Annotated in this window: 55 protein-coding genes (2 of these 55 cut by a window edge); 36 read left to right on the forward strand and 19 right to left on the reverse strand. The window is 64.6% G+C overall.

What is annotated here, in order from left to right; translation table 11 throughout:
- From VN706_20965 to VN706_20995, 7 genes are all read left to right on the forward strand, one after another.
- Positions 1-465, forward strand: partial view of a pitrilysin family protein gene (locus tag VN706_20965; protein HXT18114.1) — the end only. The gene continues 987 nt to the left of window position 1, outside the view; the window shows 465 of its 1,452 coding nt (coding positions 988-1,452); its start codon lies beyond the left edge, outside the window; the stop codon is at positions 463-465.
- Positions 462-1,778 (forward strand): pitrilysin family protein, encoded by a 1,317-nt coding sequence (locus tag VN706_20970; GenBank protein HXT18115.1) that lies wholly within the window; start codon positions 462-464, stop codon positions 1,776-1,778. The genes VN706_20965 and VN706_20970 overlap by 4 nt, the downstream gene beginning before the upstream one ends.
- A 198-nt stretch (positions 1,779-1,976) precedes the next feature.
- Entirely contained in the window at positions 1,977-2,489 is a 513-nt protein-coding gene (locus tag VN706_20975; GenBank protein ID HXT18116.1) for a plastocyanin/azurin family copper-binding protein, read from the forward strand.
- Positions 2,490-2,584: 95 nt separating this feature from the next.
- Positions 2,585-4,318 carry a hypothetical protein gene (locus VN706_20980; GenBank protein HXT18117.1) on the forward strand — a complete coding sequence of 578 codons (1,734 nt, stop codon included), beginning with the start codon at positions 2,585-2,587 and terminating at the stop codon, positions 4,316-4,318.
- Positions 4,319-4,365: 47 nt separating this feature from the next.
- Positions 4,366-4,794 (forward strand): hypothetical protein, encoded by a 429-nt coding sequence (locus VN706_20985; GenBank protein HXT18118.1) that lies wholly within the window; start codon positions 4,366-4,368, stop codon positions 4,792-4,794.
- Positions 4,795-4,797: 3 nt separating this feature from the next.
- Positions 4,798-5,292 (forward strand): GAF domain-containing protein, encoded by a 495-nt coding sequence (locus VN706_20990; protein HXT18119.1) that lies wholly within the window; start codon positions 4,798-4,800, stop codon positions 5,290-5,292.
- Between the two features lie 37 nt (positions 5,293-5,329).
- Positions 5,330-5,953, forward strand: coding sequence for an HD domain-containing protein (locus VN706_20995; protein ID HXT18120.1), 624 nt, complete (start codon positions 5,330-5,332; stop codon positions 5,951-5,953).
- Here VN706_20995 and ispG read toward each other — a convergent pair.
- Positions 5,945-7,186, reverse strand: coding sequence for a flavodoxin-dependent (E)-4-hydroxy-3-methylbut-2-enyl-diphosphate synthase (gene ispG / locus VN706_21000; protein HXT18121.1), 1,242 nt, complete (start codon positions 7,184-7,186; stop codon positions 5,945-5,947). The genes VN706_20995 and ispG overlap by 9 nt on opposite strands.
- A 212-nt stretch (positions 7,187-7,398) precedes the next feature.
- Between ispG and VN706_21005 the strand changes: the two genes are divergently transcribed.
- The 3 genes from VN706_21005 (at position 7,399) to VN706_21015 (ending at position 8,800) form a co-directional block, all read left to right on the forward strand.
- The gene (locus VN706_21005; GenBank protein ID HXT18122.1) at positions 7,399-7,614 is read left to right on the forward strand and encodes a cold-shock protein; all 216 of its coding nucleotides are present in this window, start codon (positions 7,399-7,401) and stop codon (positions 7,612-7,614) included.
- Between the two features lie 141 nt (positions 7,615-7,755).
- The gene (locus VN706_21010) at positions 7,756-8,001 is read left to right on the forward strand and encodes a hypothetical protein (protein ID HXT18123.1); all 246 of its coding nucleotides are present in this window, start codon (positions 7,756-7,758) and stop codon (positions 7,999-8,001) included.
- 265 nt (positions 8,002-8,266) lie between these two features.
- Positions 8,267-8,800 carry an outer membrane beta-barrel protein gene (locus VN706_21015; GenBank protein HXT18124.1) on the forward strand — a complete coding sequence of 178 codons (534 nt, stop codon included), beginning with the start codon at positions 8,267-8,269 and terminating at the stop codon, positions 8,798-8,800.
- Positions 8,801-8,952: 152 nt separating this feature from the next.
- Here VN706_21015 and argH read toward each other — a convergent pair whose 3' ends face one another.
- The 3 genes from argH to argR form a co-directional block, all read right to left on the reverse strand.
- Positions 8,953-10,353: an argininosuccinate lyase gene (gene argH / locus VN706_21020; protein ID HXT18125.1), complete on the reverse strand. Its 1,401-nt coding sequence runs from the start codon at positions 10,351-10,353 to the stop codon at positions 8,953-8,955.
- A complete protein-coding gene (locus tag VN706_21025) occupies positions 10,350-11,627 on the reverse strand; it encodes an argininosuccinate synthase (GenBank protein ID HXT18126.1) in 1,278 nt (425 codons plus the stop codon). The genes argH and VN706_21025 overlap by 4 nt, the downstream gene beginning before the upstream one ends.
- 102 nt (positions 11,628-11,729) lie before the next feature.
- On the reverse strand, positions 11,730-12,191 hold the full coding sequence (gene argR, locus VN706_21030) for an arginine repressor (protein ID HXT18127.1): 462 nt from the start codon (positions 12,189-12,191) through the stop codon (positions 11,730-11,732).
- A gap of 83 nt (positions 12,192-12,274) precedes the next feature.
- Between argR and argC the strand changes: the two genes are divergently transcribed.
- The 11 genes from argC to VN706_21085 all read left to right on the forward strand — a co-directional run bounded on the left by argC (position 12,275) and on the right by VN706_21085 (position 22,911).
- Positions 12,275-13,234 carry an N-acetyl-gamma-glutamyl-phosphate reductase gene (argC, locus tag VN706_21035; protein HXT18128.1) on the forward strand — a complete coding sequence of 320 codons (960 nt, stop codon included), beginning with the start codon at positions 12,275-12,277 and terminating at the stop codon, positions 13,232-13,234.
- Entirely contained in the window at positions 13,231-13,989 is a 759-nt protein-coding gene (argB, locus tag VN706_21040; protein HXT18129.1) for an acetylglutamate kinase, read from the forward strand. The genes argC and argB overlap by 4 nt, the downstream gene beginning before the upstream one ends.
- A gap of 2 nt (positions 13,990-13,991) precedes the next feature.
- Positions 13,992-15,170 carry an acetylornithine/succinylornithine family transaminase gene (locus VN706_21045; protein ID HXT18130.1) on the forward strand — a complete coding sequence of 393 codons (1,179 nt, stop codon included), beginning with the start codon at positions 13,992-13,994 and terminating at the stop codon, positions 15,168-15,170.
- Positions 15,170-15,703, forward strand: coding sequence for a GNAT family N-acetyltransferase (locus VN706_21050; protein HXT18131.1), 534 nt, complete (start codon positions 15,170-15,172; stop codon positions 15,701-15,703). The genes VN706_21045 and VN706_21050 overlap by 1 nt, the downstream gene beginning before the upstream one ends.
- Positions 15,704-15,749: 46 nt before the next feature.
- Complete coding sequence (locus VN706_21055) at positions 15,750-16,130, forward strand: GntR family transcriptional regulator (GenBank protein HXT18132.1); 381 nt, start codon at positions 15,750-15,752, stop codon at positions 16,128-16,130.
- Position 16,131: 1 nt separating this feature from the next.
- Positions 16,132-17,037, forward strand: coding sequence for an ABC transporter ATP-binding protein (locus VN706_21060; protein HXT18133.1), 906 nt, complete (start codon positions 16,132-16,134; stop codon positions 17,035-17,037).
- Positions 17,034-17,711, forward strand: a complete 678-nt coding sequence (locus tag VN706_21065) for a hypothetical protein (GenBank protein HXT18134.1) — start codon at positions 17,034-17,036, stop codon at positions 17,709-17,711. The genes VN706_21060 and VN706_21065 overlap by 4 nt, the downstream gene beginning before the upstream one ends.
- Positions 17,704-18,843: a hypothetical protein gene (locus tag VN706_21070; protein HXT18135.1), complete on the forward strand. Its 1,140-nt coding sequence runs from the start codon at positions 17,704-17,706 to the stop codon at positions 18,841-18,843. The genes VN706_21065 and VN706_21070 overlap by 8 nt, the downstream gene beginning before the upstream one ends.
- Positions 18,834-20,066 carry a hypothetical protein gene (locus tag VN706_21075; GenBank protein ID HXT18136.1) on the forward strand — a complete coding sequence of 411 codons (1,233 nt, stop codon included), beginning with the start codon at positions 18,834-18,836 and terminating at the stop codon, positions 20,064-20,066. Before VN706_21070 ends, VN706_21075 begins: the two co-directional genes overlap by 10 nt.
- Before the next feature lie 32 nt (positions 20,067-20,098).
- A complete protein-coding gene (locus tag VN706_21080; protein HXT18137.1) occupies positions 20,099-20,719 on the forward strand; it encodes a hypothetical protein in 621 nt (206 codons plus the stop codon).
- A gap of 95 nt (positions 20,720-20,814) precedes the next feature.
- Entirely contained in the window at positions 20,815-22,911 is a 2,097-nt protein-coding gene (locus VN706_21085; GenBank protein ID HXT18138.1) for a M28 family metallopeptidase, read from the forward strand.
- 42 nt (positions 22,912-22,953) lie between these two features.
- On the opposite strand, the gene VN706_21090 is transcribed toward VN706_21085, so the two are convergent.
- Complete coding sequence (locus VN706_21090; protein HXT18139.1) at positions 22,954-24,324, reverse strand: hypothetical protein; 1,371 nt, start codon at positions 24,322-24,324, stop codon at positions 22,954-22,956.
- A gap of 167 nt (positions 24,325-24,491) precedes the next feature.
- Here VN706_21090 and VN706_21095 point away from each other — a divergent pair, with 167 nt between their 5' ends.
- Together VN706_21095 and VN706_21100 are read left to right on the forward strand one after the other, a co-directional pair.
- Positions 24,492-25,214 (forward strand): Crp/Fnr family transcriptional regulator, encoded by a 723-nt coding sequence (locus VN706_21095; protein HXT18140.1) that lies wholly within the window; start codon positions 24,492-24,494, stop codon positions 25,212-25,214.
- 133 nt (positions 25,215-25,347) lie between these two features.
- On the forward strand, positions 25,348-26,238 hold the full coding sequence (locus VN706_21100; GenBank protein ID HXT18141.1) for an alpha/beta fold hydrolase: 891 nt from the start codon (positions 25,348-25,350) through the stop codon (positions 26,236-26,238).
- Here the strand turns inward: VN706_21100 and VN706_21105 are convergent.
- Entirely contained in the window at positions 26,228-26,656 is a 429-nt protein-coding gene (locus tag VN706_21105) for a hypothetical protein (protein HXT18142.1), read from the reverse strand. The genes VN706_21100 and VN706_21105 overlap by 11 nt on opposite strands.
- Before the next feature lie 106 nt (positions 26,657-26,762).
- On the opposite strand from VN706_21105, the gene VN706_21110 reads away from it, so the two are divergent.
- From VN706_21110 to VN706_21130, 5 genes are all read left to right on the forward strand, one after another.
- Positions 26,763-27,755, forward strand: coding sequence for an HD domain-containing protein (locus VN706_21110; protein ID HXT18143.1), 993 nt, complete (start codon positions 26,763-26,765; stop codon positions 27,753-27,755).
- Positions 27,756-28,480: 725 nt separating this feature from the next.
- Positions 28,481-28,690, forward strand: coding sequence for a cold shock domain-containing protein (locus VN706_21115; protein ID HXT18144.1), 210 nt, complete (start codon positions 28,481-28,483; stop codon positions 28,688-28,690).
- 108 nt (positions 28,691-28,798) lie between these two features.
- Entirely contained in the window at positions 28,799-29,788 is a 990-nt protein-coding gene (gene ligD / locus VN706_21120; protein HXT18145.1) for a non-homologous end-joining DNA ligase, read from the forward strand.
- Positions 29,785-30,786: a non-homologous end-joining DNA ligase gene (gene ligD / locus VN706_21125; protein ID HXT18146.1), complete on the forward strand. Its 1,002-nt coding sequence runs from the start codon at positions 29,785-29,787 to the stop codon at positions 30,784-30,786. The genes ligD (VN706_21120) and ligD (VN706_21125) overlap by 4 nt, the downstream gene beginning before the upstream one ends.
- Positions 30,783-31,076, forward strand: a complete 294-nt coding sequence (locus VN706_21130) for a hypothetical protein (GenBank protein HXT18147.1) — start codon at positions 30,783-30,785, stop codon at positions 31,074-31,076. The genes ligD (VN706_21125) and VN706_21130 overlap by 4 nt, the downstream gene beginning before the upstream one ends.
- A 1-nt stretch (position 31,077) precedes the next feature.
- On the opposite strand, the gene VN706_21135 is transcribed toward VN706_21130, so the two are convergent.
- From VN706_21135 to VN706_21155, 5 genes are all read right to left on the reverse strand, one after another.
- Positions 31,078-31,782, reverse strand: a complete 705-nt coding sequence (locus tag VN706_21135; GenBank protein HXT18148.1) for a hypothetical protein — start codon at positions 31,780-31,782, stop codon at positions 31,078-31,080.
- 64 nt (positions 31,783-31,846) lie between these two features.
- The gene (locus tag VN706_21140; protein HXT18149.1) at positions 31,847-33,664 is read right to left on the reverse strand and encodes a glycoside hydrolase family 3 protein; all 1,818 of its coding nucleotides are present in this window, start codon (positions 33,662-33,664) and stop codon (positions 31,847-31,849) included.
- A gap of 68 nt (positions 33,665-33,732) precedes the next feature.
- Positions 33,733-34,008, reverse strand: coding sequence for an oxidative damage protection protein (locus tag VN706_21145; protein ID HXT18150.1), 276 nt, complete (start codon positions 34,006-34,008; stop codon positions 33,733-33,735).
- A 135-nt stretch (positions 34,009-34,143) separates the two neighbouring features.
- Positions 34,144-34,896: a fatty acid desaturase gene (locus VN706_21150; GenBank protein HXT18151.1), complete on the reverse strand. Its 753-nt coding sequence runs from the start codon at positions 34,894-34,896 to the stop codon at positions 34,144-34,146.
- A 98-nt stretch (positions 34,897-34,994) separates the two neighbouring features.
- Positions 34,995-37,043, reverse strand: a complete 2,049-nt coding sequence (locus VN706_21155) for a M1 family metallopeptidase (protein ID HXT18152.1) — start codon at positions 37,041-37,043, stop codon at positions 34,995-34,997.
- Between the two features lie 122 nt (positions 37,044-37,165).
- Here VN706_21155 and VN706_21160 point away from each other — a divergent pair, with 122 nt between their 5' ends.
- The 6 genes from VN706_21160 to VN706_21185 all read left to right on the forward strand — a co-directional run bounded on the left by VN706_21160 (position 37,166) and on the right by VN706_21185 (position 44,306).
- Entirely contained in the window at positions 37,166-38,314 is a 1,149-nt protein-coding gene (locus VN706_21160) for an aldo/keto reductase (protein ID HXT18153.1), read from the forward strand.
- 171 nt (positions 38,315-38,485) lie between these two features.
- Positions 38,486-39,151, forward strand: a complete 666-nt coding sequence (locus tag VN706_21165) for a hypothetical protein (GenBank protein ID HXT18154.1) — start codon at positions 38,486-38,488, stop codon at positions 39,149-39,151.
- A gap of 69 nt (positions 39,152-39,220) precedes the next feature.
- Positions 39,221-39,898 (forward strand): type II secretion system protein, encoded by a 678-nt coding sequence (locus tag VN706_21170; protein HXT18155.1) that lies wholly within the window; start codon positions 39,221-39,223, stop codon positions 39,896-39,898.
- A 302-nt stretch (positions 39,899-40,200) separates the two neighbouring features.
- On the forward strand, positions 40,201-43,020 hold the full coding sequence (locus VN706_21175; protein ID HXT18156.1) for a hypothetical protein: 2,820 nt from the start codon (positions 40,201-40,203) through the stop codon (positions 43,018-43,020).
- A gap of 105 nt (positions 43,021-43,125) precedes the next feature.
- Complete coding sequence (locus VN706_21180) at positions 43,126-43,755, forward strand: prepilin-type N-terminal cleavage/methylation domain-containing protein (GenBank protein ID HXT18157.1); 630 nt, start codon at positions 43,126-43,128, stop codon at positions 43,753-43,755.
- Positions 43,749-44,306 (forward strand): prepilin-type N-terminal cleavage/methylation domain-containing protein, encoded by a 558-nt coding sequence (locus VN706_21185; GenBank protein HXT18158.1) that lies wholly within the window; start codon positions 43,749-43,751, stop codon positions 44,304-44,306. Before VN706_21180 ends, VN706_21185 begins: the two co-directional genes overlap by 7 nt.
- Before the next feature lie 12 nt (positions 44,307-44,318).
- Here the strand turns inward: VN706_21185 and VN706_21190 are convergent, their stop codons facing one another.
- A complete protein-coding gene (locus VN706_21190) occupies positions 44,319-48,233 on the reverse strand; it encodes an AAA family ATPase (GenBank protein ID HXT18159.1) in 3,915 nt (1,304 codons plus the stop codon).
- A gap of 536 nt (positions 48,234-48,769) precedes the next feature.
- Here VN706_21190 and VN706_21195 point away from each other — a divergent pair.
- Positions 48,770-49,399: a prepilin-type N-terminal cleavage/methylation domain-containing protein gene (locus VN706_21195; GenBank protein HXT18160.1), complete on the forward strand. Its 630-nt coding sequence runs from the start codon at positions 48,770-48,772 to the stop codon at positions 49,397-49,399.
- A 79-nt stretch (positions 49,400-49,478) separates the two neighbouring features.
- Positions 49,479-50,033, forward strand: coding sequence for a prepilin-type N-terminal cleavage/methylation domain-containing protein (locus VN706_21200; protein ID HXT18161.1), 555 nt, complete (start codon positions 49,479-49,481; stop codon positions 50,031-50,033).
- Between the two features lie 110 nt (positions 50,034-50,143).
- Here VN706_21200 and VN706_21205 read toward each other — a convergent pair whose 3' ends face one another.
- The 7 genes in view from VN706_21205 to VN706_21235 are tightly spaced (at most 11 nt apart) and all read right to left on the reverse strand, a layout consistent with a single transcriptional unit that may run on beyond the window.
- Positions 50,144-50,662 (reverse strand): hypothetical protein, encoded by a 519-nt coding sequence (locus tag VN706_21205; GenBank protein HXT18162.1) that lies wholly within the window; start codon positions 50,660-50,662, stop codon positions 50,144-50,146.
- Entirely contained in the window at positions 50,659-51,939 is a 1,281-nt protein-coding gene (locus VN706_21210) for a tetratricopeptide repeat protein (GenBank protein ID HXT18163.1), read from the reverse strand. Before VN706_21210 ends, VN706_21205 begins: the two co-directional genes overlap by 4 nt.
- Positions 51,936-53,399, reverse strand: coding sequence for an AAA family ATPase (locus tag VN706_21215; protein HXT18164.1), 1,464 nt, complete (start codon positions 53,397-53,399; stop codon positions 51,936-51,938). Before VN706_21215 ends, VN706_21210 begins: the two co-directional genes overlap by 4 nt.
- Positions 53,400-53,403: 4 nt before the next feature.
- A complete protein-coding gene (locus tag VN706_21220) occupies positions 53,404-55,176 on the reverse strand; it encodes a hypothetical protein (GenBank protein HXT18165.1) in 1,773 nt (590 codons plus the stop codon).
- An 8-nt stretch (positions 55,177-55,184) separates the two neighbouring features.
- Positions 55,185-55,694, reverse strand: a complete 510-nt coding sequence (locus tag VN706_21225; GenBank protein HXT18166.1) for a hypothetical protein — start codon at positions 55,692-55,694, stop codon at positions 55,185-55,187.
- A complete protein-coding gene (locus VN706_21230) occupies positions 55,687-56,292 on the reverse strand; it encodes a hypothetical protein (protein HXT18167.1) in 606 nt (201 codons plus the stop codon). Before VN706_21230 ends, VN706_21225 begins: the two co-directional genes overlap by 8 nt.
- An 11-nt stretch (positions 56,293-56,303) precedes the next feature.
- On the reverse strand, positions 56,304-57,671 hold the 3' portion of the coding sequence (locus tag VN706_21235; GenBank protein HXT18168.1) for a hypothetical protein. The gene runs 123 nt beyond the window's last position; 1,368 of the gene's 1,491 nt are visible here — the last part of the coding sequence; its start codon lies beyond the right edge, outside the window; it ends in the stop codon at positions 56,304-56,306.

The following is a 57,671-nucleotide window of genomic DNA, read 5'->3' on the forward strand; positions in this document are numbered from 1 at the left end:
CAACGACTGGTCGACAGCGGATTGTTCGAGTCCATCGGCGTGAACTATTACACGTTGAACAACGTCGGTCCGATCACGATCGAAGGGGAGACGTCACCGCAAAAGCTGACGCAGGCCCTCGCCGCTCTGTACGAAGAGTTGCGGAAGCTCAATGACCCCGCGTACTACGGGGCCGCCGAGCTCGAGGCGACGAAGCAAAAACGCATCGTGGATACGGAGTTGAACATGGAGCGCTCTTCCGGCTTCGCGCAGCAGCTCGGCTTCTGGTGGGCGGTGACGGGCCTCGACTACTTCTACGGCTACGTCGATACGATGGCGAAGCAGACCGCGGGCGACCTGCAGTCGTACGCCGCCAAGTACATCATCGGAAAGCCGCACGTGACGGGCGTGCTCCTGTCGGCCGATGCGCGCAACGCGCTGCATCTCACACCGCGCATGCTGCTCGATCTCGGAGTGCGGCCATGACGATTCGTGCACTGCTCGTCGCTGTCATCGCGTTTACGCCGGCCGCCGCAAAGGCGCAACCAACTCAGCTCGCCACCGACACGGCGACGGTGACCTTCGACGTCAACGGTCTCAAGGTCATTCTTCGCCGCAACACCGCGAACGACGTCGTCGTCGCCAACATGTACTTGCTCGGCGGAACGCAGCAGCTGACGCCGGCGACACAGGGTATCGAAACGCTGTTGCTCAACGCATCCGAACGTGGAACGAAGCGCTTCCCCGGCGCCGCCGCGCGGCAAATTCCCGCCCGTCTCGGCAGCTACTTCACGATTTCCGGCTCGGAAGACTGGACGCTGTTCGGATTGAGGTCCGTGCGTTCGACCTTTGATTCGACGTTCGCGGTATTCGCCGATCGTATCGCCGCGCCGACGCTCGATTCATCGGAAGTCGAGCTGGTTCGCGCACGCATGACGACCGCCGAGCGGTTGGGAGCGAACGACCCCGACGACGTCGTGCAGCATCTGGCCGACAGTTTGACCTTCGTCGGACACCCGTATGGCTTCGATCCGAATGGGACGGAATCATCGCTCTATTCCATCACGCTTGGGCAGCTTCGAGGCTATCAGGCGACGCAAATGGTGACGTCGCGCATGCTCCTAGTCGTCGTCGGAAATGTCGAGCGTGCACGCGTCGAACAGCTCGTGCAACGCACCCTCGGCCAGCTGCCGCGCGGGAACTACACGTGGGCGCCGCCGCACCTCCCACCGCATTTGGGCAAGGCGGCCGTGGTGCGCAACGCTCCACTGCCCACGAACTATCTCCTGGGGTTCTACGTTGGACCCACAGCAAGAGACCCGGATTACGCCGCCTTGCGCGTCGCGACCGCCGTACTGTCCGGTCGCTTCTTCACTGAGATCCGCTCCCGGCGCAACCTCTCATACGAAGTCGACGCGCCGTTTCTGGAGCGCGCCATCTCGGCGGGTGGCGTGTACGTGACGACCGTCAGCCCGGACACGACGCTTCAGTTGATGCGCGCGGAAATCAATCGGCTGAAAACCGAACTGATCGATCCGCAGGGGCTCGATCGCCTCGTTCAGCAATTCATCACAGAATATTTTCTGAAGAACGAGACCAATGGCGATCAAGCCACATTCCTGGCGCGCGCCCAGATCTATCAAGGCGACTATCGCATGGCGCAACGGTTCGTCGCGGACCTCCGGCGCGTGACGCCTGAGGACGTGCAGCGTGTCGCGCGCGCCTATATGCACGACTTTCGATTCGTCTACTTGGGAAATGCAAGCGCGCTCAACCAGGAACTCTTGTCGCAGTTCTGACATCCAGACCCGTCACACGTGACGTCACACGTGACGTCACGGGCGAATTGCGGGAAGTTTGTCGGGCCGGGGCGCGTCGTTTGCACCCGGCCCCTGCGCGTTGCATTCGGCCGACTTTGTGAATAGTTTCACATTCTTCGCGCGATAGCGGCGAAAATCTCAACGATCCTGGCTAGGCACTACTGGAGGCTCCAAGAAATGCGGTTCTACGCAATGGCGCTCGTAGCGAGCGCGGCCGTCCTCGGCGCATGCGGCGGCGGCGACAAGAGTAAGGATACGACGGCAGCTGCCACGCCCGCCCCGGCGGCGTCGGCGACTCCGGCTCCCGGCGCTGCGGCTCCGGCCGGCACTGTAGCGAAGGTTCCTGCGACCGGCGCAACGGTCGATGTGAAAATGATCGGTGACGACAAGGGTTACCGGTTCGAGCCGAACGACATCAAGATCAAGTCCGGCGATGCCGTTCGTTTCACGATGGTGAGCGGCGGCCCGCACAACGTGTCGTTCGATCCCGCGACCATCACCGATGCGGCCTCGAAGGCTCAGCTCGACGCGAATATGGACTCGAAGATGTCCGAGCTCGCGAGCCCCATGCTCATGAATCCGAACGAGCAGTACACCATCTCGTTCGGCGGCGTGAAGCCTGGCGTTTACCCCTTCCACTGCACGCCGCACCTCGCGATGGGCATGAAAGGAACGATCACGGTTCAGTAGGCTCGAACGATCGATCGGAAAATGGGCGGAGCTATCCGGCTTCGCCCATTTTCTTTTGTTGACGCCGTGGCCCAACGCGTGCCAGAGTCAATTGCATGTCTTTCCTGACGGGTGAATTTCCCCGCTCGATTCCGCGCGCCGTCTGGCTTGGCGCGCGTGCTCGCAATGCGATGAACCGCCCGCTGTTCATCGGAGCGGTTGGATTCGGCGCCGCGGTTGCCGCGCTCGTGGCGCTCGTGCTCGCGCCCCAGGAAGTGCGGCACATTCGCCACGTCCCAGCGCCGCTCGATGTCGCGCGGCCTGACACGACACCACTCGTCGCGGCGCTCAGTCAGGCCTCACAGCGGTTGAACGCAGCGGAATCGTCGCTCGCCTTCGCGCGCGCGCACGTCGCCAAGGCGCCCGCGCCCGTGGTCGACACATTGAGTCCGAGATTGCTCCGGACACGTGACTCGCTCGCCGCAGCGGTCAACGACCTCGATGCCTTGCTCACTCGCGTCGAGTCGGCGCCGGTTACCGCATCCTATCGGGCGCTGGCCGAGTCACCGCAACTGACGACAACGCCACGGGTGAAGCTGCTGATCGACTCGCTGAGCGACGTCGACAAAGATCGTGAAACCTACGGCACCGCAGGCGCGACCGATCCCGTGTACCTGGCCCTGAACGCCCGTGCGACCGAGATCGGCCGCGCCATTCAGCTGGTCGCCCAGCAGCGGCGTGACGCGCTGCGTGACCAAATCACGAAGGTCAACGCACCAGCACAGCAGCAAGCCATCACAGAGACACCATCGGCTGACACAGCTGGATGGGTGGCCGAGCGCGACTCAGCTCGCTCGATCGCGAGCGAAGCGTCGAAAGCTCTCGTGGACGCACGCGGACGCCTGAAAGAATACAATGACGCGGTCGAGCACGAACGCGAACAGGCCCAGTTGAACGCTCCGATGGTCGCGCTGCTCGCCGCGGCGCTCGTGTTCGGAATCGCCTTGGGCTTCGGCGTGTCCTTCTTCCAGGAGATGCGACATCCGCGGGTCAGCAGCGACGAGCACGAAGTCGAGCGCCTGACGGGGAGCCGTGTGCTGGCGACCGTGGCGCCGAGGCCGAGGGATCCGAACCGGCATCGGCGTCAGGCTGACCGGACCGCGCCGCGCTATTTCGATCCGAGCGCCGACGGCTATCAGTTGACCTACTTGCACGTCGCGCGCGCCGGGGCGAGCCGCTTGATGCTTTCCGTTGCATCTTCGGACACCGGCATCGCCGCCGTCGTGGCGATGAACGTGGCGGCGATCGCGGCCGACGAAGCGCGCAGCACCATCCTGATCGACACCGACGCGCGCACCTCGCCGGCGGCGGCTGCACTTCGGACGCACGCCGAACCCGGTCTCGCCGACCTGTTGCAGCGCAATCTGAACTGGGCTGAGGTCACGACTCAGGCTGCGGCCGGCCGGGATCGCGTCATCGACGTACTGCCAAGCGGAATCGCCCCGGGGCCGCTCGATCCTGCACGCGTCACCGAATTGTTTCGCGGCGAAGCCGCTCGTCTCGCTCGGCATTACGAGGCGATCGTCGTGGTGAGCTCGATCGAACAGGCCAGCGCGGGCCTTCCCGCAGCGTTTCCGATTCCCGATGTCATCGTGTGCGCGCGCGTCGGCTACACTCGCATCGACGAGCTCAACGCGGCGGTCGACCGCATTCGCTCGGCCGGAAGCAATCCCCTCGGTATCGTGCTGTGGAACGCCGCGTCGCCCGCACTCCCGAAAGCCGACCGATTGGCGCGCAGTCCTCGGCCCATTCGTACGGCGGAGATGTCGGCGATGACCGCTGCCGAGTAGGCCACGAGCACTTCCTCGCATCGGATGGCGAGACTAGCATCCGACGCGTGTGGTCCGACTCTCTCCTTGCCGCCGAGCGCCAGCACCTGCTGCGCTTGCTGCTGTGGTCCGCGCTGTCGATCGTTGCAGCGACCAGCATTTTCGTAATTCTCGCCGCACGGCGCGCACGTTCGCCGCTGCTCGTGCATTTCGCGCTGCAGACTGCCGCGTGGGGCGCGGTGTTCGGCGCGATCGCCATCGTTCAGCTGGGGCACTTGCAGCTGCGTGATATTTCAGGAGCCGTACGCCTCGACCGTGTGTTGTGGATGAACATCGGGCTCGAGGTCGGGTACGTTCTCATGGGCGCCGCAATCGCGCTTCTCGGTCGCGCGTTGACGCGCAGCATGGCCGCCGTCGGCGCTGGAACCGCAATCGTGGTGCAAGGCTTGGCGCTGCTCGTGATCGATTTGCAGTTTGCGGCGCTGGTGTCGAGGTAGCTGATGGCCGAAGTGACGCTGGACCTAAGACGGATGCCCAAGGAGCGCGCATATGCGCAGCTTCATGCGCATATCATCAACGTCCTGGCCGGCATCGACGACGATATCGCGGGCATGGCGACGATGAGTTCCCTCATCCAGCATGCGTTTCGCCATTTGTGGACCGGTTTTTACCGTGTCGTGGCCCCCGATCTCCTTCGCGTCGGACCCTACCAGGGCACGGTGGGCTGCCTGGACATCACTTTCGGCCGCGGAGTGTGCGGTACAGCGGCTGCCGAGCGTCGCACGTTACTAGTACCAGACGTGTCGAGGTTCCCCGGTCACATAGCGTGCGACGACCGATCGCGTTCGGAGATCGTCGTACCCGTCTACGGCCGCGATCGACAGCTCATCGCGGTGCTCGACATCGACTCGGACCGACTCGCCGCCTTCGATCAGGAAGATGCGAACGGGCTCGAGCGGATCATGCGATGGTTTGCCGGCGAAGCACGCGGTTGACGCACAGCGGCCGCGACTGGAAGGTGGAGACCCTGCCATGACGATCACCGGATACTCGGACCGCATCAACCACGCGTTGGCGTTCGCCGCGAAACATCACGACCAGCAAGTGCGGAAAGGCACGCGGTTGCCGTACATCACGCATCCGGCCAACGTGGCCATCATCCTGACGCGGTATGGCCGCGACGATCAGACCGTGGTGGGCGGCATTCTGCACGACGTCATCGAAGACTGCGTGCGGCAGGCGTACACGCGTGAGATGCTGGAACAGCGCATCGGCGACAAGTTCGGCAACGAGGTTCTCGATATCGTCCTTGCGGTGACATTTCGCCGCGTGGACGACGACGGCATCGAGCTCTCGCACGATGAACGGCGCGACGATTATCTCGAGCGCCTTGCGCAGGCGAGCGAGTCCGCGCGCTGGGTATGCGCGGCGGACAAGCTCCACAACTCGAGCACCGTGCTCGCGGATCTTCGCCGTACGATAGATCCGAACAGTGTCTGGAGCCGGTTCACCGGCGGACGCGAAGGAACCATCCGCTGGTACCGCCGCGTCTTCGATCGCCTCACCGCGCTCGGCTTCAAAGCCGAGCTCATGGAAGAGTTGGAGCGGGCGGTCGTGGGTCTCGAGGAGTACGAGCCCGAGCCCGCGTCACACTGACGCCGCCTCCGCCTTCGCACTCGTGGAATAGTGGCTCGCCACGTAGTCTTCGAGAATCTTTAGAAAATCGTGAACGATAGTGTCGCCCTTGAGCGTCGTCATCAACTTGCCGTCGACGTACACCGGCGCTTTCGGTTCCTCGAAGGTGCCAGGCAGCGAGATGCCGATGTTCGCGTGCTTGGACTCGCCCGGGCCGTTCACGACGCAGCCCATGACGGCGACCTTCATTTCCTCGACACCGGGCCGCTCCTCCCGCCACGCCGGCATCTGCTCGCGAATGTACGTCTGAATATCCTCGGCCATATGCTGAAAGAATGTCGAGGTGGTGCGACCGCAGCCCGGGCACGCAGTCACCTGAGGTGAGAAGCTCCGAAGCCCGAGTGACTGGAGAATCTGCTGCGCGACGAGCACTTCCTCCGTGCGATCGCCGTTCGGCTTCGGGGTGAGCGACACGCGAATCGTGTCGCCGATGCCTTCCGCGAGGAGAATCGACAACCCGGCCGTACTTGCGACGATGCCTTTGGTGCCCATACCCGCTTCGGTGAGTCCCAAGTGCAGCGGATAGTCACACCGCGCGGCGAGGCGCCGATACACCGTGACGAGATCGGGAACACCGGAGACCTTCGCCGAAATGATGATTTGGTCATGCCGCAACCCAACTTCTTCCGCGAGCTCGGCCGAGCGTAGCGCGCTCGCCAGCATCGCCTCGATGTAGACGTCCTTCGCGGACAGCGGCTCGGCCGCTGTGGCGTTGTCGTTCATCATCTGCGTGAGCAGATCCTGATCGAGCGACCCCCAGTTCACGCCAATGCGCACCGGCTTGTCGTTGTCGACGGCGATCTGAACGATTGTGCGAAAGTTCTCATCGCGGCGCTTGCCGCCGACGTTGCCGGGGTTGATGCGATACTTGGCCAACGTGCGCGCCGCGTCTGGATACTTCGCGAGCAGCAGGTGGCCGTTGTAGTGAAAATCGCCGACGATCGGAACGATGACGCCGGCGTCGACCACACGTTGCGCGATCTCCGCGACCGCGGCAGCGGCCTCGTCATTGTTCACCGTGACGCGGACGATCTGCGATCCGGCGCGCGCGAGTGCGATGACCTGCTCCGCTGTCGCGCGCGCGTTCGCGGTGTCGGTGTTCGTCATCGATTGCACGACGACCGGCATTGCGGATCCCACGGGGACGCCGCCTACCCAGGTTGTAACGGTGTGTCGCCGATCGCCGAATGTCACCAGGCTGCTCCCGAGCTATTCGAGGTTCACTCAAAGATATCAAGCGGTTCGGCAGCCGCAGGGGCTGCGGTCGAGAACGCCTTGACGCTTTTTTCAAGCGCGACTACCTTCGCGGTCGCCTGAGACCGTACGCCCGGGGGTGCCGGACGCGGGATCAGCAACATCGCCCGCGCAACATGGTGTTGTAGCGGAAGCACTTTCAGGAGTGGGACATGCGTACGACCGGAAAGGTGAAGTGGTTCAACGACGCCAAGGGCTTTGGGTTCATCACGCCCGACGGCGGTGACAAGGACTGCTTCGTCCACTACAGCAGCATTCAGGGCAATGGCTTCAAGACGCTTGCCGAGGGAGAGCCTGTGGAGTTCGACCTCGTGCAGGGTCAGAAGGGCCCGGCGGCGGAGAACGTGAGCAAGGCTGTCGCGCGGTAGGCTGCCGAGCGCGGAGTTCGATGTGGAGCGGGGGGCCTCGATGAGGCCCCCCGCTTTCGTTTGCGCTCACGCGGATCAGGCCCTGCTCGGTGGCCGGCCTCGGCGCGCGGGGACGATGGATTCGACGGCATCGGCGAGGCGATGGTCGACGTCGGTTCGAAAGCGCGTTCGGTCGATGTGGAGCGTGAGGACTTGGGAGAGGTCGACGTGGTTGGCGTCTGTGCGGAGGAGGGCGTGGGCGACCGTGATCGCTCGGTCGGTCGAGATGGCGAGGTCGCGGGTGAGTTGTCGAATCAGTGCGATGTGGTGGACGCCGCTCGCCGAGATGCGGCGAGCGACTCCCTGCTTGTCGGCGTCAACGCCCGGAACGTCGAAGTGAGAGAGTAGGTTGTCGACCCATTTTCGGTCGGCGTCCGCCGCATGTGCAGCGATGTCAACGTGATAGTATCTCGCCATAATTATCCTATATCGCGAGGATAATTAACGGAAGGGGCGAGCACAATAAATATCCTGAGTCAATAGGATATTTATTGCACGCGCGAACTGGCGCAACCTCCGCGCTTCAACACCGCCCCGCTTGGCACAAATCTGGATGCCCCCAAAGCGCTCAACACCACCTTCACCGCAACACCGACCAAGCTTGAGGACCACCATGAAACTCGTCTCCGCCTGCACTTCGATCCTCCTCGCCCTCACGCCAATCGCGGCCACTCAGGCCCAAGCCTCCGACCTCCATTTCAACATCGGCGCTGGCGCCAGCATCCCGAACGGCGACTTCGGCAGCCATAACGACGTCGGCTACAACGTACTCCTCGGACTCGGCACCACTCCGCGCGGCTCACCGCTTGGCTTTCGTGTCGAGGGCATTTACAACGAATTCTCCGTGAGCAACGGCGGAAACGCCAAATCGCACGCCGGCGGCGTTACAGCCAACGCGATCTACGCGTTCAACGTTGCCGCGCCAGGAACGACCGGAAACTCGTTGTACGTCATCGGCGGACTCGGCTACTACACCACGCGCGAGCCGTTCCTCATCAACGACAGCGAAACGAATTTCGGCTGGAACGTCGGTGCCGGCTTCCGGTTTCCGCTGACCGGCTTCTCAGCCTACATCGAGGCGCGGTATCACACCGTCTCGAACACTGACGTGCGATTCACGCCGATCACGTTCGGGCTGATTTTCTAAGGACGCACGCGTGTGTCATCGGGCGAGCGTAAGCGAGTCGAGGGAGCGCCGTCCCGGCGGAGGAGCTATATGCGGCGCTCCGCTGAGAAGGGGGTCCCTCGACTCCGGCGCGACGCGCCTCCGCTCGGGAGGACAAAAGCGATATTTGAATTCTATAACGCCCGCTGCGCCGCCTCGAGCTGCGCGCGCACGGAGCTCGGTCCCGTTCCACCATCCACTTCACGTTGTTCCACCGACGCCAGCGCCGAGAGAGCGCCGAACACGTCCTGCTCGAACAGCGGATGCGCCTCGGTGAACGCCGCCAGCGGCAGCGTATGCAGCTCCGCTTTCTCCCGCTCGCAGCGGCGAATCAACCCACCGACCGCTCCATGCGCCTCGCGGAACGTGGCGCCCTTGCGCACGAGATAGTCCGCGAGATCCGTCGCCATCATGGTGCTCGACAACGCCGCCCGCATGCGCGCCGGCTTGAACTCACACTCGGCGAGCGCGCCTGAGACCGCGGGCAGCACCAACAGCAGCGTATCGACCGCGTCGAACAGGACGCGCTTGTCGTCCTGCAAATCCTTGTTGTAACTCGTCGGCAAGCCTTTCAACGTCGCGATCAACGTCGTCAGGTCGCCGAGCATCCGGGCGGCCGACCCGCGCGCAAGTTCGAGCGCGTCCGGATTTCGCTTCTGCGGCATCATGCTCGAGCCGCTCGTGAACGCATCGCCAAATTGCACGAAACCAAACTCGCTCGAGCCGTAGATGATCAAATCCTCGGCGAGGCGTGAGAGGTGCGTCCCGATCATCGTGGCCGTGAACAACAGTTCGGCGACGAAATCGCGATCGCTGACGGCGTCGATCGAGTTCGGCGTGATCGCCGCGAAGCCGAGGCTGCCCTGCAGCAACACACGCGAGACGGGATATGCGCACCCCGCCACCGCGCCCGAGCCAAGCGGCAACACGGCGGCCGAGCTGCGCGCGGAGCGCAGGCGTACGCGATCGCGCTCGAGCGGCCAGAAGTGCGACAGCAGCCAATGCGCACCCGAAACCGGTATCGCGCGCTGCATGTGCGTGTACGACGGCATCAAGGCCGTCTCGAGCCCGTGCGCCTGATCGATCATCGTTTGCTGCAGCTGACGCACCGCGTCGTCGAGCCGTTCGGTGGCGTCCATCGCCCACATGCGGGTTGCGGTGGCCACCTGATCGTTTCGGCTACGGCCGGTGTGCAGCTTCGACGCGACGTCGCCGATCTCGTCGTGCAGCAACCGGTCGATCATCGTGTGCACGTCTTCGTCGCTCTCGATCGGCTGCTCACCGTGCTCGAGGCGGCGCGCGACGGCGTCCAGGCCGCGCTCGAGATCATTGCACTCGCCAAGTGTGAGCACGCCGGCGTTGTACAGCGCCATCGCCCAGGCCTTCGAGAGCTGGACATCGAATGGCCACAGACGGAAGTCGACGCCGATCGAATTATTCAGCGCATCGAACGCCGGAGCGGGGCCGCCGCCGAAGCGGCCGCCCCACAACTTGTGCGACTTGGCGGCCGCCGAATTCAACGCCGTCGCCGTCACGCGATCTGCAGCGTCGGCTCGTCCGACACCGCCTCGGCCGGACACGGCACGGGGAGATCGTTGGTCAGTCCCATTTCCTGATCCTTGATCGCGCGCACGCGCGCCGGCAGCGCGAACAGGCGAATGAAGCCCGCGGCATCGCTCTGCTCGTACACGTCGTCTTCGCCGAAGGTGACGAAACGCTCATCATAGAGTGCGAATTCGCTCTGGCGGCCGACGACGGCGGTCGCGCCCTTGAACAGGCGGAGCGTCACGCTGCCCGTCACGCGCGCCTGCGTGACGTCGACGAACGCGTCGTACGCTTCGCGCTCGGTCGTCCACCAGCGCCCTTCGTACACGAGATCAGCGTAGCGCGGCGCGATGAGATCCTTCGCGGCCAGCGTACGGCGATCGAGCACGAGCTGCTCGAGCTCCGAGTGCGCCGTATAGAGCAACGATCCGCCCGGCGTCTCGTACACACCGCGCGATTTCATGCCGACCATGCGGTCCTCGACGAGATCGACGACGCCGCACCCGTGCTTTCCGCCGAGCGCATTGAGCGCGGCGATGAGATCGACGGGCGCCAGGCGCATGCCGTTCACAGAGACCGGTGTGCCTTTCTCGAACGCGATCGTCACGTTCTCCGGCATGTTCGGCGTTTCAGTGACGTTGTTGGTGAGCTGCAGCAGATCATCCGGCGGCGCGGCGTTCGGGTTTTCGAGAATGCCGCCTTCGTGCGAGAGGTGCCAGAGGTTCGCGTCGCGCGAATAGATCTTCTGCCGAGTCGCGGTGATGGGAATACCGCGCGATTCGGCGTAGGAAATGGCGTCTTCGCGGCTGCGAATGTCCCACACGCGCCAGGGTGCGATCACCTCGAGATCCGGCGCGAACGCGGCGTACGTCAGCTCGAAGCGTACTTGATCGTTGCCCTTGCCGGTGCAGCCATGCGCCAGAGCGTCGGCGCCGACCTGGCGCGCGACCTCGACCTGACGGCGCGCGAGCAAGGGACGTCCCATGGAAGTCCCCAGGAGGTACTTGCGATTGTAGACCGCGCCGGCGCGGAGCGTTGGATAGATGAAGGACTCGACGAACTCTTCGCGCAGATCTTCGACGAAGCACTCGTCGGCGCCCGAAGCAAGCGCCTTGGCGCGAACCCCGCTCAGCTCGTCCGAGCCTTGGCCGATATTGCCGGCGACGCAGATGACGCGGCAGCCGGGGTAGTTCTCCTTGAGCCAGGGAACGATGATGGAGGTGTCGAGTCCGCCGGAGTAGGCGAGGACAATGGTGCGGGGCATTCGCGCTCCTGAGTATGCAAGGTTATGCAGTCTACATGCATAATTAATCACATCGCTCGCGCGCGTCAATACATGCCAAGAACCCTTTTTTGTCGACGACCTCTACTCTTCCGACGCCAGCCGCACGATGCGCGCGGATACAGCCTCCCGCGCTACTCCCGACCGGCAGATGATGAGAACCGTGTTCTCCCCCGCCAGCGTTCCCATGATCTCCGGCCAACCCTGATCGTCCAATGCTTCGGCGATCGGCTGGGCGCCGCCGGGCAACGTGTGCAGGACGAGCAGTTCGCTCACGCCGTCGATCCGTGAGAACCATTGTGGTAAGATGCTGTCCAGCGATGGTTTAGCATCGTCCGCCACCATCTCTGGAAGCAGGTACCGCGACCCTTCCTCGCTGGGGGCTCGAACGACGCCGAGCTCGCGCAAGTCGCGGGATAATGTCGCCTGGGTGACTTCCCAGCCGCGACCGCTCAACAGCCGGCGAAGATCTTCCTGATTCGCGACATGGTGGCTACCGATCAGTCCCAAGATCGCCGCCTGGCGGGTCTGCTTGTCGCGCGTCAAATCACACCCACCCTGGGAAAATCGCGGGCGGTGCAGTCCACGCGGCCATTGACATGGAATTCATGCATTATTATGCATTATACGTGAATAAGATTCCAGTCGGTGTGCTCGGGGCCAGCGGATACGCGGGTCGCGAGCTCTGCGCACTCATCCAGCGACACCCCGGCCTCTCGCTCACGTTCGCGACCGCGAACGAGCAGCGCGGGACTACCGTCCGCGCAGGCGGGCGCGATCTCACGTTCGTCGCGCCGGACGACGCGGCGCTCGACGATGTCGAGCTCGTGTTCAGCGCGCTGCCGCATGGCGCCTCGAAGGAGTGGGTGGAGCGCATCCGTATCGCCGGCGCGCGTGCCGTTGATCTATCGGCGGACCTGCGTCCTGGCAACGGGTGCGAGGGAATTCCCTATGGATTGACGGAGCTGACGCGGGAGTTGGTCTCGGGCGCGGCCGTCGTCGCCAATCCCGGTTGCTATCCGACCTCGATTCTCCTCGCCCTGGCGCCGCTGTTCGAGCGCGGACTCGTGGCGGACGGCGCGACGATCGTCGCCAACTCGGCGAGCGGTGTGACTGGAGCGGGTAATTCGCCCAAGCGCGAGCTGTTGTTCGGCGAGGTGAGCGAGGATTATCGCGCGTACGGCATCGGAAACACGCATCGCCATCTGAACGAGATGCGAGCGACACTCGGCACATGGAACGCCGCTGCCGACCTCGTGTTCACGCCGCATCTTCTGCCCGTCGCGCGCGGGATTCTGTCGACCATCACGGTACCGCTCGCGCGGCCGCTCGCCGACAGTCTCGCGCCGTGGAACGAGGCGTACGCCGGCGAGCCTTTCATTGAAGTAGTCAAGGAAACGCCGTCGCTGCGCGATGTGGCGTATCGCAACGTCGTGCGGATCTCGGCGACAATGCTGGCGAACACGCGGCAGCCAATGCTGCTCGTCACGTCGGCGATCGACAACCTGATGAAGGGCGCCGCCGGGCAGGCCGTGCAGAACGCGAACCTCATGCTCGGTCTGGATGAGGTTGCGGGGCTGCAGGCATGACGCGCGTCATCAAGGTGGGCGGGCGGCCGCAATCCGACCCTCTGCTTCCCGGCATCATCGCTGCGGCGAGCCGCGTACGTGGTGGGCTCGTCGTGGTGCACGGCGGCGGCGATGAGGTGTCGACGCTTCAGGGCGCACTTGGAGGAAGCACGAAGTTCGTCAACGGACGTCGCGTGACGACCTCGAAGGACATCGACATCGTGCGCATGGCGCTGTCGGGCAGCGCGAACAAGCGGCTCGTCGCGTCGTTTGTCGACTGTGGTGTGAACGCGGTCGGCATTTCCGGTGAAGATGCCGGTTTGATTGCCGCCTTGCCGATGGATCCGGAGCAGCTCGGATTCGTCGGGTCGCCGGGTCGCATCAATGTGGCGTTCCTGCGTTTCCTCTTGTCCGGCGGCTACACGCCGGTCATCTCGCCGGTCAGTCGCGACGCGAGTGGCAGCCTGGGCATCGCGCTGAACGTGAATGGTGACGATGCGGCCGCGGCAATTGCCGTTTCGGTCGACGCCGAGGAGTTGTTGCTGGTGTCGGACGTTGAAGGGGTGATGTCGGACGGTGCCCTGGTCCGATCGCTGTCGGCGATCGAGGCGACTGGACTGATCGTGAACGGAACCGCGGCGGGCGGTATGCAGGCGAAGCTGCAGGCCGGACTGGCGGCGCTCGAGGGTGGCGTGATGCGCGTTCGCATCTCCGACATCCGGGCCATCGATGATTTGTCGCGCGGCACGGTGCTGCGCTCCACGGGAGGAGAATAGAGATGACGACGTCCATCGCACCCTCGGCATCGCCCAGCGCGCTGCTTGGCAACTACAAGCGCGCGCCGTCGGAATTCGTCGACGGAGACGGCGTGTATCTCGTGGACGCGGACGGCAAGCGCTATCTCGATTTCGTGAGTGGCATCGCCGTGAACGCGCTCGGTTACGGCGACGCGGGTCTGCGCGCGGCCATGCACGCCGCGGCGGACGGTCTCGTACACACGTCCAATCTGTACGCGACGAGTGCAGGCGAGCGATTGGCTGCGACGCTGGTCGAAAAGTCGTTCGCGTCGAAGGTGTTCTTCTGCAACTCCGGCGCGGAGGCCAACGAGGGCGCGTTCAAGTTCGCGCGTCGCTGGGCGCGCACGCAGGGTGACGCGAAGCACGAGATCGTCGCGCTGCGCGGCTCGTTTCATGGACGGTTGTTCGGAACCCTCGCCGCGACGGATCGTCCGTCGTATCGCATGCCGTTCCGTCCACTCGCGCCCGGGATCTCGATCGTCGAGCGCGACATCGAGGATCTCGCGGTCGCGTTGAACCCGGAGACGGCCGCCGCCGTCATTCTCGAGCCGATTCAGGGCGAGGGTGGCGTGCGCGTGCTGGACGCGGGGTTCGTGCGCGAAGTGCGCGCGCTCACGCGCGAGCGGAACGTCGCGCTCATCTTCGACGAGATTCAGTGTGGCCTTGGCCGCACCGGGACGCTCTTCGCGTATGAGCATTTTGGTATCGAGCCCGACATGGTGACGCTCGCGAAGCCACTCGCCGGCGGGTTGCCCATGGCCGCGGTGTTGATGACCGAGCAAATCGCTGAAACGATCAAGCCCGGCGATCACGGCACGACGTTCGGCGGCGGGCCGTTCGTCGCGAGCGTGGCGAACCATGTCATCGATCGGGTCTCCCGTCCGGAGATGCTGAAGCATGTCGCGGAGAATGGCGCGTGGCTCGGCCGTCAGCTCAACGAGATCGCGCATCGCACGGCGCGCATTCGCGCGGTGCGCGGGCTGGGCTACATGTGGGGCATCGACGTCATGGGCACCGCCGCGCACGTCGTGAGCGAAGCATTCAACGCCGGCTTGCTCGTCTGCAGCGCGGGCGAGTACACCGTGCGTCTGCTGCCGCCGCTCGTGATGACGCGCGACGAGCTTGCACTCGGCCTCGGGAAGCTCGAAGAGATTCTCTGATGACGGCGGACGTGATCATCCGGCGCGCACGCACCGAGGACGCGGCGGCGTTGGCGCAGCTCATCGGCACGTTCGCCGACGACGCGCTGATGCTTCGCCGTACACCCGAGATGATCGAGCTCGCGATCCACGACTACGTCGTAGGCGCACGGCGGGCGAACGGGGCGATCGTCGCGTGCGGCGCGTTGAAGGAATACTCGCCGTCGGTGGCGGAGGTCGCGGCGATCGCGGTGTCGCGCGAGGTGCACGGGTGCGGGGTCGGGCGCGCGATCGTCGACGCTGTCGAGGCGCTCGCCATCAAGCGCGGGGTATACGACGTCTTCGCGCTCACGCTGCAGCCCGCATTTTTTTCAGCGGTCGGGTACCAGCGCGTGGATCGCGCGCGCTACCCGGAGAAGATTCGCCGAGATTGTTTGGCGTGCGCGAGGCGGTTTGCGTGCAATGAGATTTGCTTCGCGAAGAATCTGAAGATCGAGGCGCGGGCCGCCGCGACCGAGGTGATACGCCCGCATTTGACTATTGCGGCTGCGTAGTCCGAGTGTTACTGTATCACAACAATGATACAGTCGCTCGCGGTCGATGTTTGAACGCATCGACCCTAGAAGTCCAACCCCGCTCTACGCGCAAATAGCGGCGCGGCTTCGAGTTGCGATAGCCGCGGACGAGCTGCGTCCCGGAGCGGCACTACCGTCGGTGCGGCAGTTGGCGGCGCAGCTTCGGATCAACCCGGCGACGGTTGTCCAGGCGTATCGGGAGCTCGAGTCCGAGGGGCTCGTTGCCACACGACAGGGCGCCGGGACGTACGTCCTCGACGTTCCTCGCGACCGGCTCGAGACGGATCGCCGGGCGGAAGCGCGGCGTCTCGTGCGCGAGCTGCTGGCTGATGCGGGCCGATTGGGGATCTCCGCGGCGGACGTACGCGCCGCGATAGAGCACGAGCTCAACGGGAGGAACGAGTAGCGTGACGCTCGCCATCGAAACGCGCGATCTCCAGTACCGCCCCGGCCGCGGATTTCAGATCTCTAATTTGAGTATGCATGTGCCGTCCGGGGCCATCTATGGCTTTCTCGGGCCGAACGGCGCGGGGAAGACCACGACAATCCGCCTGCTGCTTGGATTGCTGCCGCCCGGCGGCGGAACAATCACGGTACTCGGGCATGAAATGCCGGCCGACCATGTTGCGGTCACGGCACGAACGGGGTACGTCCCCGAGCGCCCCCACTTGTATCCGACGCTCACGGTCGACGATGCGCTCCGCTACCACTCCGCGTTTCACGCGCGCTGGGACCAGCGCTGGGCCGGCGAGCTGCAGCGCGAATTCAATCTCGTGCCGGATCGCCGTGTGGGCTCGTTATCGAAGGGTGAGACCGGAAAGTTGATGATGCTCCTCGCCCTTGCGCAGCAGCCGGATCTGCTGCTGCTCGACGAGCCGACAGACGGGCTCGATCCCGTGGTTCGGCGCGAGGTGCTCGAGGCGCTGCTGGCGTACGTCTCGAATCACCACGCAACGGTGCTCATCTCGAGTCATCTCGTGCACGAGCTCGAGCGGATCTGCGATTGGATCGCGGTCATGGATCGCGGCTCACTCGTCGCCGAGTTACCGATGCAGCAATTCAAGGATGGGATCAAGCGGCTCTCGATCGTGAATCCGCCGCGCGTGACGGCCGACGCGCCGTTCACTGTGCTGACGCGGCGTCAGCAAAACGGCAGCGGCGAACAGTGGCTCGTGCGCGGCTGGTCGAACGACATGCGAGAGTATTTCGGACCGCAGGGCGCGACGCTGCGCGAAGTCGTGGATCTCGATCTCGAGGATGGATTCGTCGAGCTGCTGCGGTCGTTCCGCAGCAAGGCCGAGGTGACGCGATGAACCGACCGACGATGTGGCGTGCGATTCTCGAGACGCAATGGAAGTGGTGCAAGGGCTTGGCACTGCTCGGCGTTCTCATCGTCTTCGCCATTCCGCTCGTCTCGTTGCGGACCGCGGCATTCGCGGCCGATGAAGCGCGCGTATCGCCGCTCGCGACCTTTGTATTGACCATGCAGGGGTGGGGCGTCGGGTATGCGATCGCGGCCGGCGCGCTCGGACTCGCGACCGCGATGCTGGCGTGGGCGTCGGATCATCGCCTGCGGCATGTCTATGCGCTGTCGCTTCCCATCGCGCGGTGGCGGTACGTGTGGTATCGATTTGCGGCGGGGATCCTGATGCTCGTGATTCCGGTCATCGCCCTGCTGATCGCGACCGAAATCGTGGCGCACAGCTCGATGGTGCCGAAGGAGCTGCACGCCTATCCTCTCGCGCTGACGCTGCGTTTTGCATTCGCGACGCTCGTGGCGTACGCGTTGTTCTTCGCCATCTCCGCCGCGACGCCGCGAACCGCGGGATACATCCTTGGCGCGATTGCGCTCATCATCGTCGCACAGGTGGTGCTCTCGTCGGCGAACTCGCACATCGACATCCTGTCGCACGCCATCGACGTCCTGTTCGCGACGCCGGGACTGCTGGCGGTGTTCGGTGGTCGTTGGGCGCTGGTCGATGTCTAGGCGCGTCGTTGTCGCGATCGCGGGACTGATGCTCGCGAGACATGCCGGCGCTCAGACCGTGGCCGAGTTCAGGGGACGTGTCGATTCGTTGGCGAAGACTTGGCGTCCGATGGCGGCAGCCGAAGCAATTCGGCAGACCAAGACGTACTTGAACCTGCCTCCCGACTCTGTGCGCGTGGGCGACGTGATCGCACGCTCCGATTCGAGCAGCGCGGCGCTCGCGTACGAGGCAGCGCAACGCTTGGCGCCCGTCGTCGAACGGGCGTACGGCGCGTTCGCTGAACGACTGCTTCGCCATCCGTTCGTCGTCATCTCACCCGGCGATCCGCGCGCTCGCGACGTCGTGACGAGGTCCGCGAGCTCGTCGAGCCCTCGGGACCGTCTTCCGGTGTTGACGTCGAGCGCCGATTCGACCGGACGCCTTACGCTGCGCAGTTCCGTGTATCCGACTGCCGACGCGCTGTATACCGCTTGGGCCGCAAAGGCGCAGCAGGTCGTCATGGATGAGCTGGGACCCCCTGTCCGCGACTGGCTTGGCGGACCCATCGCGCTCACTCAACCCACGCGAGACGATTGGTCATCCGCGCGCGTCGCGTTGCTGCTTGCCGCCTCAAAGGCCGATCGCGAGTGTGCGGACGGAGACGTACAGCGGTGTCTTCAAGTACTCGGGCTTTCGGATTCTCTAAATCCCGTATTCGACTTCTATGATGCATCGGAACGTTCCAGCCTGATTCGAACGTTTCGACAGATCCTTCGAACGGCGGACGTGCACCTCTACGACCGATGCACGCAACAAGGACTGCAACCAGCATGCGATTCAGTCGCCGAGCTGATTCCGGGAGATGCACTGTCGCTCCCTGCGCCGCCGCTCGTGCGGCAGAGCTTCGTCCGCTTCGCGCTTCAGCTGGGCGGGTCAGGCGCCTTCGATCGCTTCGCGGCCAACGGCTCGCGCCGCGAGCGCATCGAGGCGGCGGCGAAGATGCCGATCGATTCGGTGGTCGCGCGCTGGCGCGCCACGATCGCTGACACCAAGTCGACGTCGACGGCGATTGACCTCATGACGGCCGTTTCGTCGCTCGTGTGGGCGGGGGCATGCGCCGGCCTCGCACTGAGGAGCTCGCGATGGCGCTGACCGTTTCCCGCTGGCTGCTCGTTACGGTCCTTGCTTGCGCGTTTATCTGGTTCGGCGCGCTGTTTCGCGCAACGCCTCCGGCGATGAGTGCGCCAGAAATCATGGCGCCCAGAGAGTGGGAGTATCGCGGCAGCCCGGCAGCGGCGATGGAAGGACAACTTGCGCGCGCCAACGGCAGACTGCGTTCGCTCGAATTGCGCGATTCGCTGCTGCAGGCCGCGCGCAACCTTCGCGGGCCGCAGCCGATAGTGATGCTCGATCCGAAGCTGAGCGAAGTCACTCGGCAGCGCCTGCTCTCAGCGATCCAGACGCAGTGGGCACGGCTGCACATCACAACAACACAGCCGACGGTGATTGCCGTCGTCCTGGACACTCTGGAGATGCCGCACGGCCTGCCGGTTGCTCGATCGCTCATGCCGGGTACGCCGATCGAAGGGTTTCTGCCCGATGCCGCAACGCAGGGCGTCTGCGTGTCGATGGCACATGTGCGGGGCCTGCGGACGAACGTTCGGCTAGATCTCGATCGCATCATCGCTCGGCTCATTACGTCGCCGGAAACGATCGACGCGCTCCTGAATCCGTGCGCGTTGTATGCCGAGTTCGGCATGCCGAGCCGCACGGTGCAGCGCTGGATGTTCGATACGCGCTGGGCACCCGCGCGCATCGCTGCGTGGAACGAAGAATCCGCTCCGTGGCGCGGGCTATCTCGCAGCCCGATGTACGGTCGCCAGCCCGACTGGCAAGTTGACAATCAACAGGATCAACTACGCGCGCTCGTCACACCCGCCGGGGTGGCGTGCATCGCCGGCGAACCGGGCGCGTGTCAACGCATTTTGTTCAGCTCACGGGCCAGCGGCGTCGACTCCGCGTGGCGCTCGCACGTCGTCACGTCGTTCGGAAGCAGCGTGTCGAGCTTCTATGGTCCAGTGCGTCGCACGCCGCTCGGTCCGTCCGACGGATTGATCGTGTCGGACATGGTGCATACGCTCGGACACGACCGGTTCGCGCGGTTCTGGCATTCGCCTTTGCCGGCGGTGGATGCGTTCAAGCAAGCGAGCGGCGAGGACGTCGACGCATGGCTGAGGGCGTGGGCGAGAAGAATGTATGGCTCATTCGACATCGGGCCGACGGTATCCATCGTTGGATTGGCAACGGGCGTTCTGGTCGCGATCCTCGGCTTGGGCGGTGCCGTGCTCATCGAGCGGAAGCGGCGCGTGGCGTAACCGTGCGGTGTTTCTGGGATAGATTCAGAGTCATGAATCGTCCGGATCGCCGTGTGGGCGGAGGACTGCGGGGTCTTCGCCAAGCGTTCGATGAAGTGCGTTTCGGCGCGCAGCGCACGTTGAACTTGCGAGAGTCGCTTCCGACGCCGCAGGCCGCGTCTACCCGAGCCGAGGCGTGGCTTCGCCAGCAGCAGATCGATCGTGCCGAGGAAGTGCTCATCATCACCGGTCGCGGCAACAACAGTGAAGGCGGGCATTCCGTCGTGCGCGAAGCGATCATCCGGCAGCTGCATGTGTTGAAGCGCCGCGGTGTGATCGCCGGACACGAGGAGCACACGCCGGGATCGTTCGTCGTGACGCTCGCACCGGTTGCCGCGCTGTGGGAGTCTCCAAAACGCAACGGTGGTCGCGGCGTCGCGCCGCCACCGCGCACGCCACCGTCGTTGGACGACCTCGATAACGACACGCGACTCCTGCTCCACCATCTTGCCGAGCGCGCGCTGGAAGGACTCGGCATCAAGGAGACGGCCGAGTTTCTCCAGGGCGAGATGCTGCGGCAGTTCGGTGCGATCGCGGCGAGTGTGGGCGAGGCGCCCGACCGTGAGAAGCGACTGCGCGAGGCCGTCCGTGCGGCCCTGGACCAGCACGAATAAGCACGAGTAAGCACGAGACCGCGCGAGCGCGACGCGTTGCTTGGCGGTAAGTTCACGGAAGTGTTGATGAACTTTCTCGCACCCGGATTATCTCCGTGAAAACAACATTGGTCATCGTCGTCGCGTCGCTGTGCGGCGCGGCGTTGTCCGCGCAGCAGCCGATGGTCGGCTACACTCCCGCCAACGCGGCGCGTGAACGACAGCTCGAGACGAGCGCGATCGCACGTCCTTCGCCGGACGTTGCGGCGCGCGAATCGAAGGATCTCTCGCGCGAGACGCACGTCTCGGGCACACCGGCGCAAGCGCGCACCCGTGACTACGTGGTCGCGGAGATGAAGAAAATGGGGATCGAGACGGAGGTGCGATCATACGACGTGTGGATGCCGCATCCCGTCTCCGTGCATGCGGCGCGGGTATCGCCACGGCCGAAGGAGCTCTCGTTGGCCGAGCCGCCGGTCGCCGGCGACCCGACGTCCGCGCTCGCGCAATATCCGACGGTCAACGGCTACAGCGGCGAAGGTGACGTCACCGCGGATGTCGTGTACGTGAATTACGGTTTGATCGAAGACTACGCGCAGCTCGATTCGATGGGCGTGTCGGTGAAGGGGAAGATTGCGATCGCGCGCTACGGCCGATCGTTCCGCGGCATCAAGGCGCGCGAGGCGGAGAAGCATGGCGCGGTCGGGTTGTTCATCTACAGCGATCCGCAGGACGACGGATACGTCGTCGGCGACGTCTATCCTGACGGCCCAATGCGGAACAGCGCCGGCGTGCAGCGCGGAAGCATTCTGAATTCCGACGGTGATCCGTCGACGCCGGGGTACGGCAGCAAGGCCGGTGTGCCACGCCTGATGCCTCAGCAGATGGATATCCCGCACATCCCCGTGGTGCCGATCAGCTACGGCAACGCCGCGGAGCTGCTCAAGGACGTGCGTGGCGCGAGCGTACCGCGCGGATGGCAGGGGGGATTAGCGTTTCATTATCACGTGGGGCCGGGGCCGGTGCGCGCACGTCTCGCGGTGAAGGACGACCGCGCCACGAAGGCGGTCAAGCCGATCTACGACACGTTCGGCATCATTCGCGGCACCGAATTCCCCGATGAGCTGGTCATTGTGGGAGGACACCGCGACGCCTGGGGTCCGGGTACAGCCGACAACGTGAGCGGTACGGTGAGCGTGCTCGAGGCGGCGCGCGCGATTTCCGCCGAGCTCAAATCCGGGTGGCGCCCGAAGCGCACGATCGTGTTCGCGACATGGGACGCCGAAGAATGGGGCTTGATCGGCTCGACGGAATACGTCGAAGACGATTCGCTTCGTTTGGCGCGCGGCGCGGTGGCGTATCTCAATCAGGACGTCGCGGCGCAGGGACCCCGCTTCAACGGCGGCGGTTCCCCATCCTTACGTCCGACGTTGCGAGACGTCGCGCGACTCGTTCCCGATCCGAACAACGCCGGCAGCGTATACAGCGAATGGCGCAAGGCGAGTGGTGTCGCGAACGGCGCGGAGCCCGCGATGGGCGATCCCGGCGGCGGCTCGGACTTCGCGGGCTTCTACAATCACCTGGGCATTCCGATCGCCGAGTGGGGATTTGGCGGACCGGGTGGCGTGTATCACTCGCAGTACGACGACTACGCGTGGATGACAAAGTTCGGCGATCCGGGCTTCAAGTATCACGCGGCCGCCGCGCGCATCGCGACGGCAATGATGCTGCGGCTCGCCGACGCCGACGTTCTGCCATACGACTATGTCGAATTCGCGCGAACCATGCGCCGGTATTTGCCCGCGATCGACAGCGCCGTCATGGCGCATCATTGGACCGCTTCCACGACAACGCTCGTGACGTCGATCGATCGCCTCGAGCGTGAAGGCGCGGCGTTCAATGCCGCGCGCGATTCGGCGCTCGCCAACAATGCATCGCGCGCCACGACTGAGCGCGCGAACCAGGCCCTCCTTCAGGTCGAACGAGCGTTGATTCGACCGCAAGGACTGCACAGCCGGCCGTGGTTTCGCAACCTGATTTACGTGGCGGATGAGAACAACGGCTATGCGAACATGGCCCTGCCGTCGATCAACGAAGCCATTCGTGCAAACGACGCGGGTTTGACGCAGTCGGAGATAGCGGATCTTGCGTCACGCTTCGATCGCGCGGCGCAGGCCGTCGCGAACGCGCGCGCGGCACTGCACGCGCCGTAATTCAGTCCTGTAATTCAGTCGCAGCAAGCGATCCGGCGGTGATTATCGGAGGAAGCGTCCGACGATCACCGCCACCATCGTGCTCACCGACAGCGTGAGCAGAAGGATCGCACCCGCGACATAAAGGAGATGGCGCGCCGTGAGCGACGCCGGAAGCGCCAGCCGAATCTCCGATCCGGCGCGCCGTGTCGAAGCCTCGGCGACGCTCGGAACGTCAGTCGCCGCGGTTGTCTCCGTGCTCGCGCGCCGTCGACGCGGCAGCGGCGGTGGATCCGCGATGTCGTCAGGCGGAAGAGACATCACCGGAATGCCCTTGGGTGATGAGCGCCGGCGCGCAACGTATGCCCGCGGCAGCGATTTTCCTTCGACGTCGCGACTCACGGGCACCGCACCCAGGACCGCGCGCGGATTCACCGGACTGCTCGTGCGCGACTGCCGGACGTCGACGACCGTCGACAGCCCGCGGACGGGACTGATTCGATGACCCAGGGGCATCGTACCGGCGGCGGGTGGGGTGAGGAATGGCTTCGGCGGCGTGTCGAACGGTGAGATCGCGAGGACGTCGGTCGGCGTGCGTGGTGCCGCGGGCACCGCGAGATCGAGATCGATCGGCGCGCTCTCTTCGACGACCGCGGTCGTCGCACGCGGCGGTTCGAGCGCAACGACGCCGGCCCGTGCGTCCTTCGCCGACATTCCGCCAAGTGCGCCGCTACACGCGCAGCCGAGTCGTGCGGAAACGTCAATGAGCACATTCTTACCACTCAGCAGCTGCTGCGCGAGCTCGGCAACGAGGTCGTCTCCGTCGATCTCGACGAGCGTGCGCGCACCCGCATCGTTCCAAAGCGCGTCGGCCGAAGGAAGTCCACCGGGCTGGGAGCGAAAGCGGCGACGGTCGGGAGGAATCACCGACTCGAACACGCGCGGTTGCTCGTCGAGCGCGATCTGTCGCTCGGCGAGCATGCCGAGCAGCGCATCCGGCGTCATCCGAATGTCGATCGAGTCATCGATCGCGCCCGGGCAGCGGCCGACGTACGTGATACGCGTGCGCGCGGGTTGCGAGAGCGTGCGGACGTATCGCGCGATCGCGACCGGCGGCGGGACGAGACCGATCATTGCCTGACGCAAGTCTCCGCCGACGCTCAGAAGGCGATGCGCGACGATCGGACAACTGCATTGAATCGCGGGTCCGCCCGTGAAGTGCGGCAACCGGCGAAGCACAGCGCTCGCGATGAGCTCATCGCCCCAGCTCGCGGGGATGACGTTGGCGAAACCCGCGCGCAAACATGCGTGTGCGAGCTGCACCGGCGTCGACGGCGAGGCTGCAAGCAACGCATCCGTTCCGAGGACGACAATCGGAACGGTCTGCGGGACGTTGGGCTGAAAGGACGAGGGGTTGGCCACCGCGAGCGTCATGACGCGGAGAGTATCTGAAGCACGCGTGCAGGAGCGGGATAGCGAGCCGTACAGCGACGTATCCGTGAGCCATGCAACAGAGGGCGGTGCACTAGCCGTGTCAAGAGCGGCCCAGACATTGCAACCCCTGCATTCTGATGCGGGATGTGAGGATGGTTGTGGGGGATATGAACTTGGGCCTCGCGCGGTTGACAGACGCTGAACGAGAAACGCTGACCGCCTACGCCGCACGTGCGTCGTGGCCTTCGGGTTTTGCGATTTATCAACGCGGTGCGGCGGCGGATGGCGTGTTCATCGTGACTCGCGGACGGATCGTTCTGCGAAGCCGAGTGCGCGCCGGTCGCGGATTCGTGCCGTGGATCGCGACGCCCGGCGAGACGTTCGGCTCGGAAGGGCTTTCGCAAAACGCGCGCTACGTCACCGACGCGCGCGCGGATGAAGAGAGTGAAACGCTGTTTTTGAGCTCCGCGCGATTCCGCGCCTTCGTCCGCGAACAGCCGCATCAATCGCTCATGCTCGTCAACCAGCTCATGGGCGAACGCACCGCGCTGCTCGACAAGCTGCGCGAGCTGACGACGCTGAGCGTCGAGCAGCGCCTGCTCGCCACCTTGGTGCGCATGGCCAGCAACAACACATTCACGCGCGAAGATGGCCGCATCGTCCTGTGCACCGCGCGATATCGCCTGCTGTGTGAACTGGTCGGTGCCACGCGCGAATCGGTCTCGCTCGTGCTGGGACGCTTGACAGGCGAAGGGCTCGTGGAGCGCAAAGGCACCTCGCTGATCGTCGCTCCGCCGTCGCAGCTCGCGGAACGACTGGAATCGGGAGCGCTCGACAACGAGCTTCCCTTCCCGGCCATCGCGGACGGAGCGGAACAGGCCCTCCAGTAGCACTCTCATCTCGACAAGCATCGGCACGCCCGCTCCACAAAGAGCGGGCGTGTATATTTTTGGCCCGATTGATCCATGCTCCCGGTTCAGTGTACGTCCGGAGCGCATCCGTGTTTGACCGCCAGCTCTCCGCATGACGACCGTCACGATCGTTGGCCTGGTCGTCCTCGCCTCTGCGCTATATGCGCTGCGATGGCGGCACGTCCGAACACTGACAACGTTCGTTGCTTCACGTGCCCCGCTGGGACCGGACGGCATTGTCATCGGTGCCGAAGGGTTTGTTCTTGCGCGACCCGGCGCGCCTGCGACGCTGTTGCTCCACGGTGCCGGCGATACGCCCCAGACGCTGCGCTACCTCGCCGACCGACTCTTCGAGCGCGGCTATCACGTCGAGGCACCGCTACTCCCCGGCCACGGACGCACGCCGGCGGCGTTCGCTCGGCTGCGAGCCGATGATTTGACAGACGCCGCGAATGTACACTACGCGCGCCTTCGCGAGCGGCACGAATGGGTCGGTGTCGTCGGTTTGTCGATGGGCGGCGCACTCGCGGTGCAAGTCGCCGCCACGGCTCCCGAGCTGCCTGCGCTCGGACTCGTCGCGCCGTACCTGGCCATGCCGCCTGCGATCGAGCGTGCAGCCGCGCTGTCCTGGATTTGGGGACCGATAGTGCCGCTCGTTCGCTCAGGTGACGGACTCTCGGTACTCGACCCGAGTGAACGCCAACGCAGTCTGGCGTACGGCGTGTTCACGCCGGCGGCGCTCCGTGCGCTTCGCGAGACCGTACACCGCGCGGCCGCCGCACTTCCGCGCGTTATGGCGCCGACCCTGGTCGTGAATTCGCGCGGAGACAATCGCATCACAATGCGCGACGCCGAGGCGGCGTTCGCTCGCCTCGGCGCCGACGAGAAGCGCCTCGAGTGGATCGAAGGCGCCGCTCACGTCATCACTGTCGATTATGGCCGCGAAAAAGTGTTCGACATGCTCGCGGACTGGATGGATTCACACCGCGCCGTCAGCTCGTAACACGATCGACGAGATTCTCGCCGAGCTCCTTGAGCGTCTCCACGCCTTCGGTCACGACGGTCGTGGCCTGCTGTGTGATCTCCTTCGCGACGCGAGTCACACGCGAGAGCGGATTGCGACTGCCGCCTTTCTTTGCGCCGCCGGAACTGCGTTTGGTCGCGCTCTTCTTCGCTCCGCTCTTCTTTGCGGCGCTGCCGCGCGAAGCGCTCGATCGTTTGACGGCCGGCTTGTTGCCGCGCTTGGCGTTGCCCTTCTTCGCCATGGACTTCTTGGCGCCGCCTTTCTTCGCGCTCTTCTTCGCGCCGCCTTTCTTCGCGCTGCCGCGCGATTTTGATCCGCCACGCGCGCTCGCGGTCTTGCCCCCGGACTTCGCGCGAGACTTCTTCCTTGCACCGGCGCTGCGCTTGCTGGCCGCCATAGGACTTCTCCTCGGAGTCGGTGGTGAATTTCGTGAATAGACGATAGCAAAAACTGGACACGGCGGTAAGCCTCAATGCATCATTCGCCGCGGATTCCCTCCTCTCATGCCACCGCTTCTCATTCCACATCTCGCTCCCGGTGAACGCGTCACCGGTGAGCTCCTCGTCTATGAGCGCGCCGAGAAGAAGACCAGCAACGGCGATCCTTACGTCGTGCTGACGCTGGGCAACGCGAGTGGAAAGATCGATACGTCGCCGATCTGGTCGGACAAGCTCGAATGGGCCGACGGCGCTCGGTCCGGCAAGGTCGTGCAAGCGATCGGCGACGTCACGATTTACACGCGGGGCGGACCGGGAAAGAAGCAACTGTCGCTGACCGGCCCGGTGAGAATTCTTCCCGACGAAACGTTTCGTGCAGAGGAGTTTCTGCCGGTCATCGACGGCGATTGCGCGAAGTTGTGGGCGTGGGTCGACCGGGTTCGGTCGGAGATGGAATCGCGAACGCTGAGACGTGTGCTCGACCTTTTCTTCGGCGACGACGACTTCCGGGTGCGGTTCGAGCGGACGCCGGCGTCCACCGCCGGGCATCACGCCAAGCTCGGCGGCTTGTTGTTACACGTCTATGAAGTCACGAGCATTGCGCGCCAGGCCGCGCGGACGATGCGCGCGAACGTCGATCTGGTGGTCGCGGGTGCGCTGCTGCACGACATCGGCAAGCTCGAGTCGTACGAGATCGGGCCGGGCGGGTTCACGACGACGCCGTGCGGGCTGTTGCTCGGACACATCGTGCTTGGCTGCCTGATGCTGGAGCGCCGCGTCGCCGCGGTGGGTGAGGCCGTGTGCAACAGCGCGCAGCTCATGGAGCTGCAGCACATGATTCTGTCGCATCATGGCGCGTTGGAGTTCGGCAGCCCGGTGCTGCCGATGACGACGGAAGCGGAAATCGTCCACTGGGCCGACGAGTCGTCCGCCAAGGCCACGGACATGCTCGACCTCCTCGGCGACAGTGAACTGTTTCCCGACGGTCGAGAGATTTCTGAAAAGGCGCATTGGCGCCTGAAGCGGCGGATCTGGCGGCGTCCGCACGACTGGGGATAGCGGGCAGTACTGCCTAGGACCGTACGCGTATCCGCAGGCCTGTTCCGTCGTCCTGTAGGTGGGGCAATGGGAGTGGCTATGGGGAACCATCTGGCGCGCCGGGCGTATAACGCAGGCGCCACTGCGCGCGCCGTGCTTGCCCGGAGTCGATCCCAAGCGACCCCAGCCGCAACACAACCTCAATGTGACAAGTATATAACGTTGAGAGTCTTAGCGAATTAGAAGGTTAGCTGTTACAGGCGTACCGGAGCCGTATTTCCGGGCAGTCAGCTGTCGAGGAGGGACGAATGCGGAAGCCACGCCCGGCTACGTATAACCCAGCGCAGGCCTTGCACTTGATCGCGAACGACCGCACCGGTGCCCCGTTGAGCTGTCCGTCGTGCTCCGGGCCCATCGAACGTGAGCCGGGTGATGTCCCCCCGCCGCCGCGCTCGCATGTCACGCTGCGTTGCGCCGCGTGTGGACGCGTGGCCCGCTATATCGCTGGCGCCGCATAGTCGGCGAGGCGCTGTGAAGCGGTAGTGTACGGCGGGAGAAAAGCACGCCTCCGCCAGTTTGACCCCTTCGAGTTGCACAAAACTTGCCTCGACCGCCCTACAAGCGGCCTCGTTGATTTATTGGCGAAGGCTGCGAGGCGGGGGGAGGATCACGCAGGCGGGGTGCGCAGCAAGGCAATTACCGCAGCGCGGGATCAAGGGTCACAGTTTCGGCAAGAGGTACGTGCAATGGCTCGTCTACAAGGCACCGTGAAGTGGTTCAACGACGCCAAGGGGTACGGATTCATTTCTCGTGAAGGCGGCCCCGACGTATTCGTTCACTTCAGCGCCATCCAGGGGAACGGCTTCAAGTCCCTGGCCGAAGGCGATCGCGTGGAGTTCGAGATCGTTCAAGGTCAGAAGGGCCCACAAGCAGCCGACGTAGTCAAGGCGTCGTGATCCCGCGCAAACGGTCGACAAGAAACGCCTCGGCAACGTCCGAGGCGTTTTCTTTTTCGAGCATGCGCATCTAGTGTGGGCATCGAGCATGCGCACCTAAGGTCGACCATGTCCGCACCGGAACCGATGTACGCGACGATCGGCACGACGGTACCGGCCGGGCGCGACTGGGTCTTCGAGCAGAAGTACGACGGCATGCGCGTCATCGCCGTTGTCAGCGCTCGTACAATTCAGCTCGTGACGCGGAACGGACGCGACAAGAGCGTCCAGTTTCCCGAGATCGTCGACGCGTTCAAGGCGCTCGCCAAGCGCGCCAGACGCCCGCTCGTGCTGGACGGCGAGATCGTCGCGATGGTACGCGGCGCCCCGGCCCCCTTTCAAGCGCTGCAGGGCCGCTTTCATCGCAAGGAAGCGATCGCCGACACCATGAAGACGAGTCCGGCCGCCATCATGCTCTTCGACATCCTGCGCGACGGCCGCACCGATCTCACTCGGCAACCGCTCGCGGCGCGCCGCGCGCGACTCGAAGCCCTGGTCGACCAATTCGGTGATAAGAGAATTAAAATTAGCGAATCCTCAGCAAGCGGCGCGCGCATGCTCGCCAAAGCGCGCCGGCGCGGCTGGGAAGGCGTGATCGCGAAACGGCTCGAATCGCGATACGTGCCCGGCGCCCGCTCGCGCGACTGGCGCAAGCTCAAGCTGCAGCATCGCGCCGAGTTCGTGGTCGGCGGCTATACGGAGCCGCGGCTGTCGCGCCAATACCTGGGTGCGCTGCTCCTGGGATACTTCGATGCGCATCGCCGGCTTCGCTACGTCGGACACATGGGCGGCGGATTCAACCGCGCCTCGCTGCGTGACATGCGTCGACGACTCGAGCCGCTCGAGCGTCGCTCGAGTCCATTCGCCGAGCCGGTCAAGACGAACGAGCCCGCGCACTGGGTACGGCCAACGGTGGTGGTCGAGGTGAAGTTCGCCGAGTGGACGTCGGACGGCCGGCTGAGACAACCAATCTTTCTTGGCGTGCGCGAAGACAAGAACGCGCGCGACGTGCACAAGGAGCGCGAAAGCGTACAACAGTGGGCGCAGGAGATGACATGAGCGACGGGCGAACTACGGCGTCCATCATCAAGCAATTGCAACGCATCGAGCGCGAGGACGGCGACGGTGAACTCGCGCTCGGACGAGGCAAGACGCTGCACGTATCGAGTCTTGGCAAATCGTTCTTCCCGAAGGCGGGCATCACCAAGGGTGACGTAATGCGTTACTACGTCTCGGTGTCGCCGATGCTGCTGCCGATCATCAAAGACCGTCCGCTCATCCTGAAGCGCTATCCCGATGGTATCGACGGTCCGTTCTTCTTCCAGCAAAATGCGGGGAAATCCGTACCGCGCGGTGTACGGACGGCGCCTATCATAGCCGCAACCGGTGAAAAGGCCGAGCGATTGATTGGAGGCGACTTGTCGACGCTGCTCTACACGGTGCAGATCGGGACGATCGCGGTGCACACATGGCAGGCGCGCATCAAGACGCGACAGTACGCCGACACCACCACGATTGATCTCGATCCGGGCGACGATGTTCCGTTCCGCGACGTGGTCACGCTGGCGAAACAAATCAAAGCCCAGCTTGACAAAATGGGGCTCACGGCCGCAATAAAGACGTGGGGCTCCAGCGGCCTACACATCGTACTTCCGCTCCCGCCGAAGACGGCGTTCGAGGAAGCCGCGTTGGCCGCCGAGCGAATTGCCGAGCGCGTCGTGGAGGCGCATCCGGACCGAGCGACCGTCGAACGCAGCATCAAGGCGCGGCCGCCGCATACGACTTACGTCGACGCACAACAGAACGCGGAAGGGAAGAGCGTCGTCGCGGCCTATTCCCTGCGTGAGCGGGCTCTGGCGACCGTCTCCGCACCGCTCGATTGGCGCGAACTGCGCAGCAGCCTTCGTCTCGAGCAATTCACGCTCGAGACCATGCCGTCTCGACTTCGGCGGGTCGGCGACCTGTGGGGGCCCGCGATGAAGCGACGAAATACCCGACGCACCATCGACCGCGTACTCGGCAAGCAGGCACGCAGCGGAAGCAGGAGGAAGGGATGACGGAACAATCGTACGGGGAAGAAAGCGCGCTCGTCTACCAACGTGAACTGCCCGGCGGCGGCTACGTCGCGATCGACGTGCGGCGGGACCGCGAAGTCGCGCGCACCTGCGTGTCGGTCGAGCGGCGCGCGAAGCACGAGCGGCGCCCGGGACACAAGCCGGTGGTGATCGCGCAGGCGTTCGGCGACGAGCGTTCGCCGGCATTCGCGGATTTATATCGCATGGCATCGGACAACGCGGCGATCGCGCGCGCGATGCTCGAGATCGAAGGTCCGCAGCGCGCGGACTGAATCAGCTCAGCAGATCGAATCGAATTCCGCGCCGCTGATGCCGGCGGCGCGGCGGTGCATAGCGGAAGAGCTGCGCGGGACGACCCCGGCCTTCGCTGCGCCACTCGTCAGTGGCCTCGACGAGACCAGCGGCGTGCAGCGAGCGCCGAAAGCTCGCCTTGTGCAGGCGACGTCCGAGCAGGAGCTCGTAGACCGATTGGAGCTCGCTCAGGGTGAACGCCGCCGGCAGCAACCGAAATGCGATGGGTTGTTGATCGACGCGTGCGCGCAACGCGCTGAGTGCGGCGTCGAGGGTTTCGCGCTGGCGACCCGCGAGCGCAGACAATTCAGACAGCGCGATCCACTCGGCGTCACCGCGTGCGACGTTGGCCTCGGGCGCGAGACCGAAGTACGTGACGCTGACATTCGGGCCTTCAGTGACGCGCCGTGCGCCGCCGAGTGCGATGGCTTGCTCGAGCAACGAGGGCGCGCCACCGAGTACGTCTCGCGCGACGCGCGCCGCGGTGTCCGCGAGTGATTCTTCACCGCGCAGTGAATCCGACGGGAAGGCGCGACGATCGCGCGCGCGCGCGGCGCCCGCCGCGACGGTGGGCGCCGCGGCGAGCAGCACCGCCAGCTCTGCCACGCGAGGCGTGAAGAGCACGACGTCGACGGCGAGAATGAGAGCGCGCGCCGGCGCGCGTGCGGAAAGCGGACGATCGGGCATCGCACGCGAATTAGTAGCAGTTTGTGAATAAAGTCAAGCCCGGAGACGATGCTCAGGGCGACGCTCAGGGCGACACAGCGCGCGGCGATATCAATCGATCGTATCCGGCGCCAAAATGCAACAGTGGAGGAATGCTGATCGGCAATCGCCCGGAGATCGGCGCGCTGCCGATGACCGCGCGACCCGCCGCGATTTGCGAGACTGGAAATCCGCCCCACGCGGCGATGTATGTCGACGCGGACGGCACTTGTTGAAGCAGATAGGGATTGCCGAATGCCACGATGATGGTGCGAGGATGCCGCTGCACGAGATCGCGCATGAACTGCGCAAGCGGCGCCGGCACACTCGGATCCGACACGTTCGATCCGGTAGTGATGTACGAGCCAACGATCGCTACGTCCACTGAATCGCTCAACGCGAGTAACCGATTGAAGTTCGTCGATGGGTCGTCGGGAATGACCCACTCCGTCCGCACGCCCGGTGCCACGCGGCGCAATTCACCGTTGAATGTGGTGCCGGCCGCGAGATCATTGCGCGGCGCGAGCGTGATCGACAACACGCGCGGGCTTTGGCCGCTCGCGGCGCGCAGTGGAACCAGGTTCAACGAATCCTTCGCCAGGGTGATCGCACGCTCGGCGATCGTGGCGGCGAGGGCAAGGTGTGCGGTATCGCCGACAATCGCCCGCAACGAATCGAGGTCGACGAAGCGACGACGCTCGAGCCCGAGCTGCTCCTTCATCATCAGCACGCGCCGAACCGACGAGTCGACGCGCGCCTGCGTGAATCGTCCCTCGCGCACGCCGTCGACCACCGCGTCGATCGCGGCCGGCACGTCGCTTGGCATCAGGAGAATGTCGGCGCCCGCATGAATCGCCAGCTTGCACGCTTCGGCGATCGTGATGGCGTTGCGGAGCGTTCCGCCATAGCTGCCCGACACCGACGGCGACGTCGCGGATGCCGCGGGCGTTGCGACCGATACGCGAGCGAGCACACCGCTCATGTCCATGGCGTCGGTAATGAGCAGGCCGTTGAAGCCGAGCTGCTTTCGCAGGAGTCCGGTCATGATCGCCGGATTGAGCGTCGCGGGTACCGAGGCCGTGTCGAGCGCGGGAATGAGTCCGTGGAAGGTCATCATGCCCTGCACGCCCGCCGCGATGGCACGACGGAACGGCACGAGCTCGACGCTATCGATGCGCGCGCGGCTCGCGTGAACCGTCGTGATCGTGAGATGCGAGTTCTCGTCCGTGTCGCCGTGTCCGGGAAAGTGCTTTCCCGTGGCGATCATGCCGTGTTCCTGCAGGCCGTGAATGATCGCGGCGCCCATGTCTGCAACGAGATGCGGATCTTCCCCGAACGACCGCATGCCGATGACCGGGTTCGCCGGATTGTTGTTGACGTCGAGCACCGGAGCGAACGCGACGTGCACGCCGATCGCGCGGCCCTCGAGCGCGGTGACACGCCCCTGTTGATAGGCGAGCGACGTATCACGCGTTGCGCCAAGTCCCATTTGATACGGGAACATCGTGGCGCCGCCGAGATAGATGTTGTTCGGCAGGAAGTAACCGCCGCGCTGGCGGAATGCGGCACCGGTCTCGTAATCGGCGCCGACGAGCAATGGCAGCGCACTCGATCGCTGCATGGCGTTGAGCTTTACGGCCGTCTCGATCGGAGAGCCGATCGACATGATGAATCCGCCGACATGCTGCTGCGCGATGAGCTGCTGCACGCGAATCCATGCGGCACTCGTGGCGGGCGTGTAGTCGCCGTAGAGCTGTGGCCACACGAGCTGCGCCGCCTTCTCGCGCGGCGAGAGCGTGGCAAGAACGGAGTCGGCCCACTGCGACGGGCGCTGGGCGTTGGGCACTGGGCGGGAGTTCGTCATTGGCGAGCTGCAGGCCGTCGCCGCGACAAGTGCCACGACCAGCGCCCATCGGCCAACGCCCAGCGCCGCTACCACTGGATGGTTCCCTTCTTCGACGTATCGACGTCCTCTTCCGCGCCCGACTTGAAGAGGAACGCCTGCATGTTCTGCTTGAGAAAGCTGCGGGCCTGCGGGTCCATGACGTTCAGGCCGTAATGATTGATGAGCATCGTCTGCTGCTTGAGCCACTGGCCCCAGCAGTCCTGGCAGATCTGCTGAACGATGCGCTGCCCAATTTCGCCGGGAAACGGTGGACGCTCGAAGCCGGGCTTTTGCTGGCCGCAGCGGGTGCAAGTGATTTCCATGTCGGTCTCCGTGTCAATCGCAATTTACGCGCTGGGTGATGGGCAGTGGACGCTTGACGTGAAAATCAAAAGGCGACGGATTCTCTCCGTCGCCTTTTGCCGTTTGGCCCAACGCCCATCACCCGCCGCCCAGCGCTAATGTCCGCGCGCGTAATCCACTTTTGCGAGACGCAGCAGCTGTAGCATGCGGATGTAGAACCAGCCGATGTCGAACTCGAACCACCGCGACGCAAAGCGCGCGGACTTCGGATCGGCGTGATGGTTGTTATGCAGTTCTTCGCCGCCGAGCCAGATGGCGATCGGCGAGATGTTGCGGCTTTCATCCTTCACTTCGTAGTTCCGATAGCCGAGCGCATGACCGACGCCGTTGACGATGCCGGCGGCCCAGAACGGAATCCACAACATCTGCACGCCCCAAACGACCGGGCCGATGAAGAACCCGAACAGATACATGTCGACCGCGAGCATGACGAGAATGCCGACCCAGTTCAGGCGGCTCAACAGATTGCGCTCGATCCAGTCATTGGGCGTACCCTTGCCGTACTTCTCGAGCATCCCAGGCTGGCGAACGGCCTTGCGGTAGTAGAACGCGCCCTTGAACACGATGTTGCGCAAGCCTTCGATCAAGGGGCTGTGGGGATCGCCCTCGCGATCGGCGAACGCGTGATGCTTCCGGTGGCACGCCACCCATTCCTTCGTGACGATGGCGGTGGTCAGCCAGAGCCACAGCCGCATGGGAAGCGCGGCGAGGTAATGCAGTCGAACGCCGCGGTGCGTCTGCGCACGATGGAGAAACAGCGTTACGCACACGTTCGTGAGGTGGCCCGCGACCACAATGAACAACACGGGCATCCACCAACGGGCTGCCAACGCGCCAAAACCGGGCATTGCTACTCCACGATCAAAGTGTAAGACGAACAGGGTGCGGAATCTAAGCCGCTTGGCCGTCCACTGCTACAGGGACGACCGGCGCACCTCGCACGCCACTATCGCTGAAACGGGCTCGACGGAATTGGCGGTGCGAGTCCACCGCCCGTAGACGCCGTTGCGGCGTCGCGTGTCGGGGGATCTCCCCATACATCGTTGATTTCGTTCCAGTCGGGCACGCTCCCGTTCGGCCACAGCCGCGCGCCGATTACGGAACGCTCGACGGGAACTTCGGCCACGTAGCGATCGCCGTGCGACCAGATCTCGACCGGCAGGCGAATGTCGCGGGTCGACTTGTCATCGAACTTGAGCCGGATCGTCACCGGAAATGGAATTGTGGTGGCACGGCGGAGACTGATCGACGCCACCGTTCGACCGTTTGCCGTTCGCATCGATACGCCGTCAATGGCGATGTCGAGCACTTCGGTGCCGTAGAAGAACGCGCTCCAGAACCAGGACAGGTCCTCGCCCGAAACGTTTTCGACCGTGCGGAAAAAATCGCCCGGCGTCGGATGCTTGAACGACCATCGGCGCGCGTATTCGCGCATTGCCCGGTCCATGGCGTCGCGACCGATGACGTTGTCGCGCAGTGCGAGCAGCACCGCGCCCGGTTTGCGATAGCCGATGGCGCCGAGCGCCGACGCGTCGATTCGGTCGGGCGGAGTCATGAGCGGCGACTGCGTGCCCGCATCCACCGCCTCCTTCCAATTCGTGACGTAGCCGGGGAACAAGTCAGTGCCCGGCACACGCCGTTCATTCGAGAACGCGTTCTGATAGGTGTTGAACCCCTCGTCCATCCACGCGTAGCGCCGCTCGTTCGAGCCCACGACCATCGGAAACCACTCGTGCCCTTGTTCGTGATCGATCGTGGAAAAGATCGAGGCGGGATCGCTCGTCCCGTAGTGCACCATCACGAACATCGGGTACTCCATTCCACCGACCGGCCCGGCGACCGACGTCGCTTGCGGGTACGGGTAGTGGAACCACAGCGATGAGTAGGTGCGAATGGACCACTGCGTCTGCTCGGCCGCGGATTCCCAGGCCTTGCCGGCTTTAGGAAACTCATACAACGCCTGCGTGAGAATGCCGTCCCAGCTCGTGGCGTCCCAGCGGAAATCCGGCGCGGCGGACCACGCGACATCCCGCACGTGCTCGGCGCGAAACCGCCACGTGCGAGTGCCCGGCGTGGCGCGGTGTCGCGCCGCGAGCGCTTCGTCGGCGGTAATGACCTGCACGACGCCGGTATTGTGCGCCGCGCGATCGAGGCGCTCGATCTGAACCGGCGTCAGGACGTCGGCGCGATTCTGCAAGACGCCGCTGCCGGCGACGACATACCCAGCGGGGACGGTGACGGCGTAGTCGATGTCGCCGTACTCCAGGTAGAACTCGCCCTGGCCGAGGTAGGGATCGGTATTCCAGCCGCGGACGTCGTCGTACACGGCCATGCGAGGAAACCACTGAGCGATCTCGTAGAGCGCGCTGTCACGCCCCATGCGATCCGAACCGTGCTCCGGAATGTTGAATGAGTACTGCATGCCGATCGCGATGCTGCCACCGCGCGGAAGCAGTGGCGCCTCGAGATCGATGCGCATCATCGTGTCGTCGACCTTGCCCGTGACGCCCCGGCCGTTCACCTGAATTCCGGTGAGCACATAGCCGCCCTGAAAGCCCCTGACGCCCCAGCGCGAGTCGGCGGGAAAGAGCGCGGAGCCTTTACTGTCCGTACGATAGAGATTCTGATCGAGCTGCAACCAGACGAAGCGAAGCGTGTCGGGGGAATTGTTGGTGTAGTGAATGCTCACTGTGCCGCGGATCGTCTTCGCCGCGGTGTCGAGCGTGGCAGCCACGCTGTAATCGGCGCGCTGCTGCCAATAGCCAGGGCCCGGCGCGCCGCTCGCGAGGCGCGCGTCGTTGGGCCCCGGCCAATCCATCCGGTCGATGCGATGGAACGGATCGTCAGTGACGTTGGAGAGTGGACGAACGACCGTGGGGTGCAGTTCGGGCGGCGGCGGCTGAACGCTTTCGATGCGCACCGGCGTCAGAATCTGCGGACCCCGCCACACACACCCCGCGGCGAGCAGGCAGCTCGCGAGTGTCAACCATCGCACGCGTCAGAATCTCCTGATCTGAATGTCCCGACCGTGCGCCACCGCACGGACACCGCGCTACTTTCGCCAAGAAGTTTGTGATCGCTTGCGAGCACAACCGGAGTCATGTATGACTCATTGGAATGCCCAAAGAATCAATGTCGAATCGCTCTCCGGCCACATCGTCCGACGTCCCTAGCGTGGACGCGAGCCGTCTCAAGGCCACGGAAACCGGAACGGCACGCTATCGTGATCGCTTCCAAACCGAATTCGTCGCGGACTACTTTCGCCCCCTCGCCTCAGGGCTGACTGCCTCCTCGATTGGCATCGGCACCTATCTCGGCGACAGCACTGACGATGACGATCGCGCTTACGAATCCGCGATCCAGGCAGCGGTCGGAAGCGGGATCAACCTGATCGACACGGCGATCAACTACCGGAGTCAACGATCTGAGCGCACGGTCGGCGCGGCCATCCAGCAATTGATCGCCACGGGAAATACGACACGCGAGGAGCTCGTTGTCTGTACGAAGGGCGGATATATCCCGCTCGATCGCACCCCACCGGCGACGCGAGAAGAGTACCGCGACTACGTCCGTCGTGAATTCGTCGACACGGAGATTTTGTTGCCCGACGACATTGTCGGGGGCGGCCATTGCCTGGCGCCGCGCTTTCTACGCTACTGCCTGGCGAAGAGCCGCCAGAACCTGGGTCTCCGGACGATCGACATCTACTACATCCACAACCCGGGCCAGCAATTGGTTGCGGTCTCGCCGGCGGAGTTGCTGGGCCGGCTGCGCGCAGTGTTCGAGGTGCTGGAGGAGGCTGCGGGGCGCGGTGAAATCGGCATTTACGGAATCGCGACCTGGGATAGCCTGCGGCAGCCGCCCGGGAGCACCGATCACATCGACCTGGCGGACCTCGTCGACATCGCGCGCTCGATCGGAGGGGCCGATCACCGGTTCCGCGCGGTGCAGCTCCCGATCAGCATGGCGATGCCGGAAGCAATTCGCGGCCAGACGCAGCGCGTGAATGGGAAGTTGGTCAGCGTCATCGAGGCCGCGGAGGCGCTCGAGCTCAGTCTCGTTGGCAGCGCGTCGTTGATGCAGGGCAAGCTGGCGACGGGGCTTCCCGAGGCTGTCCGTTCACTATTCTCGGGGTTGGACACAGATGCCCAGCGCGCTCTGGCGTTCGCCCGGTCCGCGCCTGGAGTTGCGTCGGCGCTCGTTGGGATGAAACGACCCGAGCACGTTCTCGAGAATCTGGGGACGGCAAGGATAACACGGAGCTAAGTTGCGCTCGCGCTTGCTTTTGCCGCTGCTGTCCAGACCCAGCGTTACGGTGATGGTTGTTTGCGTAACGCTTCGGTAATGCGTCTAGAGTAGGCTTATGGTTGATCGGAACGAAAAGCTGGGCATCTCATGCCCCGCCAGCGATCGCCGGACACTTCGCTCGCATTACACATGGCCTGTACGCCCCTGAATCGTTCTCGACGGCGCGTCGGATTTACGTTGATCGAAACGATCGTGACGGTCGGCCTCATCGCGGTCATGGCCGCGTTCGTGGTGCCGACGGTCATTCAGAAGGCGGGTTCGGGCGATCCGGTAAAGGTTCAAAACGATTTGAATACGGTCCGGACGGCGATGGAGACGTTCGCCACGGACATCAAGAACGGATATCCGCATCAGATTTCGACGCTGACGGCTAAGCCGACGGCGGGAATCGATCGGTTCATCGACAGCACGCTCATGACGACGTCACAGGTGGCCGCGTGGAACGGGCCGTATCTTGCCGCCACGATCACGGTCGCGGCGGGAGACAGCCTGGCGACCGGTTACACCGCGTACATCATGAACTTCCTGGACCGCTACGATCTGGACCACAACGTCGCAGAGCATCGGATCGACGGTTCTCTGAATCCCGCATTCTCGACCGCCGGAACCCTGTTCGCCTCCGTCCAGGTCCACGGTCTCACGACGTCACAGGCCAACGCGCTCAATGCGATTTTTGACGGCGGAGCTGATCCAAATCAGCACGACCGCTCGAACACCACCGGCCGGTTTCGGTTCGGGGTGCCCAACTCATCGAACATCGTGGTCGCCTACTACATGGCCGATCCCATCACCTGATCGAGAGTGACCTCCATGACGCAGTCGAGACAACGATCGAGACAACGATCGACACGGCGACCGAGACACGTGGTTCGGGCGCGCGAAGGCTTTACGCTGATCGAGACGGTCGTTACGGTCGCGCTGATCGCGGTTCTTGCCGCGTTCGTCGTGCCTTCAGTCATGAAGAAAGCCGATGCCGCGGATCCCGTGAAGGTCGCGAACGACCTGAACTCGATCTCAACCGCGATTCAATCCTTCGCGTCCGACGTCAAAGGGGCGCTCCCGGGCGATCTCGAGGATCTCACTGATCCGTTGCTCACGAATGCGGCGTGCAACTCCGGCAATCCCTGCGATTCCACCGTGACGCACGCCGACATCTACAGCCCGCAGCAGGTGCGTCTCTGGAAGGGGCCGTACCTCAGTCTGTCGTTGTCGGCGGATCCGACGACCGCGGTGCGCAGCGGGTACGTCGCCGAAATTCACAATATGCTAATGCGGTTCGACGCGATCAGCGGCGTACCCGAGTTCTGTGACGGTGTGGGTACGGCGACGGTGCCATGCGCTGGTTTTGTCGCGACAAATCCGCTCTACGTGGCGGTGCGTGTGGACAGCCTGACCTTGGCGCAGGCACTGATCGTGAACGGGATCATCGACGGTCCGAACGAGACGCAGCCAGGATTGCAGGGTCGGTTTCGCTTTCCGACTCCGTCGTTGCCGACGAAGATTGCGTCCCCAGCGTACTTCCTGGCGGCTCCCGTACCGTAACAAAAAGGTACAGCGGCTCGGGTTGCGGCGGCCTGGTGCCGATACTAACCTATGGGCGCTCATACCTGTAATGCCGACGAATGTCGACATGTGATATTTGTGACGCTGACCGGGTTGCTTTTGGCCGGACCCGGAGAGAATGTTAAGGGCTGTTGAGCAGAGTTAACTGCCGCGAGTATGAAGTAAGGAAAGCGGTAGTCGTTTGTAACCGGCGTCACTGCATCGGCGAGCATGGGGTCACATTTTCCTCGGCTCTCGCCCATGCATCAACTGATTTCTCTCTCAAGGTAGAGACTTCGACGATGATCTCTCTCCGTTCGCTGTTCACCCTGTCCGCTGTTGCCGCGCTGTCCGCCTCGATTTCGGGCTGCGGTGACCTCTCCAGCAATCCGCTGACACGCGCGCTGCAGCCAGGCAGCGCCAACCTCGATGGCTCGGTCGGGTGTACGGGCAACGCTTGTAAGAACGGCGACATCGACGTGCGCGTGCTCGCCGACAAAGTCGGCAACGCGGTGATCGTCGTCCACACGGGGACGTTCGATCCGAGCACCGGGACCGCGGTGCCGAACGGCTACTTCCAGACGTTGCAGTACAAGGTCTACAACGACGCCGGCAAGCAGGTGCTGGTGCGCAACGTCAACTTCAACAAGTCCAACACCACCGTCTACAGCGCACCGATCCCGCTGTGCGCCGGCAACGGATCGGACGACGACGACGACAATGGCTCGTCGTCCTTCGCATCCTGCGGCACGCACTTCGGCGCCAAGTGGAAAGTCTCCGTTCAGGCGAACGTGAAGGGCGTCGGCGGCGACGACAAGAAGACGGCGGTCGTGCGCGAAGACGGCGTGAACGGCTACCTGCCGGACGTCGATCTCTCGCACCAGGCAATCACGGTCGTCAGCGCGAATCAGTCGAACGGAGTACCGGCCGGCTCGCCCGTGCAGTTCACGGTGAACGTCCCAAACGAGGCACCGACGACGCCCACGGGCCCGGGGGTCTTCCCGGTGCAGACGGCGTGCGTCGTCACGGTCGACGGCAACATTCAGCTTGCTGTCCCGAACGTGGTGATCCTAGGGCATCCGACGAATCCCTTCGCGTTTTCGTACGTCACGGGTCCGCTGCTCAGCATTCCGGCGAACGGCCACCTTCCCTGCACGTTCAACCTCACGCTTCCCGCCGGCCCGCATACGATCGTCGTGACTGCGGCGCCCGTCATTCCCGGCGATTTCGATTACAGCAACAACAGCACGCAAACCTTCACGTTCACCGCGTCGAACCAGCCGACCGACATCGCCGTGGGAGGCGTGCAGGTCGACTACCTCGACGGTGCGGGTCCGGGCAATCTGGCGAACAAGCCAATCACGGCCGGCCAGACGGTGCAGCTCGATCAGCTGATCACGCTCGTGAGCGGCGCGGCACCGGGCGGCACTATCTCGTGCTCCGCGACCATCACGGATCCGAACGGCGTTGCGACGACGTTGACGGGCAGCACGCCCGGATCGGCAACCGCGTGTAAGTTGACGAATTATCGTTTTGCCATCGCCGGCGACTACACGTATACGGCCACGATCTCGACGACCCCGGCCGATGCGAACGCGGCGAACAACACGACCGCCGCGATCACCATTCATGCGTCGGCGCCCACCACGGCGATCAGCGCGGTGGTGCAGAACATCTCGCTCGTCACGCCGACGCAGAACATCGTACTGCCGGCCAACCCGGATACGGTCGTGCACGCGGGCCAGCTCGTCACGTACTCGGCCGATGTCAGCTCGTCTCTCGTCGGCTTGTCGACGAGCGCGGTCACTTGTCACGCCTTCATCGACGGTGGCGACTCGACAGCCAAGGTCCAGTGGATCGCGCAAACGATCACCGCAACGACCGGCGCGACGATTCAGCCATGCAGCTTCAAGGCGGCAATCGCCGAGTCCAACACGTCGGCCGCCGGCGCGACGCACACCGTCGGCGTGCAGGTGACGACGGCCACGGGCTTGCTGAACCTGTCGCCGCCGGCGCCGGGACAAGGCACGCCGTTTTACACGGTGAACGTGCATGTCGCGACGCGCCTCGACATCAGCGCCGGCGCATTCACGATCGTCGGCAAGACGCGGTTGCTCACCGACACCACGATCAAGCAGGGTGCGACGGCGACGTTCCAAACGACCGTGACGGGACCGGCGAACACGCAGGTGAGCTGTGGCACGCTCGTCACTGCGCCGAGCGTGAACGATCCGACGGTGATCGGCAATTTGACGCCCACGACGCTCACGACCACGAACGTGACGCTCACGAACGGAAGCGGCGTCTGTCAGTATTCGGTCATTGCGCCGTCGAACCTTGGTCTCGCGTCGATTCCGCTTCAGGCCAGCATCGCGGCCGTGAACACCACGGCTCTGGATCCGACGCCGGCCAATAACATCGCGGCGGGCACACTGACCATCAGCAGCAACGGCCAGTTCACGTCCCTGCCGAATCCGTCGGCGGACGCGATCGACATCGAGCAGTCGTGGGTCAACGGACCGACGATCCCGGACACGCAAATCGGCACGCTCTCGACGCAGCAGTTCTCGGTGAAGCACCTCGCGCTGATCGTCATTCCGACGCAGAACATTCTCGGCACGTTCAGTTTGTCGGGTACGGTCACGAGCGACACCGCTTCGGCGACGCCGGTCAACTTTGGCACCGGCACGGTGAGCGGCACACTGCAAGCCGCCGTTTCGCGCGGAGAAAACTGTCAGTCGGTGAACATCGTGAACGGGCCGCTCAACCCGCCGAACGAGCCGCTGAATACGAGCGGCACGAACGCCCTGGGCTTCTCTGCGTCGGTGTGCGCGGTGGACAACGGGAACGGCTTCCAGACGATCACCGTCGACTATGCCCAGGCGCTGACGGGACCGATCGCCGGGTCGGCCAATCCGCTGCTGTTCAAGAACAACGTGCGCATGCGCATCGTGCTGGGCTTCACGCTCACGGGCTCGACTCACGCCGATCAGGTGAGCGCGACTGTCCCGGTGACGGTCACGAGCTTCCTCGGCGGTCCGTGCACGTCGGCGACGGGCGATGAAAGCGATCCGCGGACATGCGGCACGGCGTTCACCCTCGGAAACGTCACAACGCCATAACCCAGATGATGGTACGAAACGCGCTGGCTCTCTGGATCGTCGATCTCGGAGCCAGCGCGTGCTATTTTCGGCGCCGTATGGGAGCCTAATGGCGTCGGTATGCGAATGAAGCCAAGTCGAAGACGATCGGGATTCACTCTCGTCGAGATCGCCGTAGCCGCGGTGATTCTCGCGCTCCTGGCTGCCGTCACCACGCCGTATTTGATCGGGTTCATCGACAAGCAGCGCGCGCAAACGACGGCGGACAAGCTTGCGGCGCTTGCCACGGGCATCGCGGCGTTCAACTCCGCTGTCCACGCGACGGCGACGTTGACGACCACGACGATGTATCCCGGCCGCCTGTCGGAGCTGACCAACGTCATCGTCACGAACACGACCGCGTCACACACGAGCTGCGGCACCGCGACCGCGACACTCTCGACATTTACGACGACGGCCGTCACGAGCTGGAACACGAGCGCCCCGTTCGTCACGTTCATGATCACGACGAATGGCGTCGAGACCCCCATGGGCATCATCATGGATTCCATCGTGCGAACGAGCATCACGAATCCGCCGACGCCCACGACGCTGCAGCTCAAGATCATCGGCGCCGACTCCACGGATGCGCCGCTGCTCGACCGAATCGTCGATGGCGGCGACGGCGCCTCCGCGGGTGTGGTGCAGTGGGTCGCGAACGCCAACCCCGCGCTCGTCGATATCAAGTATTTCATTCCGGCAGGTGGCAAATGCTGACGCGCGCACATCGCCGCGGCGGCTTTACGCTCGCCGAAGTGCTGGTCTCCTTCGCGTTGATCGCGGTGCTCGCGGCCGTCATCGTTCCAACGATTCGCGGCCGTTTGCAGGGTGGATACGAGGATGCACTCGTGCAGGAAATCGACAATCTGTCGAGCGCGGTGATCGCCTACCGGCAGGACGTCGGACACTATCCGCCGAACTTCGACTATCTCACGGCGCTGCCGGCGACGCCGAAGGACAAATGCGGCGTCACACTCAGCGCGACCGCGCAGGCGAACTGGCGCGGCCCGTACGTCACGCGCGCCATTCTTCCGTTCGGCGTGTTTCTGGTGGCGCAGAAAGACAGCGTCGTCGACACGCTGTACACCGCGACGTCGCCCACTGGCCTCATCATCCGAATCAAGGGTCCGGATACGCTCACGGCGCACAACATCGACGTTGTCTTCGACGGTGTGAACAACAAAGGCACCGGTTCGCTCCAGTGGACTCCCGGAACGAACGACGTCGTGATGGACTACATCATTCCCACGAAGAGCGGGGCGTGCTGACGTCTCTCGCGCTCAGCGCGAGCGAGCGCGGGGCGCGGGCTGATCGAGCGTGACGTTCGAGATGGCGACGCTGCTTCCAGTCGCCCGTCCGCCCATCCACCATTGTGCGACAGTCTCTTCGCCCGTCGAGCCCAGGAAGCTGAGGCTCGACTTCCAGCGCTGGGTGCCGTCGATCGCGAACACCACCGAGCGATCTGCGCCGACGCTGACGTCGATCGTATGACGATCGCCCGCGCCCGTTGCCGCGGCAGGTTCGGAGAAGTTTTCAGGTCCGACGCTGTAGGTGAGGTTGCCGGAGGCGCCATCCCACGCGACAGTCACGAGCGGCGTGAATTGCGGCGCACGTCGGTCGATCGAGCCTTCGGCGGCTGCCGCGACGAAGCCGAGCATCAACGTCGTCGCTGACGGCCGGCCGGTGAACGGAGCTGTCACTCGCACGCTCGCGTGCAACCCTGGACGAAGGGCCATTGCGGACCGCAGCAACAATCCGCTGTCCCATTCAAGGTCGCCGTTCGGGAAAACCGCGGGCGCACCGTCGCTCGTACGTCCGGTGCGCGGCAACGGAACTCCGAGCGGCAACCAGCTCGAATCGATTCGCGCGAAGCTGTCGTTGAAATGCAACGCCTGATTTGAACTGACCAAGAGCGTCAGCGTATCAGCGCGCCATCCGGGAATCGACGCGATCACGCGGGCGCTACCGGTACCGCGCGCGACCACGGATATCATACTTGCGGAGTCCGCGGCATTCGACTGCAATTGTGTTGCCTCGCGGCCTTGTACCGACCACTGCACAGGGACATCGCGCAGCGGACTGTTCGCCGGAGTGAGCGCGATGAATCCGAGGCGCGCCGTGTCGCCGACGGCGATCGATCTCGGCCCGACGATTCTGAGTCGATCGATGAACTGCGGCCGCCCGCCTGACCACGACGCAATCGAGAACTGCCGGCCCGCGGGAGTCAGCCGCTTCGGTGTTCCGCCGAGCGACGGACGCGCATAGACGGCGCGATCGCCGTCGCGGACCGCTTCGAATGCGATCGAGCGCCCGTCCGGTGAAAAGACGGCGTGCGATTCGCCGGAACGATCCGAGATCGGCCACAGACGCTTGTTGTCGAAGTCATACACGTACAATCGCGAGCCACCGCCATCTCGCTGGCTCGTGAATGCCAGCAGCGAGCCGTCAGGCGACCACGCCAGCTCGTAATCGTCAGCGGAATTCGACGACACGTTGAGAACGTCGCTGCCGTCGGCGCGCGAGACGAAGACGTCGCGCTGTCGTTGCGACCCGACGCGCGCCACCCACGCCACGCGATCGCCCGTGGGCGACCACGCTGCCTCGGCAACCGCTCGGCTCGATGAGGTGTCGATTGGAACGGCGAGCGCGGGCGCACCAATGGTGACGCGCCAAAGATCCGTGTCGAGGCTGCCATCGACGAGAAGACGCGATCTCGAGACGAGCAACGATCGGCTGTCGGGAGACCACGCCAAACCAATGTTGTCGCCGGGTGTCGTGGATACGAGCGACGTGTCGCGTCGATCCACTCCGACGACGAGCAGCTGTTCGCCTTCGGGCGTCACGCGTTGCAAGGCGACGCGTTGACGATCTGGTGAAACGAGTCCGCCAGTCCATGGCGACGCGAGCGAATCCAGCCACGCCGGCGCGAACAATCCAGCGGCGGCGGCGATCGGCGTCCCCGTCGATCGCTCGCGTCGAGGATTGCGAATCAGCTCCAGCGCGGCGCGGCCCCGCGCATCGCGCTCGGTCAGTACGAGCGTGTCGGAAACATTTCGCGTGGAGGCGCGCGCGAGAACGATAGGGCGCGCGTAATATCCGGCGAGGGCGATCGCCAACGATGCGGCAATCGACACGACCCATTGCCGCGTCGAGGCAGGCCGCCACAGCGATCGCCGCGAGCGCACATCCGTTGGCGGCGCGGGTTCCGCGCGGCTGAAGGACACATCGTCATCGCGAACGGCGTTGTCGTCGGCGACCGGTGTACTTTCGACGCTCGGCGCGAGATCCGCGGAAGCGCCGTGGTCGCGCGCACCCGGAAGGGTGAGCCGGGTGCGGCCGAACGCGGTCAAAAGCGAGTCGACTTCGCGACGCGCGGCATCCGTCGGCGCGAACGTCAGCGCGATGCCAAGGAGCCGTGCGACTTCGCTCGATGCGCCGATCGCGGCGGCGGCAAATGCCGCGGCGCGCGCGCGAATGAACGCATCGCCGGCGCGGCCGGCCATTGCGTAGAGTGACGCGAGCTCCGCGTCCGACGCATCGTGCTCGGCGGCGAGTGCGTCCGCGGCCCACGATGCAAGCACCGCGCGACCCGCGAGCCCGCTCGCATCGACGAGAAAACCTTGCGTCACGTCGTGAGCGACGGCGTATCCATCATCCGTCGCGCGCAGATAGCCAAGACGCAGCAACACTTCGACGGCCTCGTACGCAGCTGCTTCCGGCAGATGCGCCGCGGCCGCGAGCACGCGAAGATTCGCCGATCGTTCGAGCAGCGATGCGGCGAAGAACGTTCGCCGTTGCGACGGCGACAGCGCCTGGAATCGTGCCCATAGAATGTCGCGCAGGGAGGCCGGCAGTTCAGTCGTCGGTGTGCCGCTCGCCGTTCGTCGCGCGAGCTCGAGGATCGCGAACGGCCGGCCCCCGGATGCACGCACAACGCGATCGACGTCCGCGTCGGTCGTGCGACCGACACCGCGCAGGACGGCGCGTGCGAGCGCCAGCGACTCGTGATCGTCGAACGCACCGAGTGCGATCGAGGTGCTGGCGTTTCCGTCGACGTCGCTCAGGGCACGCAACCGTTCCACGGCGGCGCCTACGACTCGCTCCGTACGGTATGACGCGATGAACAACACGGGAGATTCGTGCAGCCGGCGCGAGAGATACACAAACAGGTCGATCGTCGACGGCGACGCGTGATGCATGTCGTCGACGATGACGCAGACTGGCCGTTCATACGCCGCTGCGTCGATCAGCGCCGCGATTCCCTCGAAGAATCGGAGCCGTCCCGTTTCGTCTTCGATGGGAGACGCGGCCGGCAGATCGAACGCATCTCGCAATTCAGGAAGAAGTCGCGCCGCCTCGGCGAGGAGATGCTTGCTGGCGCCTGCGACACCGGATGCGCGCACGATTGGTCGCAGCGCGTCGACGAGGCCTGCGTACGGAAGCACACCTCCAAGCCCGGCCTCACGCCCGCGCAAGAGCAGCACGCCGCCGAGGTTTCGCGCGCGGTCGGCGAATTCTTCGAGCAGTCGCGACTTGCCGATGCCGGCTTCGCCCTCGAGCAGCACTGTCGCGCCGCGCTCGTGTTTGAGACCCGAGATGAGGGCCAGCATTCGCGCGAGCTCGGATTCACGGCCGACGAATGGAGCCTTTCCCGGCTCCGCCGAAATGCCGCTGCTGGGCGTCTGTTGGTCGCGTGCGCCGTGACGCTCGAGGCGCTCGACGAGTGCGCGCAGCGTGGCGGAGGGCGCGAGATCGAATTCGTCGCGAATTCGATCGATGAATTGGCGCAACGTCGTGACGGCCTGCCGCGACTTGCCCGCGGCGACCAGCGTGTTGGCCGAAAAGAGCGCGGCAGACTCATCGTACGGCGCCGTGGTCGTCAGGCGATTCGCGTGGTCGAGCGCGTCGGACAGACGGCCGTCGGCGAGGGCGGATTCGCCGGCGGCCAACAAGGCTTCCTGGTATCGCGCGCGCAATCGGACCCGCTCGGCATCGGCCCAGCGATCGAACGCGGGCTCGCCGGACTCGAAGCCCTCGAGAAACTCCCCGCCGTACGCGTTGATCGCGACTTCCCAATGTCCGGTCTCGAGCGCGGCGAGGAACTCATCGCGATCGGTCGACAGGATGCCGTCGGCGGACAACGCGACCTGGTCTCGGTCCTGAGGGAGCACCGTGTCGCCGAGTATGGTGCGCAATCGGTGGAGTGACTGCCGGAAGGCGTTTCGTGCGCGTTCCTCTGGGACTTCTCCCCAGAGGATACTGATCAGTTCGTCCCTCCTGGCCGGCCCTCGGACGGAGATGTAAGCCAGAATGGCAAGCGACTTACCGGCGCCGAGCTCAGCGGTGCCGTCCGCCGTGCCGAGTCCCGGGGAGCCAAGCAGACTCAACCGGAAATTTACGCTTGACGGGGAAGGCTGTGACGATGAATCGGACGGGGTCATCGGTGCCGTTGCGGAGCGCGCGAAGTAACAGCTCTAACCGTCGTAATGACTGCTATTTATGAACGCCGTAACACCGACTGATGGCTGCCTAACGGCGACATAACGCCGTGTTGCGATAATTCCCTCGTCATCGCGGTCCCGGAGGTTGTGGCCCGGTACTGTTTCCCATGGGCGCCGATGCCATCGTGATGCGGTCGTAAGTAGCGTAACGCGAGGCGTAACCCCAAGCCAAACATGATCGTCCACGATTGTCTACGCGAAGATTCCTTTTGAGTGTTTGTGAGAATGCCATGACCCAGCGAATCGAAAAAGTCAGCCGGCGTCGCGGATTTACGCTTCCGGAAGTCCTCGTCACCGTGAGCCTGGTCGCGATCTTGGCAGCCGTAGTCGTGCCCGCCATTGCGGGTCAGATTCGCAAGGGCGATCAGTCGCGCATCGGGAATGACATGTTGGCCATCCGTGGCGGCGTGGAGCAGTTCCTGTCGGACGTTCGCCGGTACCCGTCTGACGTAACGCAACTCGTCACGCCGATTACCACGACTCAGTCTCCGCTGACCGGAACTGGCCTGGGAACGTACGGCAAGCCGGACACGCTCCGCTGGCGCGGACCGTACCTGAGCAAAGACGCTGCGTCGATTCTCGGAACGGGATACGGCTACAGCTTCAAGAGCACCTTCTTCAATCAGTCGCTCACGGCGAACAGTGCCGTGCCTGGTAGCGGTGCGGGTTATCAAGCGTATCTGGTGCTGTGCCTTCCAATGAATCCCACGGGCAGCACGGCCACCACCGATGCCTCGAACGCGCTCACCATCGACCAGATGTTCGATGACGGCGACATCACCAACGGGGTGATTCGCTACATCTCGCCGGGCGGCGGCCACGCCGACACGCTCAAGTTCCTCGTCATGCCCATTTATTGAGTCGGGAACCGCTTCCGACCGATCGCTTGCAAGTTCGACGTTCATCCTGCTGTTCAGATAGACCACTAAGGAGAAAACCATGAAGAACCGAGTTCGCCGCGGCTTTACGCTGCCTGAAGTCCTCGTGACCGTGACGGTCGTCGCCGTGCTGGCGGCCGTGGTCGTTCCCGCCGTGACCCAGTACGTCAACAAAGGCGACACGCCGGTGTTCCAGCAGGACCTCAGCGAAATCCGCAACGCCGTGACGGCGTACATCGCGGACAACCGCTCCTTCCCGGCTGAATTCTATGATCTGACGGCGGCCGGCAATTCGGGCGGCAAGATCTACTTCGCCGGCAGCGTGACCGGCACGTCGACGGCTGTTGCGTCGTTCACCAGCGCCGGCGGCATCACCCTCGGACCCGCCATCACGTCCGCCAATGGCTATCTGACGACGCCGCTCGCGTTCTCGACCGGCGCGAGTGCGACCTGCAACGACATCTATCAGCTGGACAAGACGATCGACGGCACGGTCGACGGCACGAACGGCAACGTGCTGTATGACGGGACCACATGTACGGGCGCGGCCTCCACGAACAGCACGGCGATCGGAAGCACGGTAATCACGCTCCGCCTTGCGGCGACGGGCACCTGATCGATTCGCCTCGAGTCGTCTGAAAAGCGAAACGCGGTGGGAAGCCAAGTGCTTCCCACCGCGTTTCCTTTTTCGCCGTTCGATCTCGCCGTGTGAACTGTCGCGACCGGCTACGGCCGTACGGTTCGCGCTTGCACGATCAACTCGGCAACGGTGCGTCCGACGCCGAAGCGCTTCATGATCGCTTCGATCGAGAGCGAGTCCACGTTCACCGGCAGCTGGTAGAACACCACCGCGTTCGCGCCCGGCGCTCGGGCATCCTGCGTCGCGTGCTCGAGCGTGAGACTCGCGGACGACAGCACGGCTTGCAGTGCAACCGATACCGGGACGTTGGTCAGGTGAACGCGCACCTTCCGCGCGACGCCTTGGCCATACACGAGCTTGAAGTTGCCCATCGAGCCGATGTAATCCAGCACGGTGCGTATGTCGACTTCACTCCCGTGCGTGTCGATGCTGATCAGCGGATCGTTCACGGAATCTACCGGCGACAGACTTCGCGTCTCGGTGAGGACCGGCGGGGAGAGCTGCTGGGCCGGCAACACGGGCGGCGGAACGGCCGCGGGCGAATGGTGACATGCCGCGGCAATCACCAGCGCCGCAACGCCGCCGACTATGTGATGCGATTTCATGGATAGAGTTTGCGGAGCGAGTTGACGTACGCTCTGACTTTCTCGATCTCGTCCGGAGGAACGGCGCCGGGCGCGAGGTCGAGAAACGACTGCATTTCGCGAATGGCGCTGTGGAAGTCGTGCTGCGCGACCAGGAATGCGCCGAATGCGTAGTGGGCGCGTGCATCCTTGGGAGCGAGTCCGAGCGCTTCCGTGAACCCGCGGCGCGCGCTTGCCGTGTCGCCCAATGCTTGATACTCCGTGGCGAGACGAATCTTCAGGCTCGAGTTGGCCGGATCGAGCTTGGCCGCCGCAAAGAACGCCGACATCGCATCCGCGTGTCGGCCGAGTGCGTTGTACGCGACGCCGATGTTCATCCAGAGCTTCGGATCGCGATCGTTTGCGGCGAGGCCGAGCCTGTACATGGTGATCGCGGCGGTGTGATTGCCGCGCAGATCGAGGAGCGCGCCATAATCGTTGTACAACTCGGGCGGCACCGGCGGCTTCTGCAGTGCTTTCTCGTAGTAGTCGGCGGCGGCGTCGTAGTTCCCGCGCAGGTGCTCGCTGTACGCGCGGGCGAAGAGCGAATCGCCCAAGCGCGCGCCGTTGGCGTCGAGTACGACACGCACCGGTGCGGGTGTGGGCGTGGGCGCCGTCGTGGGCGGCGCCGGACGCGGTGGAGCGTCCGCGGCTGCCGCGACGTTCGATGCCGCGCGCGCCGCGCTGTCCGTACGATCGGCAGTGACGGAGGCCGCCGTCGACGGGGCCGGCAGCGGCTTGATGCCAGTACTGGTATTACGATTTTGTGATGGCGAATTCACCGCGCGGCTGGGCGGCGCACTGGATACCGGCGAGGGTGCGCCGGCGTCGCGGATCGCTCTGCCGCTAGGCTCAGCAGCGCCACTTCGCTGATTCGACGCCGTCTTCGTCCCCATCTTCGCCGGCGGAATGATTGAAATCGGAACGGCCGGCTGGCTCGGCGGCGGTGTGGTCGGCTGCGGCACCGCCGGCACGCCACTCGGGCGCTGGCTCGCGACGGGTCTCGCGGTCGGAACGGCGAGCGACGACGCCCGTCCTGCACGCGAGCGAGCCCGCCACAGTCCCGCCGCTCCGGCCGCCAAGATCACAGCGGCGGCCGCGAAGACCATCAACGCGCGGCTGGTGCTGCTGCTCCTGTTGTTCGCGGACTTGCCCGCGGGATACGGAAAAAAGTTGTCACCGACGGCGGCCGCCGTTCGTCCCGCGCGCTGTGTGCGCTCGCGCTGCGCTTCCTTGAGCGCGTCGTTGATGAGACTCACGGCTTCGGTCCTGCGGGCGGCCGGGCCGCGGATGGTTTCGCTGTCGAATCGCGCGGCGTGGCCGGCCGTGCGGCGAGCGAATCGGCGGCGATCGAACCGCCGCTCGTTGCGGCGCGCCCGGCGCAAACGGCGGATACCGTCTGCGCATCGCGCGCAAGCAGGGGATTTGCCGCCGACGCCGAATCAACGCCGGCACCGTATCCGTTGCACGCGGCGGTCGTATCACCGCCGTCGAGTTGAGCCACGGCCGTGAGCACGACGGCGCGTGCGTGCGTGACTCCTGCCGGCGCGTGCTGAGCGAGTGCGGCGAGGTGTTGCACGGCGCTCGCGCGGTCGCCGCGCGCCATCTCGAGTTGCGCCAGGCGAAGCAGTGCATCGTCGACGCGTTTGGACGTCGGATACGTCGCGACCAGTGTCCGCAAATCCCGCTCGGCGTCGGCGGGCACGGCGCTCATGGTGGCGCGCCAGTACAAATCCTCGTCGGCGGCCTTCACGGGACCGCGCGGCCAGAGTGCGATGCCAACAGTCACCGCCGCCACGACGAGCACCGCGGCGATGATCATCACGCGCCGTATCTGTCCGCGGCGCTGGTTGCGGGGACGATCGCGGCGCGGTGCGGGCGCGGTGACGTTTTCGTCGACTTCGGAATCCTCACCACGCAACGCCGCCACGGCCTTGCGGACGTGCTGCGGTTCGATGTCACGCGTCTGCGCGGCGTATCCGGCCAGCAGCGCCCGGTCGCAAATCAGATTGATCAAGCGCGGAACGCCGTGGCTCGCGCGATAGATCTCCGTCACCGCCTTCGGTGTGAAGCGAATCTGGCCGCGCGCGCCCGCCACGTTCAACCGGTGGTGGATGTAGCGGTCGGTCTCCTGCTCGTCGAGATCGTTCAGCGTGCAGCGGATCGACACACGCTGGTCGAGCTGCGCCATTTGCGGCGTGCGGATCTTGTCGAGCAGCTCCGGTTGGCCGACGAGAACAATTTGAATGAGCTTTTCCTGATCGGTCTCGAGATTCGACAGCACGCGAATCTGTTCAAGAAACTCTGACGACAGGTGCTGTGCTTCGTCGAAGATCGCGACGCAGCTTTTTCCCAGCGCGAGTTGCGCGAGCAGGAACTGGTTGAGCCGATCGAGCAATTCCTTGCGCGAACCGCCCGGCGGCACGCTGACGCCGAACTCCGTGAGGAGCGCGGCCAGCGTCTCGACACCGTTGAAGAACGGATTGAAGATCAGCGCCGACTGCGACTTGTCGCGATCCAACTTTTCGATGAGATCGCGGCACAGCGTCGTCTTGCCGGTGCCGGGCTGGCCAGTGACCAGCATGAACCCTTCCCGGTTGTTGATGCCGTACAGCAGCTGGCCTTCTGCCTCGCGATACTGTTGCGAGTAGAAGACGAACCGTGGGTTCGGCGTCAGCGAGAAGGGCTTGTCGGTCAGCCCGTAGAACTGCTCGTACATGCCGTTAACGTCCCGATGCGGGCTGCCCGCTGATGATCGTTGGCGTCAGGAACACGACGAGCTCCGTGCGCGTCTCGGTATTGTCGATGTGCTGGAACGCCTTGCCAAGCAGCGGAATGTCCTTGAGCACCGGAATGCCGCTGGTGGTTTGATCCTTTCGATTCTGTACGAGGCCGCCAATCACCATGGTCTCACCGGCGCGCATGCGTGCGATCGTATCGCCCTCCCGGCGTGCGATCACCGGCGCGCTCGCCGTGGTGCCGTCGGGCAGCGAGATCGTGGCGGTGTGATCGATCGACGTCACGGCCGGACGAATGTCCATGGTCAACACGTTGTCCGCCGAAATCTGCGGCAGTACGTCGAGGACGACGCCGACCGAGATCTGCTGCGGAATGATCGAGCTCTGTGTCGTCACGACGCCGCCGTTGGGCCCAAGCAACGGCGTCCGCGACACGTTGAAGAATATCTCGTCCGTGGTCACGTCAAAGATGGCGCGCTGATTGTTGAGCGCCGAGGTCTGCTCGTTCGACAAGACGCTGACGTTGCCTTCCGACGCCAACGCCGTGAGTACGGCAGTGACCGACGTCGCACCACCCGTGAACGTGAAATTGATGTTGCCGGCGTTTCCGGTCGTGGTCACCGACGGATCGCTGCGCAGCGTCACGCCGAACTTGTTGGAAGCCGCCGCCGAGACGATGCTCCAGTCGATGCCGTACTGGAAGGTCTTGGTCAGCGTGACTTCGACGATCTTCGCTTCGATCATCACCTGACGGAGAACCGACGCCTGAAAGTCGTCGAGAAACTCCTGGACGCGGGCGACTTTATCCGGCATGGCCGTCACGTTGATCAAGCCCGCCATGGGGCTGATCACCAGCGACGATCCGTCGCCGAACACGGTGTTCGAGGCAGACGGACCGCCGCCCGCACCGGACGCCGCCTGCTGCGCGGCGTTGATCCCGCCCGTCGACGTCTGCGATTCGCCCGCCGCACCAGTCGTCGGCGCGTTCGCGTTGTTCGCGTTGCCCGACGCTGTGCCCTGCGCCGGCTGGCCCGACGCCATGATTCCCGTGAGCGCGACGCGGATATCCTGCCACACGTCCGCGACCGATTGCGCCGTGAGCACGTCGCCGCCGCTGGCCGCCGCCGCGGCGCCGGCGCCGAGCGCGCTCAATCCGGTGTTCGTGCCCGGTGTTGCGACACCCGCACTCGACAACCGTCGCTGCACGACTGTGCTCATTGTGCCGATACGCGACAGCGCGACATAATCGAGATGAAACGTGTGACTCTCCATGCGAATGGGAACGACACGCAGCACGGTTCCTTGCAGCTGATACTGCGCACCGTTGCGCGAGACCAACTCGTGCAGCGCCTCCTCGAGCGTGACATTGCGCAAATTCGCGTGCGCGGTGCCGTGCACAGCGGGATCGACGGTCACCGTCAATCCGAGCTGCGATCCGAGCTGCGTCACCGCCGTCGCGATGGGAGTTCCATCCGGGACATTGATCTCGCGGATGCGACGCTCGGGCGCGGCCGACAACTGCGGTCCGGCAGCCGTCGCCACTTGAGGCAACGCCGGCGCCGCTCCCGCAGGTTGGCCTGGTTGCGAGACACTCACCGCAGCTGGGCTTCCCTGCGGTTGAACGACCGGTGCCGTCGGTTCGACGTGAACCGTGGTGTGCACCTGCCGAGCGGCCGCACCGCTGCTGGCGCACGCCGCGGCCGCCAGTCCAGCGGCGAACATCGTCGTCGTCCGGAGCGCTTGTAGCGCGCGAGTCATCGTCGACCTCATCCGTTATCCTCCTTCACGGCAACCGTATGCGGTTTGCCTTGGGCGTCGGTTACGACGACGCGGTCGCGCTCGACCGACGTGAGCTTTCCGCCGCCTGGCAGCGGATCGCCGACGTAAATCAATGCATCGTTGATCACCGCGGCGCGTCGCGTACCAGACGTGAGCGTGGCGGTGACATCCCACAGGGTGCCTTCACTTTGTTGTGTTACCGGACCCGCTACCACCGTATGACGCCGAACCACCGGCGTCGGCACGATTACGTCGCCGAACGGGTCGCGACGAACGACGATTGAATCAGCGGGCGCGGGTGCGATACGAACGCTGTCCGCGAGCGGCGCCGCATACGGCATGAGCTGCGCGAGCTGCGGGCTCGGCACCGGCGCGGGGACCGCGAAGCGTCCCGGACCCGACGCACTCGGCGGCCGAACCGAGCGCCACGCCACGAATGACACGACGAGCACCGCCGCCGTCGCGATGCCGAGCCAGCGCTGCGCGGGCTCAGCCATGCTGTCCCGCCTTCGAATCCTTCGGATCCTTCGAATCCTTCGGATGCTCGAGCACCGCGAACGCCAGCAGATACGACGCGCCATTACCCTTGTCGCCAACCGCGGACACGCGTTCCAGCGCGATGGACGGCGGGAGATGTGTAACGACCGAGAGGACGGCGCCAAGGCCGCCGCTGCACTCGAGCACGAGCGTATAGCTCGCCACGGTCGGCGGATCAGCGGTTACCTGCGGCAGAGGCGGCGGAGCTGATCCACTGGAATCCGCGCCGCCAAACCGAACTCGTACGTCGCGGAGCCCAGCACCTTCAGCTGCCGTCGCGATATCCTGCGCCAGCGTTACGCGATCGGCGCGATCGACTGACGTGGCCATCGAGTCCGGAAGCGTCGTCGGCTCGAGCGTCGCCGGCCGAAACGCGGCGCGAAAATTCGCGACTTCGCTCGAGTCGGCGCGCAGGCGATTCAGTTCCAGCGTCAGCGACGAACGCTGCCGTTGCGCGGCGACGCCGACGATCGCGGACGCGACGATAGCCAGCGCGGCGACTCCCATCGCCTCGCCTCGCACACCATAGCGTTGGAAGCTCGAGCGAACGTCGGCCATGGTCATCGCCATCAGTGCGACGCCCCTGACGGACGAGCGAGTGCGAACGATGCGCGAAATTGTATGACGACCGCCGTCGGCGCCTTGTGGGTCGTGTCGTTCGTCGCGGGATAGTCGAGACGGTCGAGATTGGCGTCGCTCACACCGTCGCGCATGCGCAGCGAGGTAAAGAATCCGTCGAGCGACCGCACGGCTTGCGCGCCGCTCGCACCCTTCGCCGCACCGGCGACGATCACGTTCCAACCAGTGGCCGAGCGAGTGACGTGCAGGCTGTCGAATCGAATGGCGTCGGGTGTCGTGGACGCGATCGCAACCAGTGATTGCGCGAGCGCGCTGCGTTCGCCTTGTACGCTGCGCACATATTCGACCTGCTTCGCAAAGTCCGACCGCCGTTCCGCGATTTGCCGCATGGGCTCGACCGTCGGAATCGTTGCTTTGAGCGAATTGCGCAAGCGTTCCGTCGCGGCGCGATCGCCATGCAACGAAGTGACCTGTCGCCCCGCGAACAGGATCGCTAATGCCGCCGCGGCCACGCTCGCGGCTACCGCCGCATTTGGACCACGCATCAAGTTGCGGACGCGCTCCGCGACCGTCGGCGGATGAGGAAAGAGATCGAGCGGGGCGGCCTGCCGTGCCTCGAGGACCGCGCCCATCGCGATCACCGCTTCCGGTGCCGTCACGCCGGAGAACAACGGCTTCACATGCGCGCCCAGCCGCGACTGGAGGGCCGACGCGAGCTCCTCGTAGTCTTTCGGTGAAGCCGCGAGCAGAACACGCGACGCCGTCGCGCCGCGGAATTGCTGCCGGAAGTAGACGGCGCCACGCTCGACCTGATCGAGAATCATCTCGACGCTCGGGCGATCGCCCTCGAGCGCAATCGGGGGATCGATCGCCATCTCGAGACGCCCTTCGAGGAAGAACGCCAGGTGCGGTCCGCTTTCCAGACACACAAGCACGGCGGTCGGCTCGAGCGCGCCACCCGTTGCGTCGTACAGGCTGTGCATCGCCTTGGGGACGACCGTCACACACTCGACGTTGACAGTCTTGTCGGCGAGGCGATCGCGAAGCGCGTTGATGGTTTCCTGTGGTGCACCGGCCACGAGAATCTGATGCGGCGCCGTGCGCGCATCCGCGCGCGACGGCTCGCGCCGCTCGTCGATGGCGCCGCGCGTGAACGCGACGACGGGATCGGCGACGCCGAACACACGCTGTACTTCGCGACGCACGATCGGCCGCAGCACCTCATCGGTCGCCGCGGGCAGCGTCATCGAATGCTGAAACACACCAAACTGCTCGACCGCCAATGCGATCGACGCCATGCGCGCGTCTACTGATTCCAGAAGCGCGCGGAGCCGGTCGATCGCCTGATCGATGGACGC

This window comes from Gemmatimonadaceae bacterium (assembly GCA_035606695.1).
GTDB lineage: Bacteria > Gemmatimonadota > Gemmatimonadetes > Gemmatimonadales > Gemmatimonadaceae > JAQBQB01.

What these genes read in the sequence shown, in the direction of transcription:
- VN706_20970 (HXT18115.1), top strand. Translation starts at nt 462, where the DNA reads ATGACGATTCGTGCACTGCTCGTCGCTGTCATCGCGTTTACGCCGGCC.
- VN706_20975 (HXT18116.1), top strand. Translation starts at nt 1,977, where the DNA reads ATGCGGTTCTACGCAATGGCGCTCGTAGCGAGCGCGGCCGTCCTCGGC.
- VN706_20980 (HXT18117.1), top strand. Translation starts at nt 2,585, where the DNA reads ATGTCTTTCCTGACGGGTGAATTTCCCCGCTCGATTCCGCGCGCCGTC.
- VN706_20990 (HXT18119.1), top strand. Translation starts at nt 4,798, where the DNA reads ATGGCCGAAGTGACGCTGGACCTAAGACGGATGCCCAAGGAGCGCGCA.
- VN706_20995 (HXT18120.1), top strand. Translation starts at nt 5,330, where the DNA reads ATGACGATCACCGGATACTCGGACCGCATCAACCACGCGTTGGCGTTC.
- VN706_21005 (HXT18122.1), top strand. Translation starts at nt 7,399, where the DNA reads ATGCGTACGACCGGAAAGGTGAAGTGGTTCAACGACGCCAAGGGCTTT.
- VN706_21010 (HXT18123.1), top strand. Translation starts at nt 7,756, where the DNA reads ATGGTCGACGTCGGTTCGAAAGCGCGTTCGGTCGATGTGGAGCGTGAG.
- VN706_21015 (HXT18124.1), top strand. Translation starts at nt 8,267, where the DNA reads ATGAAACTCGTCTCCGCCTGCACTTCGATCCTCCTCGCCCTCACGCCA.
- VN706_21025 (HXT18126.1), bottom strand. Translation starts at nt 11,627, where the DNA reads ATGCCCCGCACCATTGTCCTCGCCTACTCCGGCGGACTCGACACCTCC.
- argB (HXT18129.1), top strand. Translation starts at nt 13,231, where the DNA reads ATGACGCGCGTCATCAAGGTGGGCGGGCGGCCGCAATCCGACCCTCTG.
- VN706_21045 (HXT18130.1), top strand. Translation starts at nt 13,992, where the DNA reads ATGACGACGTCCATCGCACCCTCGGCATCGCCCAGCGCGCTGCTTGGC.
- VN706_21050 (HXT18131.1), top strand. Translation starts at nt 15,170, where the DNA reads ATGACGGCGGACGTGATCATCCGGCGCGCACGCACCGAGGACGCGGCG.
- VN706_21055 (HXT18132.1), top strand. Translation starts at nt 15,750, where the DNA reads ATGTTTGAACGCATCGACCCTAGAAGTCCAACCCCGCTCTACGCGCAA.
- VN706_21065 (HXT18134.1), top strand. Translation starts at nt 17,034, where the DNA reads ATGAACCGACCGACGATGTGGCGTGCGATTCTCGAGACGCAATGGAAG.
- VN706_21070 (HXT18135.1), top strand. Translation starts at nt 17,704, where the DNA reads ATGTCTAGGCGCGTCGTTGTCGCGATCGCGGGACTGATGCTCGCGAGA.
- VN706_21075 (HXT18136.1), top strand. Translation starts at nt 18,834, where the DNA reads ATGGCGCTGACCGTTTCCCGCTGGCTGCTCGTTACGGTCCTTGCTTGC.
- VN706_21080 (HXT18137.1), top strand. Translation starts at nt 20,099, where the DNA reads ATGAATCGTCCGGATCGCCGTGTGGGCGGAGGACTGCGGGGTCTTCGC.
- VN706_21090 (HXT18139.1), bottom strand. Translation starts at nt 24,324, where the DNA reads ATGACGCTCGCGGTGGCCAACCCCTCGTCCTTTCAGCCCAACGTCCCG.
- VN706_21095 (HXT18140.1), top strand. Translation starts at nt 24,492, where the DNA reads ATGAACTTGGGCCTCGCGCGGTTGACAGACGCTGAACGAGAAACGCTG.
- VN706_21100 (HXT18141.1), top strand. Translation starts at nt 25,348, where the DNA reads ATGACGACCGTCACGATCGTTGGCCTGGTCGTCCTCGCCTCTGCGCTA.
- VN706_21105 (HXT18142.1), bottom strand. Translation starts at nt 26,656, where the DNA reads ATGGCGGCCAGCAAGCGCAGCGCCGGTGCAAGGAAGAAGTCTCGCGCG.
- VN706_21110 (HXT18143.1), top strand. Translation starts at nt 26,763, where the DNA reads ATGCCACCGCTTCTCATTCCACATCTCGCTCCCGGTGAACGCGTCACC.
- VN706_21115 (HXT18144.1), top strand. Translation starts at nt 28,481, where the DNA reads ATGGCTCGTCTACAAGGCACCGTGAAGTGGTTCAACGACGCCAAGGGG.
- ligD (HXT18145.1), top strand. Translation starts at nt 28,799, where the DNA reads ATGTCCGCACCGGAACCGATGTACGCGACGATCGGCACGACGGTACCG.
- ligD (HXT18146.1), top strand. Translation starts at nt 29,785, where the DNA reads ATGAGCGACGGGCGAACTACGGCGTCCATCATCAAGCAATTGCAACGC.
- VN706_21130 (HXT18147.1), top strand. Translation starts at nt 30,783, where the DNA reads ATGACGGAACAATCGTACGGGGAAGAAAGCGCGCTCGTCTACCAACGT.
- VN706_21135 (HXT18148.1), bottom strand. Translation starts at nt 31,782, where the DNA reads ATGCCCGATCGTCCGCTTTCCGCACGCGCGCCGGCGCGCGCTCTCATT.
- VN706_21140 (HXT18149.1), bottom strand. Translation starts at nt 33,664, where the DNA reads ATGACGAACTCCCGCCCAGTGCCCAACGCCCAGCGCCCGTCGCAGTGG.
- VN706_21145 (HXT18150.1), bottom strand. Translation starts at nt 34,008, where the DNA reads ATGGAAATCACTTGCACCCGCTGCGGCCAGCAAAAGCCCGGCTTCGAG.
- VN706_21150 (HXT18151.1), bottom strand. Translation starts at nt 34,896, where the DNA reads ATGCCCGGTTTTGGCGCGTTGGCAGCCCGTTGGTGGATGCCCGTGTTG.
- VN706_21160 (HXT18153.1), top strand. Translation starts at nt 37,166, where the DNA reads ATGCCCAAAGAATCAATGTCGAATCGCTCTCCGGCCACATCGTCCGAC.
- VN706_21165 (HXT18154.1), top strand. Translation starts at nt 38,486, where the DNA reads ATGGCCTGTACGCCCCTGAATCGTTCTCGACGGCGCGTCGGATTTACG.
- VN706_21175 (HXT18156.1), top strand. Translation starts at nt 40,201, where the DNA reads ATGATCTCTCTCCGTTCGCTGTTCACCCTGTCCGCTGTTGCCGCGCTG.
- VN706_21180 (HXT18157.1), top strand. Translation starts at nt 43,126, where the DNA reads ATGAAGCCAAGTCGAAGACGATCGGGATTCACTCTCGTCGAGATCGCC.
- VN706_21185 (HXT18158.1), top strand. Translation starts at nt 43,749, where the DNA reads ATGCTGACGCGCGCACATCGCCGCGGCGGCTTTACGCTCGCCGAAGTG.
- VN706_21195 (HXT18160.1), top strand. Translation starts at nt 48,770, where the DNA reads ATGACCCAGCGAATCGAAAAAGTCAGCCGGCGTCGCGGATTTACGCTT.
- VN706_21200 (HXT18161.1), top strand. Translation starts at nt 49,479, where the DNA reads ATGAAGAACCGAGTTCGCCGCGGCTTTACGCTGCCTGAAGTCCTCGTG.
- VN706_21205 (HXT18162.1), bottom strand. Translation starts at nt 50,662, where the DNA reads ATGAAATCGCATCACATAGTCGGCGGCGTTGCGGCGCTGGTGATTGCC.
- VN706_21215 (HXT18164.1), bottom strand. Translation starts at nt 53,399, where the DNA reads ATGTACGAGCAGTTCTACGGGCTGACCGACAAGCCCTTCTCGCTGACG.
- VN706_21220 (HXT18165.1), bottom strand. Translation starts at nt 55,176, where the DNA reads ATGACTCGCGCGCTACAAGCGCTCCGGACGACGACGATGTTCGCCGCT.
- VN706_21225 (HXT18166.1), bottom strand. Translation starts at nt 55,694, where the DNA reads ATGGCTGAGCCCGCGCAGCGCTGGCTCGGCATCGCGACGGCGGCGGTG.
- VN706_21230 (HXT18167.1), bottom strand. Translation starts at nt 56,292, where the DNA reads ATGGCCGACGTTCGCTCGAGCTTCCAACGCTATGGTGTGCGAGGCGAG.